The sequence below is a fragment of the Streptomyces sp. SS1-1 genome (genome assembly GCF_008973465.1).
In the GTDB taxonomy this organism is placed as follows: Bacteria; Actinomycetota; Actinomycetes; order Streptomycetales; family Streptomycetaceae; genus Streptomyces.
Map to the genome: position 1 here is coordinate 115,344 of NZ_WBXN01000001.1, position 57,118 is coordinate 172,461.

General features: G+C 70.9%; 48 protein-coding genes and 6 pseudogenes (2 of these 54 only partly in view). 14 read left to right on the forward strand and 40 right to left on the reverse strand.

Translation table 11 applies throughout. The features are described 5' to 3' along the window. On the forward strand, positions 1–258 hold the 3' end of the coding sequence (locus F8R89_RS00535) for a TetR/AcrR family transcriptional regulator (protein WP_192806002.1). 387 nt of this gene lie to the left of the window's left edge; 258 of the gene's 645 nt are visible here — the last part of the coding sequence; the start codon falls outside the window, past its left edge; its stop codon occupies positions 256–258. 117 nt (positions 259–375) lie between these two features. On the opposite strand, the gene F8R89_RS00540 is transcribed toward F8R89_RS00535, so the two are convergent. After that, a complete protein-coding gene (locus F8R89_RS00540) occupies positions 376–1,323 on the reverse strand; it encodes an ion transporter (RefSeq protein ID WP_151782080.1) in 948 nt (315 codons plus the stop codon). A 442-nt stretch (positions 1,324–1,765) separates the two neighbouring features. Between F8R89_RS00540 and F8R89_RS00545 the strand changes: the two genes are divergently transcribed. Next, positions 1,766–3,172, forward strand: a complete 1,407-nt coding sequence (locus tag F8R89_RS00545; protein WP_151782081.1) for an FAD-binding oxidoreductase — start codon at positions 1,766–1,768, stop codon at positions 3,170–3,172. Positions 3,173–3,212: 40 nt separating this feature from the next. Here the strand turns inward: F8R89_RS00545 and F8R89_RS00550 are convergent. From F8R89_RS00550 to F8R89_RS37185, 5 genes and pseudogenes are all read right to left on the reverse strand, one after another. Further along, positions 3,213–3,479: pseudogene (locus F8R89_RS00550) on the reverse strand (transposase); the annotation flags it as partial. A 384-nt stretch (positions 3,480–3,863) separates the two neighbouring features. Next, positions 3,864–4,976 carry an ABC transporter substrate-binding protein gene (locus tag F8R89_RS00560; protein ID WP_151782082.1) on the reverse strand — a complete coding sequence of 371 codons (1,113 nt, stop codon included), beginning with the start codon at positions 4,974–4,976 and terminating at the stop codon, positions 3,864–3,866. A gap of 232 nt (positions 4,977–5,208) precedes the next feature. Continuing rightward, positions 5,209–5,403 (reverse strand): annotated as a pseudogene (locus F8R89_RS00565) (transposase); the annotation flags it as partial. Further along, positions 5,396–6,087 (reverse strand): annotated as a pseudogene (locus F8R89_RS00570) (glycosyltransferase); the annotation flags it as partial. The pseudogenes F8R89_RS00570 and F8R89_RS00565, both read right to left, overlap by 8 nt. A gap of 120 nt (positions 6,088–6,207) precedes the next feature. Next, positions 6,208–6,972: a TerB family tellurite resistance protein gene (locus tag F8R89_RS37185; RefSeq protein WP_318841252.1), complete on the reverse strand. Its 765-nt coding sequence runs from the start codon at positions 6,970–6,972 to the stop codon at positions 6,208–6,210. 253 nt (positions 6,973–7,225) lie between these two features. Between F8R89_RS37185 and F8R89_RS00585 the strand changes: the two genes are divergently transcribed. Further along, on the forward strand, positions 7,226–7,765 hold the full coding sequence (locus tag F8R89_RS00585; RefSeq protein WP_151782033.1) for a hypothetical protein: 540 nt from the start codon (positions 7,226–7,228) through the stop codon (positions 7,763–7,765). Here F8R89_RS00585 and F8R89_RS00590 read toward each other — a convergent pair. Next, on the reverse strand, positions 7,683–8,489 hold the full coding sequence (locus tag F8R89_RS00590) for an IS5 family transposase (RefSeq protein ID WP_151782032.1): 807 nt from the start codon (positions 8,487–8,489) through the stop codon (positions 7,683–7,685). The genes F8R89_RS00585 and F8R89_RS00590 overlap by 83 nt on opposite strands. Positions 8,490–8,813: 324 nt before the next feature. Then, positions 8,814–9,005: pseudogene (locus tag F8R89_RS36475) on the reverse strand (IS982 family transposase); the annotation flags it as partial. An 80-nt stretch (positions 9,006–9,085) separates the two neighbouring features. Between F8R89_RS36475 and F8R89_RS00605 the strand changes: the two are divergent. After that, a complete protein-coding gene (locus F8R89_RS00605) occupies positions 9,086–9,703 on the forward strand; it encodes a lytic transglycosylase domain-containing protein (protein ID WP_151782085.1) in 618 nt (205 codons plus the stop codon). 44 nt (positions 9,704–9,747) lie between these two features. Here F8R89_RS00605 and F8R89_RS00610 read toward each other — a convergent pair whose 3' ends face one another. The 4 genes from F8R89_RS00610 to F8R89_RS00625 form a co-directional block, all read right to left on the reverse strand. Further along, positions 9,748–12,672 (reverse strand): FAD-binding and (Fe-S)-binding domain-containing protein, encoded by a 2,925-nt coding sequence (locus tag F8R89_RS00610; protein WP_151782086.1) that lies wholly within the window; start codon positions 12,670–12,672, stop codon positions 9,748–9,750. Between the two features lie 111 nt (positions 12,673–12,783). Continuing rightward, positions 12,784–13,191, reverse strand: coding sequence for a RidA family protein (locus F8R89_RS00615; RefSeq protein WP_151782087.1), 408 nt, complete (start codon positions 13,189–13,191; stop codon positions 12,784–12,786). Next, positions 13,188–14,315, reverse strand: coding sequence for a mandelate racemase/muconate lactonizing enzyme family protein (locus F8R89_RS00620; protein WP_151782088.1), 1,128 nt, complete (start codon positions 14,313–14,315; stop codon positions 13,188–13,190). The genes F8R89_RS00615 and F8R89_RS00620 overlap by 4 nt, the downstream gene beginning before the upstream one ends. A 23-nt stretch (positions 14,316–14,338) precedes the next feature. Further along, positions 14,339–15,130, reverse strand: coding sequence for a creatininase family protein (locus F8R89_RS00625; RefSeq protein WP_151782089.1), 792 nt, complete (start codon positions 15,128–15,130; stop codon positions 14,339–14,341). A 62-nt stretch (positions 15,131–15,192) separates the two neighbouring features. Here F8R89_RS00625 and F8R89_RS00630 point away from each other — a divergent pair, with 62 nt between their 5' ends. Then, positions 15,193–16,131 (forward strand): ROK family protein, encoded by a 939-nt coding sequence (locus F8R89_RS00630; protein ID WP_225994271.1) that lies wholly within the window; start codon positions 15,193–15,195, stop codon positions 16,129–16,131. 29 nt (positions 16,132–16,160) lie between these two features. Here F8R89_RS00630 and F8R89_RS00635 read toward each other — a convergent pair whose 3' ends face one another. Genes F8R89_RS00635 through F8R89_RS00655 form a run of 5 tightly spaced genes read right to left on the reverse strand, consistent with a single transcriptional unit; the run spans position 16,161 to position 21,367 of the window. Further along, positions 16,161–17,045: an ATP-binding cassette domain-containing protein gene (locus F8R89_RS00635; protein WP_151782091.1), complete on the reverse strand. Its 885-nt coding sequence runs from the start codon at positions 17,043–17,045 to the stop codon at positions 16,161–16,163. Continuing rightward, complete coding sequence (locus F8R89_RS00640; protein ID WP_151782092.1) at positions 17,042–17,887, reverse strand: ATP-binding cassette domain-containing protein; 846 nt, start codon at positions 17,885–17,887, stop codon at positions 17,042–17,044. Before F8R89_RS00640 ends, F8R89_RS00635 begins: the two co-directional genes overlap by 4 nt. Next, positions 17,884–18,804, reverse strand: a complete 921-nt coding sequence (locus F8R89_RS00645; protein ID WP_192806003.1) for an ABC transporter permease — start codon at positions 18,802–18,804, stop codon at positions 17,884–17,886. Before F8R89_RS00645 ends, F8R89_RS00640 begins: the two co-directional genes overlap by 4 nt. Beyond that, positions 18,801–19,793: an ABC transporter permease gene (locus tag F8R89_RS00650; RefSeq protein WP_151782093.1), complete on the reverse strand. Its 993-nt coding sequence runs from the start codon at positions 19,791–19,793 to the stop codon at positions 18,801–18,803. Before F8R89_RS00650 ends, F8R89_RS00645 begins: the two co-directional genes overlap by 4 nt. Next, positions 19,790–21,367: an ABC transporter substrate-binding protein gene (locus tag F8R89_RS00655; protein ID WP_192806004.1), complete on the reverse strand. Its 1,578-nt coding sequence runs from the start codon at positions 21,365–21,367 to the stop codon at positions 19,790–19,792. The genes F8R89_RS00650 and F8R89_RS00655 overlap by 4 nt, the downstream gene beginning before the upstream one ends. A 54-nt stretch (positions 21,368–21,421) precedes the next feature. Here F8R89_RS00655 and F8R89_RS00660 point away from each other — a divergent pair, with 54 nt between their 5' ends. Together F8R89_RS00660 and F8R89_RS00665 are read left to right on the forward strand one after the other, a co-directional pair. Continuing rightward, a complete protein-coding gene (locus F8R89_RS00660) occupies positions 21,422–22,258 on the forward strand; it encodes an IclR family transcriptional regulator (protein WP_151782094.1) in 837 nt (278 codons plus the stop codon). Next, positions 22,255–23,313 (forward strand): serine hydrolase domain-containing protein, encoded by a 1,059-nt coding sequence (locus F8R89_RS00665; RefSeq protein ID WP_151782095.1) that lies wholly within the window; start codon positions 22,255–22,257, stop codon positions 23,311–23,313. The genes F8R89_RS00660 and F8R89_RS00665 overlap by 4 nt, the downstream gene beginning before the upstream one ends. A 434-nt stretch (positions 23,314–23,747) precedes the next feature. Here the strand turns inward: F8R89_RS00665 and F8R89_RS00670 are convergent, their stop codons facing one another. After that, positions 23,748–24,593, reverse strand: coding sequence for an MBL fold metallo-hydrolase (locus F8R89_RS00670; RefSeq protein WP_151782096.1), 846 nt, complete (start codon positions 24,591–24,593; stop codon positions 23,748–23,750). A gap of 538 nt (positions 24,594–25,131) precedes the next feature. On the opposite strand from F8R89_RS00670, the gene F8R89_RS00675 reads away from it, so the two are divergent. Then, positions 25,132–26,235, forward strand: coding sequence for an FAD-dependent monooxygenase (locus tag F8R89_RS00675; RefSeq protein WP_151782097.1), 1,104 nt, complete (start codon positions 25,132–25,134; stop codon positions 26,233–26,235). Between the two features lie 390 nt (positions 26,236–26,625). Then, positions 26,626–28,911: an alpha/beta fold hydrolase gene (locus tag F8R89_RS36480; protein ID WP_225994260.1), complete on the forward strand. Its 2,286-nt coding sequence runs from the start codon at positions 26,626–26,628 to the stop codon at positions 28,909–28,911. A gap of 233 nt (positions 28,912–29,144) precedes the next feature. Here the strand turns inward: F8R89_RS36480 and F8R89_RS00690 are convergent. The 4 genes and pseudogenes from F8R89_RS00690 to F8R89_RS00710 form a co-directional block, all read right to left on the reverse strand. Then, positions 29,145–29,510: pseudogene (locus F8R89_RS00690) on the reverse strand (erythromycin esterase family protein); the annotation flags it as partial. A gap of 345 nt (positions 29,511–29,855) precedes the next feature. Further along, the gene (locus tag F8R89_RS00700; RefSeq protein ID WP_225994261.1) at positions 29,856–30,050 is read right to left on the reverse strand and encodes a hypothetical protein; all 195 of its coding nucleotides are present in this window, start codon (positions 30,048–30,050) and stop codon (positions 29,856–29,858) included. A 26-nt stretch (positions 30,051–30,076) separates the two neighbouring features. Further along, positions 30,077–30,379, reverse strand: a complete 303-nt coding sequence (locus tag F8R89_RS00705) for a DUF1540 domain-containing protein (RefSeq protein WP_225994262.1) — start codon at positions 30,377–30,379, stop codon at positions 30,077–30,079. 206 nt (positions 30,380–30,585) lie between these two features. Beyond that, complete coding sequence (locus F8R89_RS00710; protein ID WP_151782098.1) at positions 30,586–31,011, reverse strand: MarR family winged helix-turn-helix transcriptional regulator; 426 nt, start codon at positions 31,009–31,011, stop codon at positions 30,586–30,588. Positions 31,012–31,135: 124 nt separating this feature from the next. Here F8R89_RS00710 and F8R89_RS00715 point away from each other — a divergent pair, with 124 nt between their 5' ends. After that, positions 31,136–31,723, forward strand: a complete 588-nt coding sequence (locus F8R89_RS00715; RefSeq protein WP_151782099.1) for an MBL fold metallo-hydrolase — start codon at positions 31,136–31,138, stop codon at positions 31,721–31,723. A 613-nt stretch (positions 31,724–32,336) separates the two neighbouring features. Continuing rightward, a complete protein-coding gene (locus F8R89_RS00720) occupies positions 32,337–32,909 on the forward strand; it encodes a TetR/AcrR family transcriptional regulator (protein WP_151782100.1) in 573 nt (190 codons plus the stop codon). A gap of 262 nt (positions 32,910–33,171) precedes the next feature. Here the strand turns inward: F8R89_RS00720 and F8R89_RS00725 are convergent, their stop codons facing one another. Beyond that, positions 33,172–33,537: a DUF1330 domain-containing protein gene (locus tag F8R89_RS00725; protein WP_151782101.1), complete on the reverse strand. Its 366-nt coding sequence runs from the start codon at positions 33,535–33,537 to the stop codon at positions 33,172–33,174. 453 nt (positions 33,538–33,990) lie between these two features. Here F8R89_RS00725 and F8R89_RS00730 point away from each other — a divergent pair, with 453 nt between their 5' ends. After that, on the forward strand, positions 33,991–34,833 hold the full coding sequence (locus tag F8R89_RS00730) for a GNAT family N-acetyltransferase (protein WP_151782102.1): 843 nt from the start codon (positions 33,991–33,993) through the stop codon (positions 34,831–34,833). A 174-nt stretch (positions 34,834–35,007) separates the two neighbouring features. Then, complete coding sequence (locus tag F8R89_RS00735; protein ID WP_192806005.1) at positions 35,008–35,799, forward strand: GNAT family N-acetyltransferase; 792 nt, start codon at positions 35,008–35,010, stop codon at positions 35,797–35,799. A gap of 115 nt (positions 35,800–35,914) precedes the next feature. Here F8R89_RS00735 and F8R89_RS00740 read toward each other — a convergent pair. The 5 genes and pseudogenes from F8R89_RS00740 to F8R89_RS37040 form a co-directional block, all read right to left on the reverse strand. Beyond that, positions 35,915–36,534 (reverse strand): annotated as a pseudogene (locus F8R89_RS00740) (amidohydrolase family protein); the annotation flags it as partial. Between the two features lie 195 nt (positions 36,535–36,729). Further along, positions 36,730–37,548: an IclR family transcriptional regulator gene (locus F8R89_RS00745; protein WP_151782104.1), complete on the reverse strand. Its 819-nt coding sequence runs from the start codon at positions 37,546–37,548 to the stop codon at positions 36,730–36,732. 214 nt (positions 37,549–37,762) lie between these two features. After that, a complete protein-coding gene (locus F8R89_RS00755) occupies positions 37,763–38,854 on the reverse strand; it encodes an alpha/beta fold hydrolase (RefSeq protein ID WP_225994263.1) in 1,092 nt (363 codons plus the stop codon). A gap of 354 nt (positions 38,855–39,208) precedes the next feature. Next, the gene (locus F8R89_RS00760; RefSeq protein WP_151782105.1) at positions 39,209–40,327 is read right to left on the reverse strand and encodes an ABC transporter substrate-binding protein; all 1,119 of its coding nucleotides are present in this window, start codon (positions 40,325–40,327) and stop codon (positions 39,209–39,211) included. A gap of 391 nt (positions 40,328–40,718) precedes the next feature. Beyond that, the gene (locus tag F8R89_RS37040; protein WP_264158871.1) at positions 40,719–40,844 is read right to left on the reverse strand and encodes a hypothetical protein; all 126 of its coding nucleotides are present in this window, start codon (positions 40,842–40,844) and stop codon (positions 40,719–40,721) included. Between the two features lie 1,595 nt (positions 40,845–42,439). On the opposite strand from F8R89_RS37040, the gene F8R89_RS00765 reads away from it, so the two are divergent. Continuing rightward, entirely contained in the window at positions 42,440–43,363 is a 924-nt protein-coding gene (locus tag F8R89_RS00765; RefSeq protein WP_151782106.1) for a hypothetical protein, read from the forward strand. A gap of 775 nt (positions 43,364–44,138) precedes the next feature. On the opposite strand, the gene F8R89_RS00770 is transcribed toward F8R89_RS00765, so the two are convergent. The 12 genes from F8R89_RS00770 to F8R89_RS00825 form a co-directional block, all read right to left on the reverse strand. Continuing rightward, positions 44,139–44,975, reverse strand: a complete 837-nt coding sequence (locus F8R89_RS00770; protein ID WP_151782107.1) for an HpcH/HpaI aldolase/citrate lyase family protein — start codon at positions 44,973–44,975, stop codon at positions 44,139–44,141. A 29-nt stretch (positions 44,976–45,004) separates the two neighbouring features. Next, complete coding sequence (locus F8R89_RS00775) at positions 45,005–46,471, reverse strand: dihydroorotase (RefSeq protein ID WP_151782108.1); 1,467 nt, start codon at positions 46,469–46,471, stop codon at positions 45,005–45,007. Beyond that, positions 46,464–47,903, reverse strand: a complete 1,440-nt coding sequence (locus tag F8R89_RS00780; RefSeq protein ID WP_151782109.1) for an MmgE/PrpD family protein — start codon at positions 47,901–47,903, stop codon at positions 46,464–46,466. The genes F8R89_RS00775 and F8R89_RS00780 overlap by 8 nt, the downstream gene beginning before the upstream one ends. Continuing rightward, entirely contained in the window at positions 47,896–48,777 is an 882-nt protein-coding gene (locus tag F8R89_RS00785; RefSeq protein WP_151782110.1) for a cyclase family protein, read from the reverse strand. Before F8R89_RS00785 ends, F8R89_RS00780 begins: the two co-directional genes overlap by 8 nt. A 52-nt stretch (positions 48,778–48,829) precedes the next feature. Then, positions 48,830–50,062: a CaiB/BaiF CoA transferase family protein gene (locus tag F8R89_RS00790; protein ID WP_151782111.1), complete on the reverse strand. Its 1,233-nt coding sequence runs from the start codon at positions 50,060–50,062 to the stop codon at positions 48,830–48,832. Beyond that, complete coding sequence (locus tag F8R89_RS00795) at positions 50,059–50,877, reverse strand: IclR family transcriptional regulator (RefSeq protein ID WP_151782112.1); 819 nt, start codon at positions 50,875–50,877, stop codon at positions 50,059–50,061. Before F8R89_RS00795 ends, F8R89_RS00790 begins: the two co-directional genes overlap by 4 nt. Before the next feature lie 76 nt (positions 50,878–50,953). After that, on the reverse strand, positions 50,954–52,213 hold the full coding sequence (locus F8R89_RS36490) for an Ohr family peroxiredoxin (protein ID WP_225994264.1): 1,260 nt from the start codon (positions 52,211–52,213) through the stop codon (positions 50,954–50,956). Further along, positions 52,210–53,571, reverse strand: a complete 1,362-nt coding sequence (locus F8R89_RS00805) for a M20/M25/M40 family metallo-hydrolase (RefSeq protein ID WP_151782113.1) — start codon at positions 53,569–53,571, stop codon at positions 52,210–52,212. Before F8R89_RS00805 ends, F8R89_RS36490 begins: the two co-directional genes overlap by 4 nt. Positions 53,572–53,666: 95 nt before the next feature. After that, complete coding sequence (locus F8R89_RS00810) at positions 53,667–54,440, reverse strand: SDR family NAD(P)-dependent oxidoreductase (protein ID WP_225994265.1); 774 nt, start codon at positions 54,438–54,440, stop codon at positions 53,667–53,669. Then, the gene (locus F8R89_RS00815) at positions 54,437–55,324 is read right to left on the reverse strand and encodes an ABC transporter permease (protein WP_151782114.1); all 888 of its coding nucleotides are present in this window, start codon (positions 55,322–55,324) and stop codon (positions 54,437–54,439) included. Before F8R89_RS00815 ends, F8R89_RS00810 begins: the two co-directional genes overlap by 4 nt. An 11-nt stretch (positions 55,325–55,335) precedes the next feature. Next, positions 55,336–56,169: an ABC transporter ATP-binding protein gene (locus tag F8R89_RS00820; protein WP_151782115.1), complete on the reverse strand. Its 834-nt coding sequence runs from the start codon at positions 56,167–56,169 to the stop codon at positions 55,336–55,338. 39 nt (positions 56,170–56,208) lie between these two features. Continuing rightward, positions 56,209–57,118 carry the 3' portion of an ABC transporter substrate-binding protein gene (locus tag F8R89_RS00825; RefSeq protein WP_151782116.1) on the reverse strand. Its footprint extends 218 nt past the window's final position, so only the last 910 of its 1,128 coding nucleotides appear in the window; the start codon falls outside the window, past its right edge; its stop codon occupies positions 56,209–56,211.

Here is a 57,118-nt window from a genome sequence, read left to right on the forward strand (position 1 = left end):
CGCGCGGTCGGCGAACTCGCCCGCCGCGCACAGAAGACCGGACAGCTGCGCCCCGGCTTCGTCGTCGACGACCTGGTCCTCATGCTCATGGCCCATCGGGGCCTCCAAGGCACACCGGGTGCCACGAGGGCCGCGGCCAGCCGCCGCTTCGCCGCCTACGTCATCGAGGCGTTCCGCGCCACACCGGAGACGGCAACGCCCACACCTATGCCGCCGGCATTATGCCTGCAGCTCGCGGACTCGCCCGGCACGCCGTAGTCCCGTCGCCCGCAGGAGGGAGGCAGGCCAGCAGGGCGACGAGAGGGCGCGCGCCTTCGTACACCCCTTTCCTGGCGGCGGCCCGGCAAAGGTCGGCAGATCACCACCGCATCCGCATCACGTCCGCCCCTCCAGACTGCCGGTCATGTCGCGTTCCGCTTGGCCGACTCGGAGCGGCCCGGAGTCGGTGGACCGGGCGAGGTCCCTTTCGAGATCGTCCAGTGCGCGGCGGGCCGCCTCGATGCGTTGGAGTAGGAGTTGTTCGTCCTGCGGTTGCGGTGTCCGGTGTCGGGCTTGTGGCGGCTCCCGTTCCTCGTCCATGCCCTTGGCCTCTTCGAGGGAGGTGAGGACGACGCCGATGAGGACGTTGACGAGGACGAACGAGGCGAGCAGGACGTAGGAGGCGTAGTAGAGGAGGCTCCAGCGGGAGATCTCCAGGCCGGCGCGTACGGCGTCCCCGATCCCGTCCAGGGTCATCAGGAGGAAGAGGGTGAGCACTGCGCGGCCGATGGAGCCGTAGTGTTCGGGGTCGTGGCGGCCGAAGAAGACCCAGCCGACCATCGCGTACACGTACAGCAGCAGGGCGCCCACGAGCAGGAAGCTCAGCGTGCCCGGGAGGCTGCGGCCCACGGCGACGAGCACGATGCGCAGTTGGGGCAGGAAGCGGGCGGTCCGCAGGACCCTGGCCAGCCTGAGCAGCCGCAACACGGTGGTGTTCTCACGCACGACGGGCGCGAAGGCACACAGGACGACCGCGAGATCGAAGACGTTCCACGGGTCCTCCCAGAAGCCACGGGGCCGGTCCGCGTGCGCGGCCATCCGCAGCACGATCTCGACGGTGAACGCCGCCAGGCAGACGTGCTCGGCCAGCCGTAACCAGCCATGCCACTCCCGGGCGAGACCGGAGTACGTCTCCAGGCCCAGCAGGACGGCGTTGCCAAGGATCACCGTGAAGACGGTGAGCGCAAACCAGCGGGCCTCGGTGACCCCGCGGCAGTACACGGCGACTCGTCGACGTCCGGACGGGGCGTTGACTCCAGCCACTTGATCTTGGTGTTGCGGCATTCTGCTGCTTCTTCTCCTCCGGATGTGCGACGGGCCGTCGCCGCCGAGCGCGCGACTGCCCGTCGGCGCGAGCAAGATCCAGAAGAGACTTCTACAGCACTGTGATTACCGAAGCGTGAGCGACCGGGGGAACCAGGCGGCCCCCGGGCCGGTGACTCCTGTCATGCAGCAGGGCGGGGGCCTCCTTCACGGAAGGTTGCGCTTCTTACGGGGCTGATGGTCTCCAGCGCTGACGAGGATGGCCGGCTGGGTCCGAAAGCGATGGTGTGACGCGACCAGGCTGACCTGCAACGGACGCGTTAGATTATGCATGTAATATAAATTCCGTTGCCCGCCCGCCAGGGATGCGGCTTCTTGCCCGCCCGTGCGGTTTCGGCTCACACAGCGCGATGAACCAGCGGGTGTCCGCCTGCTCAGCCTGGCCTCAAGTGACGAGGAACCCATGACCTTTGACGATCTGCTGCCACCCGTGTCGCCCGCCGAAGCGGCCGAACTCGCGTTGCTGGCGACCGGCCCTGTCCTGCTGCCCGGCGAGGAGGGGTACGACGCCGAGTGCCGGATCTACAACCTGAACGTTCTCCTGGAGCCGGCGCTCGCGGTCGGTGCCGCCGACGCGGCCGACGTACAGGCGGCCGTCCGCTTCGCGGCCCGCCAGGGCAGACCCGTGTCGGTGAAGACCACGGGTCACCAACAGGTCCACCCGGCCCGGGGCGGGGTCTTGATCAGTACCCGCCGCATGAAGGGCATCACCATCGACGCGCACCGCAGACGCGCACGGGTCGAGGCCGGAGTGATCTGGCAGGAGGTCATGGACCGGGCCGCCGAGGCCGGCCTGGCCCCGATGAGCGGCTCCGCGCCGCTGGTGGGCGTCGCCGGCTACACCCTCGGAGGTGGACTCAGCCCGGTCTTCGGCCGAAGCCAGGGGTACGCGGCGGACCACGTCCGCTCGCTGGAAGTGGTGACCGCCGACGGCGAGTTGCGGCACGTCACGCCGGACAGCGATTCCGAACTGTTCTGGTCGCTACTCGGAGGGAAGGGCAACTTCGGCGTGGTCACCGCCCTGGAGTTCGACCTGTTCCCGGTGACCCATTTCTACGGCGGCGGCATCTACTTCCCCGGCGAACGACTCACCGAGGTGCTCCACACCTGGCGCACCTGGCAAGCAGACATGCCGGAGGAGATGTCCTCCTCGGTCGCCGTGCAGCGGCTCCCTCCGCTGCCGGAGTTGCCGGAACCCCTCCGGGGGGCCTTCGTAGTGCACGTACGCTTCGCCTACCTCGGCCCGTCGGCCGAGGGCGAGCGGCTGATCGCACCCCTGCGGGCGGCCGCCCCAGCACTCATCGACGCCGTGGGCGAGATGCCCTACACCGCGATGGGCGCCGTTCACATGGACCCGCCGACGCCGATGCCGTATTACGACCGGACGACGCTGTTGCGCGCGCTCCCCGCCGAGGCGGCCGACAAGTTGATCGAACTGCTCGGTCCAGGCTCGGACTCCCCGCTGGTGAGCGTCGAGATCCGCATGCTCGGCGGTGCGCTCGACCGTGAACCCGAGGTTCCCAACGCCGTGTCCAGCCGCGGGCTTCCTTTCGTCCTCTTCGGTTTCGGTGTGGGCGCCCCCGACCGGGCCGAGTTCCTGAGCGCCAAGCTCGACGAGGTGATGAACGCGATGGAGCCCTGGACAGACCGGCGCAGGATGGTCAACTTCCTCTCCACCGAAGAGGCCACGGACAGCGAGCGGCTCAGCGAGGTCTACGGCGCTGAGCGCTACCGCCGTCTGGCCGCGGCGAAGAAGGCGTACGACCCGACCAACATGTTCCGGGTGAACCACAACATCCAGCCCGGCTGAGCTTGCGGCCACCGGAACGCGCCGGTTGCGGTGGCAGGGCTTACTGGCCCTGACGAAGCCTCTGGACGTGCCGGTGGGTGATCAGGCAGACGGCGAGTCCGAGGAAGGCCTCGTGGATGTCGTCGCGTCGTTCCCACCGGATGCGTAGCCGGCGGAAGCCATACAGCCGCCAGGAGGTCGTCCGTTCGACCACCCAGCGGAAGGGGCCCAGGCCGGTACCGTGCGGCTGGCCACGCTCGGCGATCACCGGGCGGATGCCGCGCTGCCGCAGAAGCCGGCGGTACTTGTCGTGGTCGTAGCCGCGGTCCGGACCGCGCCTACCTGCGCAAGCGCGGGATCCGCCGCACGATCCCGGAGACCGCAAGAACGCGGTTCGCGCGGTGGCCGGCCGCCGAAGTTCGACAAGTCCGACTACACGGGACGCCACGCGGTTGAGTGCGGCATCCATCGCCTCAAGCGACACCGCGCGATCGCCACGCAATACGAGAAGCCCGCCGTCCGCTACGAGGCGACCGTGCTGGTCGCGGCTATCCACGAGTGGCTGCGACCAGCAGAACGCACCCGAGCGCCGATTGCCGCACGATTGTCCGAGAATGCGGTCGCGGCCCCCGGTCGTGAAGCGGCCAGCCTGGATGGACAGATGGAAGCCTCAAACTCGGACATATTTAGGCAATCGGGCCTCCGCGTTCTCTCAGCCAGCGTGGAGGATCCGAAAGCGATCGGGCTCCGCCGGGTCCCGATCAACGACTTGGATCGGTGTCCAAGCCGATTGCCAAACGCTGATGCCCGGCGCGCGGGAAAACCGGATCGGCCCGCGGGTGCCCTCGACCGCCACGCGCGGCCATGACTCGGCGATGGCCGCCCGGTCCGTGCTGTGGGAACGCATCATGTCGGCGAGGACGGTCACGGTGTCCCAGCCCTCGAAGGCGACGAAGGAGGGCGCTTCGCCCAGCCGCTCGCGCAGCTCCTTCCTGACACGTTCGCCGAGCGGACCGAGGCGCTCGGGCAGGTAGCGCAGGAACGGGATCCCGGTGCCGTCCTCGCCCAGCACCTCGGCCCATTCGGCGAACTCCGGTTGCCCGGCCGGAGCGCCGATCAGGATCTCCGCGAGCCGCCGGTCGCCACGGACGGCTCTGACGATCGGCACCGCCGGCTCCGGATTGCCGACCAGCAGGAGCAGCGCCGTCGCGCCGTGGTCGACGAGCGCGTCGCACAGGGCCTCGGGGCTGAGCGCGTTCGTGTCGAGTTCGACGACGGTACCGCCGCGCGGAGCGAGGTGGTCCCGAAGGACACGGGTCCCCGACGCCCAGTAGACGCTCGGCTGGGTCGCCACGGCGATCCGACGTCGGCCCGCGCCGAGGAGAAAGTCCGCGTAGATCGCCCAGCCGTGGGACTGGGGCGGGGCCAGGCGCGCCACCCACTCCATCGGCTCCTCGGTGAGTGCGTCGAGCACCGCGGACGAGCAGAGGAACGGCACGCCGAGGGCGTCGGCCCGGGCGGCGGCTGCGCGGGCGACGACGCTGTGGTACTCGCCCGCCACGGCGGTCACGCCCAGGCAGGCCAGTTCGTCCACGGCCGCCGAGGCCCGCTCCGGATCGGCCGCGGTGTCCCGGACCACCAACTCCAGTGGTATGCCGTCGATCCCGCCGGCATCGTTGACGTCACGAACGGCCAGGTCGAGTCCTGCGAGCAGGTGTCGGCCCGCCTCCACCCAGCCGGGGCGCGTCAGCGGTACGAGAGCACCCAGGCGGACGGACGACCCGTCTGTGTGCTCCGCTCCGGACGGCGATGATGGCGTGCTCATCGGGTGACTTCTCCCCTGTGACGGTGCGGTCGCAGTCCGCCCGGCTCGTGCGCCGGCCGGGGCCGGCGGTTCGCGCTCATCACGTCTCGCCGCGGCGGGCATACCGGGTGATCATGCCGGTCATTGGATACACCACCATCGCCAATAGGCAACCGATTATTTGCTCGCCGAGCTGCCAGGCTTCATCGTCATCGGCGCCAACGCACGAGGGCCTGCACCTTAAAGGGCGTTAGGGCAGATAGCGCCACTGACATCCCGTCCGGTTCCAATGGAAGATCGCGTTCACGATGTCCCGGAGATCGCAGGAGCCGGCGTCGCCGGTCGCCGACCGGCCCAACCGGTTCTGCTTCCAGGCCATGATCACCGGTTCGATCAGTGTCCACCGTTCGTCGGAGAGGTCGCTGGGGTATGGCTTGCGCTCACTCACCCTGCCGCTCCCTCAGAGCGAACCGCGGCCTGGTCAGAGTCGCGTAGGAGCGGTCCCAGGTCCACTTCGTCTGGACCCGTTGACGAGCCCTTTCTCCTGCGGTGTGGACGAGTTCGGGGTTGCGGAAGAATCTGGTCACCCTGTCCGCCGCCGCTGCCGCCGGATCGCCGTCGACGACATAGCCGGTCTCACCATCGCGTACCGCGTCGGGGGCGCCGCCGATGCCACCCGCAAGGACGGGGAGTCCGGACGCGGCGGTCTCCAGGCAGACGATGCCCGGGCCCTCCACCCCCAGGCCGCGTCTGCGGTTTCGGCAGGGCATGGCGAAGGCGTCACCCGCGGCGTAGAAGGAGGGGAGTGTGTGGTGGGGGTGGATCACCGGCCCAGGCCGTAGGGCCCGCATCGGGCCGCCGTCCAGGCCGGGGCGAAAGACCGTGGTGTCCACGCCACGGGCCAAACGTGCGGTGCGAGTCCCGGAAGCCAGGGCCGCTTCGATCGGTCGACGGGTGCTCGCGCCCTTCGTGGCCAGGCCACCGCGGGAGCGTCCGAGGGCATGGTCGTCAGGCTCGCCGGGAGGGGCCCCCTTTGACGGGCCCCGGCGGCGTGCTGGTGCGCACGCACGGTCGTGGAGTCGACTGCGACGGCCCCGTTCAGGTCGCCTTCGGTGTCGGTGTGGGCGAGCAGGGCGGGCCCACTGGGCGTCAGTCAACGACGCACCCACATCAACGACCCGGTGATCAGAGAGGAGCGGCCCAGCCGGATCGCTGATCAGAGCGGACCCAGGGGTCGAATCGCAGCCGGGACTCAGAGTTGGAATTCGGCCGGGGACAGCCCCAGCGTCGCGCAGGCCTCGCGCAGGACCGTCGCCTCTGCCTGGGAGAAGTGACCGTCGGCACCGGCGATGACCATGCCGGTCTGGATAACGGCCCGGGCCTCGGTGGGCTTCTTGGCGGCCTTGGCGATCTCCTGCATGGCCTCGGTCTTACCGTGCTGGAAGTTCATCGTGAGCTGGTCGACATGCTTGTTGAAACGCTGCCGCAGCTGCTCCGGCGGGAAGTTCTGGAGGATATCGTTGCTGAGTATCATCGACTCGACCTGTTGCCGTTCGGCCGGACCCACCTGCTGCCGGCCGACCACGACGACCAGGCGGGTGTCGGCGTCGATGACGACCTGGTGGTTGGTGGAGTACCGGTAGTTTTTCGACCGCTCGGCGATGGTGTGGTCGCGGGTGGGGACCAGGGTGCCATCCACGATGAGCACGGTGTTCTTGGCGAACCGCTCGCGAGACCGGAGCGCCAGCAGGGGGCCGAGGTGGTTGATGACCCGGCCGGCCGTGGACTTCGAGATGCGGAACAGCGGGGCGAGCTGCCGCAACGTCAGATTGGTGCGCCAGTATGCCGTGACCAGCAGAACCCTGTCCTCCAGCGGCAGACTCCGCGGCCGGCCTCGGTGGACCACATCTGCCTCATCCCGACGCAGCATGGTCAGCAGCTTGCCGAAGCAGCGCGGGCTCAGTCCCGCGAACGGGGCTATCCAGGACAGCTCCGACGCCGTGATCACACTCGCCACTTCGTGATCATCACCCGGGCCGGCTCCATGCCGTGACAATCCCGCAGCTACGCTAACCAGGGCAGTCCACAGTGAGTAAGACCGAGGGAAACCGTGAACCGACCGTTGCTGTTCCTCAACGTGGACGGGCCACTCAACCCTTAGAGGCCGTTCTCTTTCCGAATGTGGTGTGCGGATTCCGCTGGTCAGGCATGAGATTGCGGCTGTGGCGGGAGTCTCGACTCGTTGCTGATCGAGTCGGTGGGGGTGGCGGATGCCGTCGATGCGGGCGGTGTTGGAAGCGCGGCGGAAGGCCGCTGCCGTGCGGGTGGAGGAACTCGAAGCCGAACTGGAGCGGGTGCGGGCAGGGCTGGCGGATGCCGAGGAGGTTCTCAGGCTTCGGACGATCGGCCTGGAGCAGTATCTGGAAGCGCTCGCCGAGGAGGAACAGCCGGCCGGGACAGACGCCGGTCCGTTGCGGAGGAGGCCGGTGGGCCCGCGCCGTGCGGTGCCGCATCGGCAGAACGCGGCCGGGGTCGAAGACCTGTCGGTGGACTACCAGGCGGTGATGGCAGCCGCGGCTGGGGCCGGAAGCGACGGGCTGGGTGCCCGGCGGGCGGCCGTGGTGCTCGGCTGGGACAGCGCCTCGGCCTCACGCGTCGAGGGTGCCAGAGCACGGTTGAAGAGGCTGGTGGAACGGGGCTGGCTGGTGGAAGCAAAGCCCGGGAGGTTCACCCTGCCGTCAGGACTGCAGGCCGACCGGATTGTGCGGCCAGGCGGCGGCTCATCAGGGCGGTCATCGACCAGCGGATGACGGCTTCGCTGGTGTCGGTGCGTCGTTCGTAGTCCCTCACCAGACGCCGGCTGCGCAGAAACCAGGCGAAGGACCGCTCGACGACCCAGCGGCGGGGCAGGGCCTGGAAGCCTCGGACGTCCTCGCTGCGGCGGACGATGTCGAGGACGAGGCCGAGGTGCTGGCTGGTCCAGTCGGTGAGGTGGCCGGTGTAGGCGCCGTCGGCCCAGACCCGGGCCAGCCGCCGGTAGCGCCCGGCCGCCGCCGGCAGAAGGGACCGGGCGCCGTCCCGGTCGGTCACGGACGCCGGTGTGACAGCCACGGCCAGGAGAAGTCCGAGCGTGTCGGTGAGCAGGTGCCGCTTGCGGCCGTTGATCTTCTTGCCCGCGTCGAACCCGCGTGAGGTGTGAGCGACGGTGGCGTCCGCCTTCACCGACTGCGAGTCCACGACTCCCGCGCTCGGCTCGGCGCTGCGGCCTTCACGGGAGCGGACGGCTTCCCGCAGCCGGTCGTGCAGCTCGGTGACCAGTCCCGCATCCCGCCAGCGGGCGAAGAAGGCGTAGACGCGCGGCCAGGGCGGGAAGTCCGCAGGCATCGCCCGCCACTTGATGCCGTTGTCGACGAGGTAGCGCACGGCATCGATCATCTGCCGGTGACAGTAGCCCTCCGGACGCCCGCCGCGGCCCGAAAGCCAGCCCGGAACCGGCAGAAGGTCCCTCACCACGGCCCACTCGGCATCGCTCATGTCCGAGCCGTACCGGGGCCGGCGCTGCGGCCGGTCGACAGCGTTCCCGAACCTGTGAGCGAGGCAGTCACACCCACGAGTGGACGAACTGGACCCGGCGACCACGACCACGCGACACTTCGACAACAGGGCCTCTTGCTCCTCGCTGGACTCGACATCCGCGAGCTACCAAGAGGCCCTTCCTTCATGCACCCGCCCCGGACAACTCACCCGAACCAGGACCCCGTTCGAACCTGCCCGACCACGCGAGCGGATAGAGAACAGGCAGTTACGCAGCCAAGCCGGAGAGACGTCCCGACGGCTAGATGAATGAGTCCGATGTTTTCAGTGGTCGTAGGCGATCAGTGATCGCTTGAGGGGGGCGCCGGTGGTCCAGTTGTCCCAGATACCGGCGGCGAAGGCGAGGAGTCGTTGTCCGGTGCGGGCAAAGACTCCGGCCGGGGTTCAGCCGCCGTGCTGTTCGAGGCTGAGCTGGCCTATGAGGGTGTCGATGACGGCTTCGATCCACTGCCGGAGCCGGGCGATCCGGATTGCGGAGAGGACTCGCGGGCACGTGCAGTCCCACGACGACCGACGACGGTGAAAGGGTGACAGCCATGGCCCGACGACAGGTGCCGACGGCGGAACCGGAAGTCCGGCGGCCCGCGGACCGTGAGGATGTCCGCACGCCGCCCCTCCGTCCCCACGACTACGCGCCGGCCGACTACGCCGATGCCGTGGTGCGCGGCGCCCGGGAGTCCGGTGTGTCCCCCGTCCTCGTGATGACCGTGCTGCACAACGAGGCGTACAAGCCCCACCACCCCTTGCTGGAGCGGTTGTGGCAGTGGTGGAAGCCCGGAGCGTCCTTCGGCGTGGCCAACATGCACCGGGCGACGTTCGAGCGGGTCCGGCGGTCGCACGGCCTGCCGGGACGGTGGCAGGACCTGCGCGACGACCCCGCCTTCGCCATCCGCGCGGCGGCACTGTACCTGCGGGACCTCGACCGGCTCCTGCCCCGGCGGCACGTACGGCGTTACACCCGCGACGAGCTCCTGGCCCTCGGCTACAACACCGGCGAACGCAACATGCGCGCCTTCGCCCGTGGCGTCCCCCCGGGGCCCATGGCACGCGCTTACCTTCGCCGTTTCCGCGCCAACCGGGAACGGGCCGCCGCGTCACTGCCCGACGGCGGCACGGTGCACCCGGTCTCGGCGCACGCCGACACAGAAGTGTGACCCCGTGAGGGGGCACCGTGCCGGTGGCCGGTGTGAGGGGCGGTTCAGGGGCGGGTGGCGCGGTCCAGTTCGATCAGGATCGAGTAGTACGTGCGGCCCGTCGCGCGGTCCATGCCGATCTCGCACATACGGTTGGCGGACAGGTGGGCGTCGAAGGCGCGCGAGGTGACCTCCGCGGCTTCCTTCGCCGTCGCCGACGCCGTCAGCTCCTTGTGCAGCATGCCCCGGTCGCCGGCGAAGGCGCAGCAGCCGGCGTCGTCCGGGACGACGACCTCGTCGGCGATCGCGTCCGCGACCGCGCGCAGCTGGTCCACGTCGCCGAGGTGCTGCATCGAGCAGGTCGGGTGCAGCACCGCCGAACCGGTCGTCCGGCGGACAGTGAGCCGTGGCAGGAGTTCCTCGGCGGCCCACACGACGGAGTCGACCACGTTCAGGCGCCCGTGCAGCTCACGGTTGGCGTCGGTGAGGTAGGGGACGACCTCGTGCTGGATGCCGAGCGTGCAGGAGGAGGCGTCGACGACCAGCGGGAGCCGTCCGCCGTTGGTCCAGGCCCAGGCGGCCTCGACGACCCGGTTGGCCATCAGCGTGTTGCCGTCCTCGTAGCCCTTGGAGTGCCAGTTGGTCGAGCAGCAGGTCCCGGCGACGCCGTCGGGGATCCACACCGGCCGGCCGGCGCGGGCCGACACGTCGACCACGGCCTGCTGGAGCGAGGGGGTGCCGCCGTCCTCGGGTCCGGCGAAGATGCGGTTGACGCAGGCCGGGTAGTAGACGGCGCTGGCTCCCGTGCGGGAGGTGGGCGGTGTGGTGCGGGCGGCGGCGCCCGGGATCCCGGGCAGCCACTCGGGCATCAGGTCGGGGCGTACGGCCTTGCGCGCGAGGCCGGTCGCGGCCTCCAGCAGCCGGTCGCTGATCTTCTCCGCCGCGCCGACCGCGAGGCGTGCCGTCGCCTCCACGGTCTTGAAGTGCTTGGCGGTGAGTGCGGCGATCCGCTCCTCGCGCGGTGAGTGCCGCCGGTGGCGGAAGTCCTTCATCATGGCACCGGTGTCGATGCCGACCGGGCAGGCGATCGCGCAGGTGGAGTCGCCCGCGCAGGTGTCGACCGCGTCGTAGCCGTAGGAGGCGAGGAGTTCTTCCTCCACGGGTGATCCGTCCGGCTGGCGCAGCATCTCCCGTCGCAGCACGATGCGTTGGCGCGGGGTGGTCGTCAGGTCATGGCTGGGGCAGGTGGGTTCGCAGAAGCCGCACTCGATGCAGGGGTCGGCGACGGGCTCGATGCCGGGGATCGTCTTCAGTCCGCGCAGGTGGGCCCTGGGGTCACGGTCCAGGACGACCCGGGGCGCCAGGACGCCCCCGGGGTCTATCAGTTGCTTGACGCGCCACATCAGCTCGGTGGCCCTGGGCCCCCATTCCATCTCCAGGAAGGGGGCGATGTTGCGTCCGGTGGCGTGCTCGGCCTTCAGCGACCCGTCGAAGCGTTCCACGGTCATCTGGCAGAAATCGTCCATGAACGCGGCGTAGCGGTCGACGTCGGAGGTCTTCGACGCGTCGAAGGCGAGCAGGAAGTGCAGGTTGCCGTGGGCGGCGTGACCGGCGACGGCGGCGTCGAAGCCGTGCTCCGCCTGGAGCCGGAGCAGGTCCTGGCAGGCTTCGGCCAGCCGGGACGGCGGCACCGCGAAGTCCTCCGTGATCAGGGTGGTGCCCGCCGGGCGGGACCCGCCGACGGCCGTGACGAAGGCCTTGCGGGCCTTCCAGTAACCGTTGATCACCTTGGGGTCGCGGGTGAACGCGTTGGTCACCGAGGCGACCGGCGCGACCAGGTCGAGGCGTTCGACGACCTGGGCCGCCGCCCGCTCGAAGGCCTCCTGGCCCCGCTCGTCGGGTGCACGGAACTCGACGAGCAGCGCCGCGGTCTCCCGCGGCAGATCGGCCCAGTCGGACGGCACACCCCGCACGCTCACGGAGGCGCGCAGCGTGTTGCCGTCCATCAGCTCGACGGCGATGGCCCCGGCCTCGTTGAACAGGGGGACGGCCGCCGCGGCGGCGGTCAGCGACGGGAAGAAGAGCAGGGCGCTGGAGGTCCTGCGGTCCAGCGGCAGGGTGTCGAAGACGACGTCGGAGATGAAGCCGAAGGTGCCCTCGGAGCCGACCATGAGCCCACGCAGGATCTGGACGGGCGTAGCGCCGTCGAGGAAGGCGTCCAACCGGTAGCCGTTGGTGTTCTTGATCTCGTACTTGGCGCGGATGCGGGCGGTCAGGTCGGCGTCGGCCTCGATCTCCGCCTTGATTGCCAGCAGTCCTTCGCACAGGTCGGGTTCCGTGCGGGCCAGCGTCTCGTCCGCGTGCGGGTCGGCCGTGTCGACGACCGTCCCGCTCGGCAGGACGAAGGTCAGTGAGGCGAGGGTGCGGTAGGAGTTGCGGGTGGTGCCGGCGGTCATGCCGGAGGCGTTGTTGGCGACGACGCCTCCGACCGTGCACGCGATGGCACTGGCCGGGTCCGGCCCCAGAATCCTGCCGTACCGGGCGAGGGTCGCGTTGGCCCGCATGACCGTGGTGCCGGGCCGGATCCGGGCCCGGTCGCCGTCGTCCAGGACCTCGACGCCGGTGAAGTGCCGGCGCACGTCGACGAGGATGTCCTCGCCCTGCGCCTGCCCGTTGAGACTGGTGCCGGCGGCGCGGAAGACGACCTGACGGTCGTGGTCACGGGCGTACGCCAGCACCGTCGAGACGTCGTCGGTGCTCTCCGGGAGAACGACGACCTGCGGGACGAACCGGTAAGGGCTGGCGTCGGAGGCGTACTTCACCAGGTCGGAGATCTTCCACAGGACCTTGCCTGGCCCCAGCAGCGCGGTCAGCCCGGTACGCAGCGCCTCGGGGGTGCCCGTGGCCCCGTGGTCGGGCACCCGGTCGGCGGCGGCGGCGCGGGCCGTGCCGGGTCGAAGGGCTTCCGGCTTGGGTTCCAGCAAGGGCATGACGTTCGACTCCCACACGATGTCGGTCGGTGCTGTTCAGCGTACGGCGGCGGATTCCCGCCGGTCCCGCCGGACCGGCGGGCACCGGGCGTCACCCGGCGGGCCGGGGCCTCACCCGGGCGGTTCCCGGTCGGGTATCCGGGCCACCACGTCGATCTCCACGAGGATGTCCATCAGGTCGGACCCGACCGTGGTGCGCGCCGGACAGGGTTCCTCGAAGAACTCACGGTAGGCGGCGTCGTACGCGGCGAAGTCCCTCCTGAGGTGCTGCAGGTGCGCCGTGACTTTCACGACGTCCCGCAGTGACAGGCCTTGGGTGGCGAGGACCGCGCCGAGGTTGCGCAGCACCTGCGCGGTCTGTGCGCCCACGCCCTCCGGTACGGCGCCGGTGGCGGGGTCCTGGGGGCCGAATCCGGCCGTGAACAGGAAACCGCCGGCCACCACGCCCTGGGAGTAGGCGCCCGCGGGACTGGGGGCGGCGGGTGTGGCCACGGCTCGCCTGCCGGTCGGCTCGCTCATCCGGTGAGGTCTCCGTCCCGCTCGTTGACGCCCGCGTAGTGGCGGAGCTTGTCCTCGTCGACGCTGACGCCCAGGCCCGGTCCCGACGGCACCCGCAGCCGGCCGTTCTCGAGGTGCAGGGGTTCGGTGATGTCGTCGGCGTGCAGGTAGTACATGCTGTCGATGGCTCGCGAGAGGACGGGTGTGCTCGACACGACGGCCAGGTGGGCGGCCGTGGCGATGCCCAGTTCGCCGCCGCTGTGCAGGTTCATGCCCAGGCCGAAGGTCTCGCAGTGCGCGGCGAGGGCCTTGGTGGCGGCGATGCCGCCCCACTTGTAGACGTCGCCGTGGATGACGTCGACCGCGTTCAGCCGCATGGCGGGGGCGAACTCCTCGAAGCGGACGACGCACATGTTGGTGCACAGCGGGATGCGTATCTTGGCCTTCACCTGTGCCATGCCCTCGATGCCGGCGCAGGGATCCTCCAGGTACTCGAGGTCCAGTTCCTCCAGGGCGATGCCGGCGCGGACGGAGTCGGGGACGGACCAGGCCGCGTTCGGGTCGACGCGCAGGTTCACGTCGGGCAGCGCCTCGCGGACGGCGCGCAGGATCGCGACGTCGCCCGCGCAGTCCTTGGTGCCCTTGAGCTTGACCGCCTCGAATCCGCCCTCGGCGACGACGCGTGCGGCGTGCTCCGCCATGGCCCGGGGCAGGTCGGCGGGTGCGGCGCCCGGCGCGTCGGCGCGGGTGATCAGCGCGGTGATCGGCACCTCGTCGCGCACCGCGCCGCCCAGCAGGTCGGTGAGGGACTGGCCGGTGGCCTTGCCCATCACGTCCCAGCAGGCGACGTCGAGGGCGGCGATCGCCGCGTAGCCGAGGTAGCCGTAGAAGAAGGGCACCATGTGCTGCTTGCGGTGGAAGCCCTCCAGCGCGAACGGGCTAGTCCCGATCAGGTCAGGGATCATCTGCCGGACGACGGCGGCGACGGGCGCGCCCCACATCGTCTCGCCCCAGCCCTCGACACCCGCATCGGTGCGCACGCGGACGACGGTGCGGGTCTCGCCGGTCTTGGTCTCGAAGGAACTCGTGAAGGGATTGACGAGTGGGAGGTTGACGACCCACACGTCGACGTCGGTGATCTTCATTGCTTCTCCTCGTATCAGGGGGGTCATCGGCTCGCCACGTCGAAGGCGCGGATCGCCCGGGCCAGTCCCAGCGCCCGTTCGTGCAGCAGCCGGTCGCCGCGGTCGGCGTCGGCGCCGGAGGCGTCGTCGGTGGAGCCGGCGACGCGCTGCCATTCGCCGTGCCGCTCGACGGTCAGGCCGGGGTGCGGCGGATTGTCGAACAGGGGGGGCGGTTCGACGGCGGCACGGGCGGGCACGGGGGTGCGCACCAGGGCGGGGTGAGCCGCCAGCATGAGGGACGTCTCGAACCACCCGGCGTGCCCCGGGGTGACGTCCGGCCGTTCGGCCTCGTCGTCCCCGGCCGTGACGGTCCAGTACGAGCAGGCCGCGACCGTGACCTGGGCACGCAGCGCGAACCGCTTCACGGCGAGCCGCATGATCTCGTCGTTGCCGCCGTGCCCGTTGACCACCATGATCCGGTGGTAGCCGCTGGTCACGAGCGAGTCGAGGATGTCGTCGAACACGGCGCCCAGGGTCGACGCGGAGAGCGAGACGGCCGCCGCGAACAGGTGGTGCGGGCTGTGTCCAAAGGGCAGCGCGGGCAGCCGCACGATGTCCTCACCGGGGGCCGCCGAGGGTGCGGAGGACACCGAGGCCTCCTGGTCGAGGATGTCCAGCGCCCGGTCCACGACCTTCTCGACCAGGAGGGTGTCGGTCCCCATGGGCAGGTGCCCGGCGTGCTGCTCCTGCGAGCCGACGGGCAGCAGGGCCAGGCCCTTCTCGCCGGCCCGTCGGACCTCCTGCCAGGTGAGTTCACTCAGTTTCGATTGGCTCACAGTGCTACCTCTCCGAAACACGGCCATGGCACAGTCGGCGCATGGTCCACGAACGTTCTCCGTTGCGGCTGGTCCCCGAGGCCGCGCAGCGACCCCCCACTCCCCAGGCGCCGCGGCGCCTCGGCGCCGTCGAACTGGTGCCCGGTCGGATCGGGGCGGCCGTGCTGTCCATGGCGGGGCAGGTACTCGACCGCACCGAGTCGCGCTACGACGCGGCCTGCGCGACGCCCGCGGACATCGACAGGGCGCTGGCCCAGGTGGCCGGTGTCTTCGCCGGCCACGAGGTGCAGGGGATCGGCGTGGCCGCCGCGGGGCTGGTGGACCCCCTCACGGGGTTGATCCTGGAGGTCAACGACGTGCCGGCGCTGCACGGCTACCCGGTGACGGAGCGCCTCGCCGCCCTCACCGGGGCCGGGGTCCGGGTGGAACACCGGGCGCGGCTGCAGGTGCTCGGCGACCGCTGGTTCGGCGCGGGCCGCGGGCGGCGCACGTTCGCCTCGGTGTCGACCGGCGAGGTGCTCGGGGTGGGTGTCCTCTACGACGGGGAGGTGCTGGCTCCGCCCGGAGGGCGCAGCGGCGCGCACATGACCGTGTCGGCCAGCGGCGAGCGTTGCACGTGCGGGAACCGGGGCTGCTGGAAGACCCTGGCCACAACCGGATGGCTGCGGGCCAGGGCGCGTGCCGCGGGGCTCGGGGAGGAGACGTCGCTGGGCGCGCTGGTGCGCCGGGATGACGCGCGCGCCGGACAGGTGGTGGAGGAGTACGCGCACAACCTGGCGCTGGGGCTGGTGAACGTGCAGCAGCTGTTCGCGCCGGGCCTGTTCATCCTGCACGGTGAGGCGCGTGAGGGCGGTGAGCGCTTCCGTACCGTGGTGGAGGAGCGGCTGCGGGACGCGGTCGCCTTCGCGGGTGCCGAGCTGCCCCGGGTGCTGGTCGGTGCCGCCGCGGTCGACGACGTGGCCCTTCTGGGCGGGGCGGGCCTGGTGCTGTCGCACCTCTAGCGGATGTCGTGCGGGGGGCGGGTGGCAGGTCATCGGCTCGCTTCGCCCCTCGGGGAGGACGCGCGGGCCGCGGCGCGGCGGCCCCGGCGCGGGTCGAGGACCGGTACGGCGTCGAGCAGCTGCCGGGTGTAGGGGTGCTGCGGAGTGCGCAGTACCGCCGCCGTCCCGCCCACCTCGACCAGACGTCCGCGGCTCATCACCGCGACCCGGTCGGCCACCTGCGCCACCACGGCGAGGTTGTGCGAGACGAAGACGTAGGTGAGGCCCAGCTGCCGCTGCAGGTCCGCCAGGAGGTCGAGGACGGTCGCCTGCACGGAGACGTCCAGCGCGCTGGTCGGCTCGTCCAGGACGAGCATCCGGGGGTGCAGTGCCAGGGCCCGTGCGATCGAGATGCGCTGGCGCTGGCCGCCGGAGAACTCGTGCGGGTAACGGTCCTGGATGCCGCCATCGAGGCCGACGGCTTCGAGCAGTTCTCCGACCCGCTGCCTGGTGCGGGCGCGGGCGCGCCGGCCACGTGCCTCGGGGTCGTGGGTGACCAGCGGTTCGGCGACGATGTCGGTGATGCGCATGCGCGGGTTCATGCTCGAGTAGGGGTCCTGGAGGACGACCTGCATCTGCCGCCGTGTGCCGCGCAGTTCGGCCGCGGTGAGAGCGGCGAGGTCCTGCCCGCCGAAGCGCACGCTCCCGGCGGTGGGTTCGAGGAGACCGAGGAGCAGCCGGGTGAGGGTGGTCTTGCCGCAGCCGGACTCACCGACCAGGGCCAGGGTCTCGCCCTCGTGCACGTCGAGTGACACGTCGTCGACGGCGACGTTGGTGCGCCTGCCGCCGAACTCCTTGCGCAGGCCTCGCAGTTCGAGGAGTGGTCGCCCGGCCGTGGATGGGGGCGCGGTGGTGTCGGCCGTGTCGGTGCTCATGCCGCCTCCAGTCGTGGGGTGGCCGCCAGAAGTCCGCGGGTGTACGGGTCGGCCGGACGGTCGAAGACGTCGAGGACGTCGCCCGTCTCGACGACCTTGCCCTGGTTCATGACCACGACGCGGTCGGCGGTCTCGGCGACGACCGCGAGATCGTGGGTGATCAGGACGACGGCCATGTCGTGCTTGTGCTGGAGGGTGACGAGGAGGTCGAGGATCTGACGCTGCACGGTGACGTCCAGCGCGGTGGTGGGCTCGTCGGCGATGAGGACGCGGGGGCGGGCCACCAGCGCCGTCGCGATCATCACGCGCTGGCGCAGTCCGCCGGAGAGTTCGTGCGGGTACTGGCGGTAGCGCAGGGCCGGGTCGGGGATGCCGACCTCGTCGAGTGCCGCCAGCGCGGCCTGCCTGGCCTCGGCGCGGGAGACGCCGGTGTGCAGCCGGAGGACCTCGGCCACCTGGGCGCCGACCCGCTGGAGCGGGTCCAGGCAGGTCATCGGGTCCTGGAAGACCATGGCGATGTCGCGGCCGCGGACCTTGCCGAGTTCCTTCTCGGAGAGTCTCAGCAGGTCCCGTCCGTCGAAGCGGATCTCGCCGCTCGGGTAGACGCACGGCGGGCTCGGGTTGAGGCGCAGGACGGACAGCGCGGTGGCGCTCTTGCCACTGCCGGACTCCCCCACGACGGCGAGTGTCTCGCCGGCGCGGACGTGCAGGGATACGTCCTGGACGGCGTGGACGACGGACGTCTCCAGCCGGAAGTCGACGCTGAGGCCGTCGATCTCCAGCAGCGGCTGTTCCTCCGCCGGACGCCGGGACGGGTCGGTCGTGGTGCTGTCGTTGGTCATCGGCGGTAGGCCTTCGGGTCCGCGACGTCCCGCAGGGCGTCGCCGGTGATGTTGATGGCGAGGGAGGTCAGCATCAGCGCGATGCCGGGGAAGACGGCGACCCACCAGGAGGTGCCGAGGTAGAGCTGGCCGTCGGCGAGCATGCCGCCCCAGGTGACCGTCTCCTTGGGGACGCCCAGGCCGAGGTAGCTGAGGGAGGCCTCGGCGACGATGGCGGCGGCGACGTGCAGGGTGCCGATGGTGGCCAGCGGCGCCATGACGTTGGGCAGCAGGTGACGCCGCATGATGGTGACGTCGGTGACGCCGATCGCGCGGGCCTCGGTGACGAAGTCGCGGGTGCGCAGCGACATCACCTCGGAGCGCACGACACGGGCGTAGGAGACCCAGCCGGTGAAGCCGAGGACCAGGATCACCATCCACAGTCCCGAGCCGAGGAAGCCGACGACGGCGAGCGCCAGCAGGAGCGAGGGGAAGGCGAGCTGGACGTCGGCGAGCCGCATGAGGGTGCGGTCGGCCCAGCCGCCGAAGTAGCCGGAGGCGAGGCCCACGGCCGTGCCCACGACGCCGGCGAGCAAGGCCGCTCCGGCACCGACGAGCAGGGAGACACGGGCGCCGTGGACGACGCGCGAGAGCATGTCGCGGCCGAGTTGGTCGGTGCCCAGGAGGTGGGCGCTGCTGCCGCCGTCCTGCCAGGCGGGGGGCCGCAGTCGCAGCAGGAGGTTCTGCGTGTTGGGGTCGTAGGGGGCGATCAGGGGGGCGAACAGGGCGGCGACGATCAGCAGGAGCAGTACGGCGAGGGCCACGACGGCCCGTTTGTCGCGCAGCAGTGCCCGCAGGGCGACGGCCCGGGAGCCGGACCGGCCGGACGGTGTCTTCGCCGTGGCCCGGTCGGGCGCGGCGGGGGTCATGACGGTCATCGTGACGTCCTCACCCTCGGGTCGAGGAAGCTGTAGGAGAGGTCGACGAGCAGGTTCACCACGACGAAGGTGGCGGCGAAGAACAGGACGGTGGCCTGGACGAGCGGGAAGTCTCGGTTGGAGATCGCCTCGACGGTCAGCTGGCCGACTCCGGGCCAGGAGAAGACACGTTCGGTGAGGATGGCTCCACCGAGCAGGTTGCCGACCTCCAGGCCGACGACGGTCACCACCGGCAGTGAGGCGTTGCGCACTCCGTGCCTGAGCACCACCTGCAGCGGCCCGAACCCCTTGGCGCGGGCGCTGCGGATGTGGTCGGAGGACAGGACGTCGATCAGCGAGGACCGCAGCAGGCGGGCCACGACGGCGACGGAGTACACGGCGAGGGTGACGGCGGGGAGGATCAGGTGGGCGAACGTGCCGTATCCGGAGGCGGGCAGGGCGCGCAGCCAGACGGCGAAGACCAGGATGAGCAGGATGCCCACCCAGAACGGCGGGGTGGACTGGCCGAGCAGGACGCCGGTCATCACGGTGTGGTCGGTCCCCCGGCCGCGGCGCATGGCGGCGAGGATGCCCGCCGGGACGGCGACGATGAGGGTCAACGCGAGGGCGGCGGCGGCCAGTTCGACGGTGGCCGGCAGCCGGTCGGCGAGTATCTCGCTCACCGGCTGCCCGTACACGAGGGAGTCACCGAAGTCGAGGTGCAGCAGCCCCCATAGGTAGTCGAGGTACTGGGCGAGCAGGGACTGGTCCAGGCCCAGGGAGTGGCGCAGCACCTGTTCCTGTTCGGCCGTGGCGTCGGGTGGCAGCAGGATCTTCACGGGGTCACCGGACAGGCGGACGAGGAAGAACGCGACGGTCGCCGTGCACAGCAGCACGAACAAGGCGGTGGCCAGGCGTTTGAGCACCGCCCGCAGCAGTCCTGCGCGGTCCGGGCGGCGCACGGCGCCGGCCGCCGGGGTGGGTGGTGTGTCGAGGGTGAGGGTGCTCACCGGGTCACCTCCGCGCTTTCCATGGCGAGGACGCCGGCGGCTCCCGGGGTCCAGCGGGGCCGGTCGTTCCGGGCGAAGATGTTGTCGGTCTGGTAGAGGAAGACGAAGGGTGCTTCCCTGCGCATGAGCCGTTGCAGGTCCGAGAAGGCCGCTTTCCGCCGCTCCGGGTCCTCGGAGAGTTCCTCGGCGTCGATGAGGCGGTCGGCCTCCGCCGAGTGCCAGCGGCTCTGCCGCCGGTCGCTGCGCACGTTGGACTGGACGATGGACGCGCCGTCCATCGTCCACACGGTGCTGGCCGCGAGGTAGACGGGGCCGAGCGCTCCCCGGTTGTCGGAGGTGAGCCGCGCGGAGTAGGTACCGGGGTCGAGCAGGTTGACGCGGGCGTCCACTCCGGCCCTGGCGAGCAGTCCGGACAGGGCCTCGGCGACGTTGGCGTCCACATTGGAGGCGGTGAGCGTGGTGGAGAAGCCGTGGGGGTGGCCGGCTTCGGCGAGGAGCCTGCGCGCGGTGTCCACCGAGCGGGTGAAGGGCTTGACGGTGGGGTCGAAGCCGAAGGAGCCGCGTGGGACGAGTGCGGGGGTCTCCGTGGCCTTGCCACCGAGCACGGCCTTGATGAGCAGCGGCACGTCGATCGCGTGATTGAGTGCCTGGCGCACCCGGCGGTCCTGGAGGGGGCCGCGTTCGAGGGTGTTCAGGGACAGGTAGGCGGTGCGGATGCCCGTGTGTCCGTCGATGGTGATGCCTTCGTAGCCGTCGAGTTGCTGGGCGGCATCCGGGGTGAGTCCGGCCACGAGGTCGACGCCGCCGCTCTGCAGCGCGGCCAGGGAGGACGAGGCGTTGGGGGCCGGGCTGAAGACGAGGCCGTCGACGGCCGGGCGGCCGTTCCAGTGGCCGGGGTGGGCGCGCATCCGCAGTTCGTGGTCGCGCTGCCAGCTCGTGAAGGTGAAGGGGCCGGTGCCGACGGGGTGGTCGGCGAAGGCCGCGTCGCCCACCTCGGCGAGGTGCCGGGGCGGCACCACGACGCCCCCGAACAGGGAGAGTTTGGCGGGCAGGATGGGGTCGTGCACGGTGGTGTGAAGGTCGACGGTGAGCCGGTCGACAACGGTGACGCCCTCGACGAAGCGCAGCTCGACGATCGGTGACTTGGTCGCGGGGTCGAGCAGGCGCTCGATGCTGAACGCCACGGCCCGCGCGTCGCACACCTCACCGTTGTGGAAGGTCACCCCGGGGCGGAGGACGAAGCGCCAGGTCCGGGTGTCGGTGGCCTTCCAGGAGAGGGCGAGCCTCGGGTGCAGCCGGTTGTCGGGGCCGCGGGTGGTGAGGGTGTCGAACATGTTGATCAGGACGTTCATCGAGACCATGTCGCCCTGCTTGTGCGGGTCCAGCGTCTTGGGGTCGCCCGGCTGGGAGACCCGCAGGACGTTGCCGGCCCGGTCCGCGGCGGCCGTCGTGCCGCACGCGCTCAGGAGCGCCGGGGCACTGAGGGCTCCGAGCAGCAGACCACCGGTCCGCAGGACGTGGCGTCGGGTGGGACGGCTGCGGTCCATCGTGCGCCCCTGAAGAATTCGTTCCATTGAACAACACCTCCGTTCCGTCAGATGGAATGCGGTTGGGTTAAGCTAAGCGACATGGTGAAAGCGGTCAACACCCGGTCGGTCGACCAGGAACTCGTGAAGGGCCCCGTCGACAAGGCGATGGAGGTGCTCGAAGCGCTCGTCCAGCCCGGCGGTCCCCACCGGTTGGGGGAGATCGCGCGCCGCACCGGTCTGACGAAGCCCACCGTCCACCGGCATCTGCGGACGATGGCCGAGTACGGCTTCGCGGAGCCCGCCGAGGGCGGCAGTTACCGTCCGGGCCCCCGACTGCTGGGACTGGCGGCGGCGGCCCTGAGCGACAGCCGGGTCCTGGAACTCACCAGGCCCGTCCTGGCCGATCTGCGCCTGCGCACCGGTCATGTGGCGTTCTACGCGGCACGGCACGCGACCGACGCCGTGTACCTGGAAGTGTCGGAGCCGGCCCGCGAGTACCGGATGAGCACCCGGCCCGGTCACCGGTCGCCCCTGCACGCCTGCGGTGTCGGACTCGCCATGCTCTCCGCGATGCCGGACGGGGAGAGCGCGGCGGTCGTGGACGCACGGGATCTGGAGGCGCGCACCCACAGCACCCTCACCGACCCGGCCGCGCTGCGGGCGGAGCTGACCCGGGCCGCCCTGCGCGGGTACGCGGTCGACGACGAGTACGACGAGCCGGACGTGCGGTCGGTGGCCGCCCCCGTGCTGGACGCCGAGGGCCGGCCCGTGGGCGCGATCGGCATCGCCGGACTGTCCTTCACCCTCGACCCCGGCAGCATGGAGGTGTTCGGGCCCATGGTGCGGGCCGCCGCACGCACGGTCTCCGCCGGGCTCGGCGCCCGCACCCCCGCACTCGGCGTCGTGGACCCGGCGCGGGGAGGTGAGTCGGCATGAGCACGCTGGCCGAACTGCTCACGGAGGGCCGGAAGGAGCGGATCTACTCCGGCGCCGCCTGGTCCGTCGGGGACGCGAACGGCCCGCTGGACCGGGGCTGGACCGGCACCCGCAGATGGGACGGGCCGCCCCTGGACGGCGACGACGTGTGGGACCTCGCCTCGGTGACCAAGCCGATCGCCGGACTCGCGGTCATGGCCCTCGTCGAGCGCGGCGTCCTCGGGCTGGACGACACCGTGGGCACGCACCTCCCGGACCACCGGGGCGGCGACAAGGCCGAACTGACCGTACGTCAACTCCTCACGCACACCTCGGGTATCCCTGGGCAGGTGCCGCTGTACCGGGACCACCCCACCCGTGCCGCGTTGCTGGAGGCGGTGCGTCTGCTGCCCCTGACCGCGCAGCCCGGCACCCGTGTCCAGTACTCCTCGCAGGGGTTCATCGTCCTCGGCCTCATCGCCGAGGCGGCTGCCGGCCAACCGCTGGACGAGCTCGTGGAACGGCTGGTGTGCGCCCCGCTCGGCATGCGTGACACCGTCTTCCGCCCGGACGCCGGCCGTCGGGCCCGGGCGGTGGCCACCGAGGACTGTCCCTGGCGCCGCCGCCTGGTCGTGGGCGAGGTCCACGACGAGAACGCGGTGGTGCTCGGCGGGGTCGGCGCTCACGCGGGGCTGTTCTCCACTCTCGCGGACATGGAGCGTCTCGGCGCCGCCCTCGCCGCCGGCGGCCGGAACCTGCTGCGCCCCGAGACGCTCACCCTGATGACGGCCCCGGACACGGACGGCCTGGCGCTGCGGCGCTCCCTGGCCTGGCAGGGACGCGACCCGGTCGACTCCCCCGCGGGAGAGGTGTTCGGCCCGGACTCGTACGGCCACACGGGCTTCACCGGCACCAGCCTGTGGGTCGATCCGGTCACGCGACGCTACGCCGTACTCCTCACCAACCGTGTACACCCGACCAGGACGGGTGAGGGCATCACCGCCCTGCGCAGGGCCTTTCATGACATCGCCGCCCGCACGCCCTTGGTCGCCGCCGAGGACCGTCACGGCACCTGACAGGCCGGCGGCCGTGACGGGACCGGCGACGAGGCGAGCACGCCCGCCCGCGTCACCGGACCGGGAACGTCACGCCGGCGAGTTCCCCGGAGACGGCCCGCAGGCGACTGCTGGACGTCCCGGTCGTGGGAGGCCGCGCTGGATTCCACCAGCTTCGGGTGGCCGCGGACTGCGAGACGACCGCCGGGGGCGCACTACTGGCCGCTGCGCCGGGCCGGTGGCGGCCCGCACGGTCGCCAGGGCTCCCCTCACGGCCTTCCGGGTGGGCAGCGGCGCGAGCCGGGTGACGGGCGCGCGGAAGACGGCGGGCGGGCTGCGGATGAGCCCGGTCTCGGAGACACCGACGCTCCGCGGCTTTCCTGCAGGTCGTCCCAGCCGGATGTGCTGCCGCGCGCATGGACGGCAGCACACCGGGCCCGCCGGTGGGCGTTCGCCTACAGCCTGAACACCTTCGCCGCACCCCATAGGGAGCCGGGGTTGGCGCGGTGCGGGTGACGGGCGAGCATCGCCTCGTAGAACTCCAGGGCGCTCGACGTGGCCGCCAGGGTGTCCTCGACGTCGGCGAGGTAGTCGATCGACTGCTGCACGATCACCGGGTCGTCGTCGCGGTCGGGGTGCTTGTGGGCGGCGACGACACGCTGGGCGCCGAGGTCCTGGATGGCCCGCAGAGCGGCGACCCACTCCACACGTGAGGCCGCGTCCGTCTCGGCGAGGTACATGTGGGTGTGGTTGTAGACGACGTCGCCACCGACCACGAGCCGGGCGTCGGGGACCCACAGGACGGTGCTCCCCTTCGTGTCGGTGTGACCCGCCTCGACCACCCTCAGCTCGTGCCCTTCCAGAAGGATGTGGTCGCCTTCCAGCTCGTCCGGAACGACCGGACGGGGGATCTGCCCGGGGAAGAGGCGGCCCCAGAACCCGTCGCGGTAGTCGTCCCCGGCCTGGACCCGCGCACCCGCGACGGTCCCGACCGTGGCCACGGCCCGCGCCCCGGGGAACGCGTCGAGCAGTTGCCCGATGCCGTAGAAGTGGTCGCCGTGGCCGTGCGTGACGTAGATGTGCGTCAGCGTGCGTCCGTGCCCCTTGATCCACTCGATCAGTTCGTTGTTCTGCTCGATCGTCGTGAAGGTATCGACGAGGACGGCATCCCGTTCGCCGAAGATCAATGTCGCCGTGTTCATCACCCAGCGCAGATCAGGCCCTTCTTCGACGCTCTGCGGAAGGTCTCGGACGACTCCCTCCCGGCGGACGAGCAGTGTGTCGTACCTCAGGTCTGTCATGGGCTTCTCCTAAGTCGGTGGAGGTGATCACCGATGCGCGCGCTACTCCGCGGGACAAGTTTCCGCCGTCCGCTCACTCGGCGCGCTTCGACGACTCATTTAGATTACAATCCACATCTAACAACGAGACGATCGCGAAGGTAAGAAGAGGGCATGCGTCCGGTGCGTATGGGCCGCGATCTGTTGGCTCGCACGTCAGGAGCATGATTGGCTCTCACGGGAGTGCAGCCGGGCGGTTCGGGTGCCCGAACGGCTCAGCGGCCTCTCACGGTCGAGCGCCGGAACCGTGCCCCGTGCGAGCGTGAACCACGCAACGAGTGCGGCGCATCGGCCGCCGTCCGCGAAAGGTCCGCACAGGGACCGGGCCGCACTCCGCCGGCCAACTCCCCCTGAGTGCCATGTCAGTCCATCAAGTGAGTGACCACGCGCGGGCTGCGACGAAGGAGTCCGCGCGACATCTGTTCCCGCCCCTGCGTCCGCGCCTCGCAGGCCGGGCCCGAGGTCCTCAGCACACCGTCCGTGCCGGTAAGGAAACCTTGTGAACAACCCCCGTACGCTGATCGTCGGAGCCGGAATCTCCGGTCTGGCCCTGGCCAAGTCTCTGCTGGACCGCGGACTTCCGGTGGAGGTGGTCGAGCGGCGCGCCGACGACGGACAGGCCCTCGGCGCCGGCCTCTACCTGCCGGCGAACGCCGTGCGCACCCTCCGCAGCTTCGGCGTGGAGGACGAAGTGGCCAAGCGCGCGGAGCCGGTGACCCGGCAGCGACTCCAGGACCATCGCGGGCGCCCGCTGGCCGAGTTCGAGGTGGGCAGCATCTGGGGTGAGGTCGGCCTCTGCCTGGCGATCACCCGGAGCGACCTCCACGAGGTGCTTCGCGGAGCAGTTGACAACGATGTCGTCCGGTACGGCACCGCGGTGACCTCCGTGGCCGACGACGGCACCGTGACCTTCACGGACGGCGCCACAGAAAAGTACGACCTGGTGGTGGGCGCGGACGGCGTCAACTCCGCCGTCCGGCGCTCCCTCTTCGGTGGTCCGGCTCCGCGCTTCCTCGGCCAGCTGTGCTGGCGGTTCATCGCCGACGACACCGGCATACCCGGAATCACCGACTGGACAGCACGCCTGGGCAGCAAGGGCCGGACCTTCCTGACGGTGCAACTCGGCGGCGGCCGCGTCTACTGCTACGCCGACATCAACAGCCCCGTCGCCGCGCCCCCGGCCGGCGACTGGCGCACACACTTCGCCGACTTCGGCGGACCGGTCCCCCGCTTGCTCGAGCAGGGCGAGGACGCGCACTTCGCCGCACTGCGGGAGAGTGAGAACACGGTGTGGACGCGTCCCGGTGCCGCTCTCGTCGGCGATGCCGCTCACACCTTCTCCCCGAGCATGGCCCAGGGCGGCGCGATGGCACTCGAGGACGCCCTGGTCCTCGCCGACACACTGGCCGACGCGCCTGACGTCCCCGCGGCCCTCGCCTCCTTCCAGGCCCGACGCGCCGGCCGGGTCGCCTGGGTGGTGGCGCAGAACCACCGCCGCGACAAGGCGCGCAACCTGCCCACGCCGCTGCGCAACTTCACCCTCCGCCGGGCAGGTGAGCGTCTCTTCAAGGCCAACCACGCTCCGCTGCACGCCCAGCCCTGACCTTCTCGCACTTACCTGACACCGTGTCGGCGACCGGGAACAGCCACCGCTCGGAGGACATGTCCGCCCCGGCCTGCCGACCGGCAGGCTCGATAGATTACTTATGACATCTATCACGTGGACACGCAGCGCCCGGGCCCACACAATGACAACGCGAGGGCCTCGCAGTGCCCCGACCGGAAATTGCTGCTGGACACGGGCGACACCACCAGCGTCATGCACCCGATCCGCGCACATCCGCTGCCGCGGACGTCCCCCGAGGCCCTGACCGCCGCCCGCGGACCCGGAGCACCCCGAGCCCTTGACACCGAGCATCTTGATCTCCCTCGAGTGGCCCGCCGCCATCTGGCGCGCTCCTCAAGGGACCGAGCAGTCCCCCTGGAGCAATCTGTGAGCAACGAGACAGCCGGTCACCTGACCCCGGGCCCTCACCAAGTGGACGTGGACGGCCTCACCCAGCGCTACCACGTCCACGGATCGGGCCCGGTCTGCCTGGCCGTGCCCGGCGGCCCGGGTGTCGACTGGGCATCCCTGCGGACACCGGAACTCGAGGAGTTCCTGACCATGGTGTACGTGGAACCGCTGGGCACCGGCGACTCGCAGCGCCTCCCCTCTCACCCGTACGGCTACACCCGTGAGCGTTACACCCGCAGCCTGACCGGGCTGCTCGACCGGCTGGCACTCCCCCGGGTCTTCCTGCTCGGCCACTCCCACGGTGCCTTCGTCGCGCAGCACCTCGCGCTGCACCACCCCGACCGGCTGCACGGTCTGGTTCTGTACGAGGGCGCTCCCGTGACGGGTCCCGAGCACATGGCGGAGGCCGCCGCCAGGGTGGACGCGTTCGTCCGGCGCAACCAAGGCCGGCCGGAGCTTCCCTCGGCGCTCGCCGCCCTGCAGGCCGTCGGATCAAGCACCGACGACGCCTCCATCACCGCGGCCCTGCGCGGTCTGCTGCCGGTCTACTTCGCTCGGTACTGGGACCGCGAGGACGAGTTCCGCGCGTTCCGCTCCACGGTCACCTGCACGTACGTCTCGACGGAGCACGAGGCGGGAGAACCCGACGTCATCGACGACAGGGACGCCCTGCCCGGACTCACCGTTCCCACTCTGGTCCTGGTCGGCCGCCACGACGTGATCTGCGGGCCGCGATGGGCCGAGGAACTCCACTCGCTGATACCCGGATCCCGGCTGGCGGTGCTGGAGGACAGCGGGCACCTCGGCCACGTCGAGGAACCCGAGGCGTTCGCGCGGGCCGTGCGCGGCTTCGTGGAGTCCACGCGGACGGAAGCCGAGCCCCGTACCGGGGGCGCCGTACCTGAGGAGCTGCGGGCACTCTCCGGCCCGGTGTTCATGCCCGGCACGGACGAGTACGCCGCCGAATGCGCCACGTTCAATCTCAACCTCTCCTTCCGGCCGGCTCTCGTCGTGGGGGCCGCCTGTGAGGACGACGTCCGGGCGGCGGTGCGGTTCGCCGCCGCCCGGGGCATGCCGATCGCGGTGAAGTCCTCGGGGCACCAGTTCGTGTCGCCGGCGGAGGACGCCGTGCTCGTCACGACGGAACGGATGAAGCGCCTGTCGGTGGACGGGGACCGGCGCACCGTCAGTGCCGAGGCCGGCCTGCGCTGGAGCGAAGTGCTGCCGCGCACGGCGGACGCCGGCCTCACTCCCGTCGCGGGTTCCGCCCCCGAGGTCGGGGTGGTCGGGTACACCCTCGGAGGAGGCCAGAGTCCGCTGCTCGGCCGGACCCACGGATACGCGGCCGATCATGTGCGCCGCATGAACGTGGTGACGGCGGACGGCGAACTGCGCACGGTGGCACCGGACACCGAGCCGGACCTGTTCTGGGCCCTGCTCGGAGGGAAGGGCAACTTCGGTGTCGTGACCGAGATCGAGTTCGACGTCTTCCCCGTGACCCGCTTCTACGGCGGCGGCATCTACTTCGCGGGCGAGGACCTGGCCGCCGTGCTGGACGCCTGGCGGTTGTGGGTGCCGACCGTGCCGGAGGAGATGACGACGTCCCTCGGTGTCCAGCGGCTTCCCGACCTGCCGGCGCTGCCCCCGCCCCTGCGAGGCGCGTTCGTCGTGCACGTGCGGATCGGCTACCTGGGGTCCGCAGACGACGGCGAGAGGCTCGTGGCCCCGCTCCGGGCGGCGGCGCCGGTCCTCCTCGACGCGGTCGGGGAAAAGCCCGTCACCGCCGTCGGGGAGATCCACATGGACCCCGTGGAGCCGATGCCGTACTTCGACCGGAGCCTGTCCCTGCGGGAGTTCCCCGAGAAGGCGGCGCAGACCCTGGTGGAACTCGTGGGGTCCGGCTCCGGCTGCCGGCTGGCGAACTTCGAGATTCGGGCGCTCGGTGGTGCGCTGGACCGGGAGCCGCGCGTCGCCAACGCGGTCTCGATGAGGGGCATTCCGTTCGTCACCTTCGGCCTCGCGGTCGGCGGTGCCGACCGTGCGGACGACCTGAGGAGGGATCTGGCGAAGGTCGTGGACGGCCTCGCGCCTTGGGCGGCGGACCGGGGCATGGTGAACTTCCTCTCGCCGGACGAGGCCGCGGACACCGACGGCGTACGGGCGGTGTACGGGCCGGAGCGCTACGACAGGCTCGCCGAGGTGAAGCGGCGCTACGACCCCGCCAATCTGTTCCGTCACAACCACAACGTCCTTCCAGCCTGAGCGCCCTGCCCCCGTGGTCGAAGACCGCATCGCCTGTTCTTGTACAGGAGCCCGCCGAGGCTCCCTTCTTCGGCGTGCTTGGCATGGACTCGGCCACGGGGAGGCACGTTGAGCGCGAGTAGGGGTGCGGTCCGCCGGGCGAGGTCCGGTGGACGCCGGACATTCCAGGGGAGACGCATGCGCCGACGGGGACACGAGACCCGCTCGGCTCACCCCCTGACGCGAATGGACGGTCAGTCCCCCGGGCCGGCCAGGAGGTGGGAGCAGGTGGAGCGGGCGACGAACGCGAAGCCGTCGTAGTCCCGGGCCGGAACGAGCGGCGCCGTGTGGAAGCGGTGGACGTTCGCGCCGAAACCGCGCTGCGCCTGCGGACTGTCGAGCCACGGTTCCGGCCCGGTCCTCAGGTCGGCGTAGTAGTCACCGCTCACGGCGTCCGCGAGCCGCGCCTCGATGCTGCGGATGCCGGTGCCGAGGCGGTGCCGCACGGGAGGACCTTGGAGGTCGTCGCCGCGCCAGGCCAGGAAGGACCCCTTGCCGAAGAGGAGGGCCAGGGCGTAGCAGGCGTCGCCGTACCGTTCGCGGAGCCGGCTGCCCAGGGCCGGATTCCCCTCCCCTTTGGTGCGACACCGGCACCCTCGCGGGCGATCTGACTGCCGTGAACTGCGAGGTCGAGGCCGGGCTCACCGGTGAGCCGGTGACCGCGGCGCTGATCGCCGCTTCGTTCCGTTCGCCACAGGCGGCCGAGGCGTCCGGAGCGAGGACCGGGCACGGTTCGTTCACTCGGTGACACCGAGACCATGACTGGGAGGCCCGGCACGAGCAAGCGGCCGCCCGAGGAGGATGCTCCCTCGGTACGCGACACTTCCGGAGTTCCGGCGGAGGTTCCGAGCCGGACGAACTGGGGCGCGGAGCACCCACCGCCACCCTGTCAGGGGCGTGAACGCTCAAGCCGCAGCGTGGCCGCCGGCGTTCGACACCGTGGACGAGGCTGCACGGCTATGCACCCGCTCGGCGGTCGCCGGGACTCCGAGGCGGCGGAGGGCGACGCTCGCCATGACGAACAGCGCGGCGAACACGGCCAGGAGCACCACCCAGACCATCAGCTGTCGGCTTCCCGCGGCCTGCCAGCTGGTCAACACGGCGGACGTGGTTCGGTGTGCGGGGCTTACGTCCGCTCGTAGGTGAGGCAGTCCACCTGCTCCTGCTCGAGGCCCACGGCGATGGCCGGGGCGTGGCACTCGAGTCCGCTGTTGTGGCGGCAGTCGGCCATCTTGCAGGCGCCGACCCTGCCCGTCGTCGAAGGTTCACCGCCCTCGAGGTCGGCGCCCATGAACGTGTCGCAGACAGGACTGTCGAGGTCCCCCACGGTGATCGCCGCGGCGTGGCACGCGTGGTCATGGTTGTACGCGCAGCCCTCGGCCGCGCATTCGCTGATGACGGGCAGTTGCATGACGGGTGCGGCTGTCATGGCGGATCGCCCCTCTCTTGAGGTCGTGCGGAGCGTCCGGAGCCGGTTCTTCTGAAGCCGTCGGCGCTTTGGACCGTGCTCAGCGGCTGCGGCACGGTATCCGTCCGTGCCCGCCGCTGGCGGAACGCTCCTCTCCTGTCTTCCACTGTCCGTGACGGCACCGGGCTGCGCATGTCCACAGGGGGCGGCGGCCGGGAACCCGCGGGCTACTTGCCGTGCAGGTGCGTGCTCAGGCGTGACAGCAGGGGCAGTGCCGCCTCGAGCGTCCTGCGTTCGTCGGCGTCGAGGACGGCGTTGATCGCGGCGCCGAGCCAGTCGGCGCGCCGCAGGCGTTCCTCGGTGAGACGGTCGCGTCCCGCCTGCGTGAGGTGGAGCAGGAGCTTGCGCCCGTCGCCCGGGTGCGCCTCGGCCCGTACGAAATCCTGAGCCAGCAGGTCTTTCACGGTCTTGGCCGCCGACTGGTGGGTGACTCCGCGCTGCTGCGCGATCTCGGCAGTCGTCAGCGGGCCGCCGCGGTCCAGGTAGCCCAGCACGGCGGACTCGCCGGGCGGCATCGTGTCGGCGGCGCGCACCGTGCGGACGAGCCCGCCGATGGTCAGCCGGAGTTCCTCGGCCAGTTGTCTGTCGTCCATGACCGTCACTTTACCTGTTTATATCAATTGAGTTGTACAGTCTAGTTTTAGATATTCGCACGCTCGGAAGGCCCCCTCGTGAAGCGCCCATGCCTGCGTCACGCTCGAGAAGGACGGCACCCGGCTGGTCGTCGACCCCGGCGCGTTCACCCCGGACGCGGCCGGAGCCGTCGCCCGGGCCCACGCCGTACTGATCACCCATGAACACTTCGACCACTTCGACGAACAGGTCGTCGCCGCCGCTCTTCAGGCGCGGCCCGACCTGCAGGTCTACGGCACCTCCGCCGTCGCGGCCGCCCTCGGCAGCCACGGCGGGCGCGTGCATGTCGTCGCCGCGGGTGACGCCTTCAGCGTGGGGTCGGTCACTGTCAGTGTCCACGGCCACCGGCATGCGCGGATCCACCCCGACATCCCGTGCCCCGACAATGTCGGGTACCTCCTCGGTGACGGTGCCGTCCACCATCCCGGCGACGCCTACTGCGTGCACGACGCCCCCGTGCGCACCCTCCTGCCGCCGACCAGCGGCCCCTGGACGAATCTCGGTGAGGCCGCCGACTACGTCCGCGCCGTCAAGCCCGAGCGTGTCGTGGAGATCCACGAACTCATGCTGAGCGACCTGGGCCGGCAGTCCACCGCGAATCTCCTCGGTGAGAAGGGGCTGACCGGCATTCCGATCGAGCGGCTCGAGCCCGGCACCTGCGTTCAGGTGTGAGACTCCCCGGCGCCTTCGGTCATTCGCGCAGTAGGGGGCCTGCCCGGTTGTCGTGGTGCGGCAGGAGGACGACCCGGCGCTGAAGGTCCCGACGCGGCCGGGAGGGCGTCGGGCGGGCCGCCCGGGCGGGCCGGCCCTGGGCCGACCGGCCGTTTCACCAATGCTGGAAGCAGGAGTACGACGACGACCACGCACCACGGCGCGTGACCGGCACCGCCTTCCGTGATCGTCACCGGCTTCCGGAGGGACCGGTCACCATGAGCTCACGTCACCTCCTCCGCCGCTCCGCCGCCCCGCCCGGCGGGCGCCGCTCAGGCGCGCTCCCCGACGGCCAGTACACGGATCCGATGGCCTGGCTCAAGGACGCCGGGTGAGGCCCTTTTCAGACGCGCCCGTCCGGTCCGCAGGGCTCCCGGCGGGCCCCGTTCAAGGGCGCTGCGGCCGACGTCGCCCACCCACGCCAAGCGGGGCGTGCGGGCGCCGCTCTCCTGCCCATATCCGCCCCTTCACGCGGCAACCTCATGTTAGATTGTGTACGCCATCTTAGAAGATAGACGGCAGGCGTAATCTTCGGGGTGCAGCAGACCGCTGCTCGACGTCACGGAGGTGTTGGATGAGCCGCGTCTCGCAAGCGGAAGCGCGCGCCAACCGGGAGCGAGTGGTGGCCGCGGCCGCCCGGCTGTTCCGTGAAGACGGTGTGGCCAAGGTCGGCATCGCGGATGTGATGAAGTCGATCGGACTCACCCAGGGCGGCTTCTACAAGCAGTTCGCCTCCAAGGCCGCGCTTGTCGACGAAGCTACCGCCAAGGCGTTCACCGACAACTTGCAGGACCTGCTGGCCTTGGACCAAGAGGCCGGGGAGCACCAGGCGGCCTGGCAGTCGCTGCTCGAGTCCTACTTCTCCGTCGAGCATCGCGACAACCCTGGTTCCGGTTGCCCCGCGGCCGGGTTCGTCGGCGATGTCGCGCGTGAGCCCGAGCACAGGGAGACGTACGCCAAGGGCGTCCAGGAACTCGCGGAGTGGATCGCGCCCGGAGAGGCCGGCCTGGCCACCTACGCCACGCTCGTCGGCGGCATTCTCCTTGCCCGGGCCACCGCGGGCACTCCCCTGTCGGAACAGATCCTGCGGGCTTCACACGCCGCAGCGGCGAGGGCCGCCGACAGCACTGAGTCGTCGAACGGCTGAGATGTCACGCCTGCCTGGCCTCTTCAACCGCTCGACAACGCACAAGTAGGCCGTCGGCGACGATGCGACTCAGGCCGACCACGCCTCTTCGGCGATGAGCCGCTCGGGATGCGCACCCCACGGAACGTCGTAGCCGGGCTGTGCGTGCCGAACCAGATGCAAGTTCGCACGACAGCCCGGCTCGGACGGCGTCACGGGACAGCGGCCGTGGCACATCAGCTACCCGGCTGCACACCGGGTCGGCGCCGGTCTGGTTACGGCGTCACTCGGAGGTGCCGGACGCTGCCGCGACGGCGGCGCGCACCTCTTGGGCGAACCCCTTCACGGTGTAGCCCGACGGCAGGCTGTCGATCATGACGAGGTCCGAGATCGCGTTGTGCACGCGCAGCGGCAGGATCGCCTGGTACTCAGGCGAGCGGTACCAGGCCTCCGCTGCGGCACGGTCGGGGAACTCCATCAGCACGACCAAGCCAGGCCACGAACCCTCGATCACGTCGGGTGCGCCGTTGGCCAGCCACTTCCCGCCGAACGGCTGGACGGTGGCCTCGACCTGTTCCAGGTAGGACAGTCCCGCCTCGTTCGGGACGTCGCCGGGGATGCGGAGGTGGTTGATCAGGTAGATGCTCATGGGAGGTTCCTTCGGGAGGGCTACGGGGACTGGGCGCGTGGCGCAGTTAGATTACGCATGCCATCTAACTGCGCGATGGCGAGTCTTGCAACTCCACAGTCGCTCACACCCCACCGGGAGGACATCTGGTGACCGGCGAAGCTGGTGGGGTCGTCACCTGTCGCGGCGGCGCAGAGCCCCGGCGTCGCCGACCTGCCCCTCGGAGTCACCTACGTCATTTAGATTGCCAGTGACATCTATCACGTGGACGCCGCGCGGTGGCGGCAGACATGATGAGCCCGCCCCATCACGTCCACCGCGTCACCTGCCTCACGAGGTTCGAATGCCCCTGCCAGAACGCGAGTCCGGCCGACTCGACCGTCCCTCCGTCGCCTCTGCTGTGGCTGGCGGTCCCCCGACCGCGCCCCGTCTGCGTCTCCTTCCGACCACCGGGTCAGCAGGAGACGTACTCCCGTGACCTGGTTCCATACGGACGAGCCAGAAGTGTTTCGCTCCGAGGCGGGGGAATTCCTCGCCACACATCCCGACCTGCACACCATGCTGCTGTCCGGACTCGGCACGATCGAGCAGTCGCGGACCGCGGGTGAAGCCCCGCCCACGCTGCTGGGCTGGTGGCGGGAGCCGGGCGAGACGGCGACGACAGCCGCGTTCGTGTGGATGCCACCGCACATGCTGACCGCGAGCCACCTCACCCAGGCAGCCGCAACGCACCTGGCCGGGCTCCTGTCCACTCGATCCGAGCCGTTCACGCACCTCATGGCCGACGACTCGTCGGCTCGAGCCTTCTCCGAAGCGTGGCGGGTGACCACCGGCTCCTCGCTGAAGAGCGGACCGCGACTGCGCCTGCATCGTCTTGGCCGTCTCGAGTGGCCTCACGTCATCCCGCCCGGGGAGGCACGGACGGTGACCGGCGGCGACCGAGCGCTTCTCCACGACTGGTGCACCCGCTTCGTCGCGGAGGCCGGCTCGCTCGGCGTGGATCTCGACGCGTTCATCGACGACCGGCTCAGCCGGGGTGGTTGGCGGTTGTGGACGGTCGGGGGCGAACCGGTGGCCATGGCGGCCATGACGCCGGTGGTGGCCGGCACGGCTCGCCTCACCCCCGTCTACACCCTGCCCGAACACCGCGGCCGGGGCTACGGAGCCGCTGTCACCGCCGCCGTCTCCCAGGCAGCACGCGACGCCGGAGCGGACCACGTACTGCTCTTCACCGACCTCGCCAACCCGACGAGCAACAGTATGTATCGGCGCATCGGATACCGGCCCGTCTGCGACTTCCGAATCGTGGTGGCCTGACACACGAGATCGATGAATCGGGACACCGCCGTCAGCTGCCCAGCGGTTGCGCGCATGATCGCGGACATCTCGGGGAGCGGGCGCCGACCTCAGGCGCGCTCTTCGCCTCACCCTCGCCTTTCTCCTGCGTCCGGCATACCGCCGGCGTCACAGCACTTCGACACTGGAGTTCACATGGATCCCAAGTCTCTCGCTTCCCGCGCGGATGCCGCCGCGCACGCTTTCGGGTCGGCCATGGAGAGGCTGGTGAGCCTCGTGCCCGGCGCCACCGGGCGCAGCGGCTCCCAGGGCACTCTCCTCGCCCTCACCCGCTCGCAGATACCCGCTCTCAACGTCGTGATGAGCACGGTGAAGAAGCCCGACGTGGAGGAGATCGCGGACTTGGCCACCGTGGCGGCCGCGGAGGCGGACCGCGGCGGCTTTCCCTGGAGCATCCGTTTGCGCGGCGGCCCGGACGAGGCGATGACGCGCAAGGCGCGTGAGTTCGGACGTACTGCCACGTCCGAACAGCCCTTCATGGTGCTGCCGTTGAAGGACGCGTCCGCGCTCCCGCAGGATGCCGGTCAGGTGCGGGTGCGTGTCCTGGGCGGTGACGAGTACAACGACTTCGCCGAGGTGCTGGCCGCTGGGTTCGGCGCGCCTGCGGTGATCATCTCCAGTCTGTACACGCCGGCCGTCCTGGACGCGCAGGGGATCACCGCCTACGTGGCCGAGGCTGACGGGGTCACCGTAGCCGCGGGGCTGGGGGTCGTGGCGGGAGGCCACCTCGGTGTCATCAACGTCGCCACCACGCCACAGCACCGGAGGAGGGGCTACGCCCGGGTCATGGTCGACAGGATTTTGCAGGACGGCAGGGCGCGTGGCGCGCACACGGCCTACCTCCATGCGACCGACGAGGCAGTCGGTCTCTTCGAGAGCCTCGGCTTCCACACCGCGGAAACCTGGACCTCGTTGATCGGGACCTGATCGCCGCCTCTTCGGTGTCGTAAGACGCGTTCCTGGGCCTTGGCGGGGAACCACGACGACGCCCTGGAGGAGTCGGGGCTGGCGATGACCTCGTCCACCGAGGCGATCACCGGGCCGCCAGTCGGAGGGTCAGCAGCTGGTCGTCGCTGCTGAAGTACTGGTCCCTGAGGCGCGCGAGGTCGCCGGGCCGCTGCCCGTCCCAGTCCCCGAAGTGCGGGCCCACGGAGGCGTGCACGCCCCGGATGCCGGTGTCACGGAGCGCCTCGACGGCGGCGTCGGAGTGCGCGCGGGAACGGGAGTTGTGGGAGAAGTCGAGCATGGTGGTGATGCCGCTGTCGATCGCGGTGAGGGCGGCGAGCTTGGTGCCGGTGTACATGTCCTCGGGCCGGTAGACGGTGGCGTAGCCGGCCAGCGTGGACATCACGTAGCCGCCGAGGTCGTCGACGTCCGGCATGATCCGCCGCAACTGGGCCTCCCAGGCGTGCCGGTGGGTGTCGACGAACCCGGGGCTGAGGATGCTGCCGGTGACGTCGACGACGACGGCGTCCCGGCGCTGAGGTCCGTCCCGACGGCGGTGACGGTGTCGCCCTCGACGAGGAGATCTCCGTGGTCGATGACGCCGAGGTCAGGGTCCATGGTGACGAGGATCGCGCCCCGGAACAGCACCCGGCGTTCCGCGGCGGGGCGACGCCGGAGCTGTTCGAGGACGGCGGCGCTGGTGGTGTCGTTGACATGCCTGGCGGATCCTTGTCAGGTGGGCTGCGGCGTGGTCACTGCTCGGCACTCAGCCTCGATCGCCCCGGCCACGACAACCAGACCGCCGTCATCCCAGGTGCCGGGCACCCTGGGTGAGGTCGGTGCGGCTCGGTCCTTCGAGCGGGCCCGCGGCGGACCCGGCCTGCCGACCGTCCCGGTGGTGCACCGGCGCGGTCAGCGCGGGTCCCTTCGTCCCGGGGCCTGGTCCCGCGCGGCCCCCAGATCGGCCGAGATGTCGGCAGCCGCCTTGGTGACGCACTCCCCCAGCCGCTCCGTGCGGTCCCCGTCGAACATCGCCTTCGTCCCGCACACCGAGACCGAGCCGACGACCTGCCCGGTCGCGCCGTACACGGCGGCCGCGATACTTCCCGTCTCCGCCTGCCGTTCCCCGTAGCTCGCCGCGTAGCCGAGCCCGCGGATCCTGGTGATCTCCTCGTGGAGCGTGGCCGCCGAGGTGATCGTGGCGTCGGTGACGCCGTCCAGCCGGTGGTGGGCGATGTAGGCGTCCACCTCGGAGTCGGGCAGCGCGGCCAGGATGGCCTTCGACGACGACCCTGCGTGCAGTGGATGGCTGGTGCCCAGCGCCACGGAGATGCGGATCTCCTGGTGGGACAGGACCTGGTCCACGTAGGTCCGGGACCAGCCCTGCCGTACCGAGAGCGTTGCCGTGTGGCCGGTGCGCTCGGACAGCGTCACCAGGTGGCGGTGCGCGACGGCGGGCAGGTCCAGCTCACGCATGGCGGCGAGCCCGACGTTCAGGGCGCCGGAGCCGAGCCGGTAGACCTTGGTCTCCTCGTCGAACCGCAAGAACTGCCCTGCGACCAGTTCCCGCAGGATGCGGTGTGCCACGGCCTTCGGCAGACCCGTCTCGCGTGCGATCACCGAGACACCCTGGCTCTGGGGTGATCGGCTGATGGCGTCGATCACGGCCAGGACACGGGCGATGCCGGAGCGGGTACGCCCCTGCTGCTCGTCGCTGTCGTCGATGGTCATGAGAACCTCGGGTTGCTCGGACGGCTGCCCTTGCGGGTGCCGCATGGACTGGGTCACGCCATAAGGTCTAGGCGCCCGCCGGCCCGGCCGCTGCCGATCACGTCGGTTGTGACCTCGATGTTGCCGTGCACCGCGTTGGCGCGCGGGCAGACGGCATCCGCGAGGGACGCCAACCGGTCCAGCCGCGCCGGCGGACGGCCAGGAGCGCTCACCTTCAGCCGGACGGCAAGAGCCTACCCCCCGCCGGAGGTTGTACCAGGGTTGACCGACGCGGTGACGGTGACCGGACCGGACGCGATCCGCTCCCCGCGCGCGGCCGCACCGAGGGCCCCGCGGAAACGCGCGGCGAAGCCGGCCGCGGACAACTCCTCTCGAACGGTTCCGGCAGCCTGCTCATTGCGCCCCTCCGGCCGCGTCCGGCCCTGCGAGCGGACCGGTCCGCGAGCGGTCCGTGCCACCGCGTCCGCCGGCGGCGTCGGCCGTCGCCGTGTACACGGGCGTGAACGGGCACGTGCTCGGCGACCGCGGCCGCGAACACCTCGGGCTGCTCTTCGGCGACGAAGTCGGTTCCGCCGGGGATCGTGACCAGCGGCGCGTGGGGGAACGCCGCGGTGACGACGTCGTTCATCCGGTCGAGGACGTCCTCGGTGCCGTGCAGGAGGAGAGTGGGGATGCCGGCCAGCGCCGCGGGGTCCACCTGATACCGGAACACCGCCGGGTAGGCCACCCCGTAGTTGGGGCCGACGCTCAGGTACTCGGCGACCTGCCGGCTCGCGGAGTCGGCCGAGATCGTCGGGTACAGGCCGCGGATACGGTCCCAGATCACCTTCAGGTGGCCGCCGTCCGCGTCCGTGGTGTAACTCGGGGCGTAGGTCTCGGCCTTCTCGGCCCGTTCCTCGTCCGTGTACAGCGGGATCCCCTGGAAGATCAGGCCGCTGACCCGCTCCCGGCCGGAAAGGGCCGCCTCCGCCGCGATCAGGGCGCCGGTGTGCTGGCCGAGCAGATGCACGGTGCCCAGGCCCAGCGCGTCGACGGCCTGCCAGACGGACGCGGCGTACTCGGACATGCTCCACTGCCCGGGCGTGGCGTCGGACATCCCGAACCCGGGGGTGTCCAGGGCTACGACCTGGATCCCGTGCCCGGCGAGCAGTTCCATCACGGGCTCGTACGTCGCGGACGACAGTGGCGACTGGTGCAGGACGACCAGCGCGGGGGCTCCGCTGCGGCCTGCCTCGCGGTAGTGGACCTGACCGTGCGGAAGGTCGAGGTAGCCGCGTCGCGAAGTGCCCTTCATGTGCGTGGTCATCGGGCCACCGCCGGCGGGGCCGTGATCTCGACGACGTGTTTGATGCCCATGCGGTAGTCCTCCAGGCGGTACGGCGGTCAGGACGGGTGTGCGGCTCGATCGGACGAGCCGGATCTCGACTTCGGCGGACGCCGTCGCGGGCAGGCCGGGGGTGACGTCGTCGCGGTCGCGGTCGCCGGTGAAACCGGTGACGGGTCGGACGGGTGCGGACGGTGACCACGACGGTGGCGTCGTGGTCACTCATCTCCAGGTGAAGCCGGACCACACGACGAGCGACGGCGCGGGACGCGCCTGCCCGGTGTTCCCATGGTCATGAGGGCCCGCCCCTCCTTACCGCTCGTCGCGTGCCCATGGCTACTTGGCGGCCTTCGCTGCGGTGATCACAGCGGTGGAGTCGAAGTCGTTCGCTTCCTTGAGCAGGCTGCCGTCCCACACCTCGGAGAGCTTGATGTCCCTGGTGATCTGGCCCGACGCCTTGGTGTAGGCCGCCGTCTTGTTCCAGACCTCCTCGCTCATCGCGCCCCAGTCCTTGAAGCTCTCCGGCTCACCGGTGGCGGGAATCGCCGTCGCGACCCACGCGTAGAGGTTCTTGCTGTCGTCGGCGATACGGTCCTCGGGCTTCTTGCCGGCCAGCAGCTGCGGGAACACCTTGTAACCGTCACGCATGGCGGCCTCGGGGCTCACCGAGGAGAACAGCAGGGCCTTGTAGGAGGCGCGCAGGTAGCGGGCCAGCACGTCCTTGTTGTCCTTGAGGGTCTTCTCGGTCACCGCGAAGGTCAGGGAACGGATGCCCTCGAAGGCATCGGAGTTGTCCAGGTAGCGGAACTCCTTGCCGGTGTTCTCGATCGTCGTGTACGCCTGGGTGTACAGCGCCAGCACGTCGACCTTGCCGTCCTCCAGCGCGGAGAGGGCCTGGGCACCGACGCCGACCGGCAGCAGCTCGACATCCTTGGCCGGGTCGAGGCCGGCGTCCTGGGCGTACGCCCGGGCGTAGATGGCCGAGCCCGAGGCGAGGCTGATGACCCCGACCTTCTTGCCCTTGAGGTCCGCCGGGTTCTTGATCTCGCTGCCCGGCTGAACGGCCATGCGCCAGGGCCAGTTCTGCACGAGGCCGCCGATGGCCACGACGGGGACGCCCTTCTCCCGTGCGGCGAGGATGGCGCCCGCGTCGGCGGGGGCGATGTCGGCGCTGCCCGAGGCGACGGCCTGGACCGCGGCGACCGAACCGTCGGTGCTGATCATGTTGACCTTGAGCTTCTCCTCGGAGAAGTACCCCTCGGCCTCGGCCACGGCATAGGTGGCGACCTCTTCCTTGGGGCCGATGATGGCCGAGGCGACGGCGAGGTCGAGCGTTGCCTGACCCGCGGCCTTGTCCTTGGACGACGAGGTGGTGGCGGAGCCGCCGCAGGCGGAGAGCGCCGCGAGCGCGGCAAGGGTGACGGCGCTGACGCCGAATCTCAGGGAGCGCTTCATGTTCGGTACCTCGATTGCTCTGGTGGGAAAGGGTTTTGTCGACTGCTCGGGATGTAAGTCCCGGCCTCGGTCAGGTCGTTGCGGACGCGCTGCCCCGGCGAGGGGACTGCCGCGGAGCGCGAAAGCGTGGGCGTACCGGACGCCCTCCAAGGTTTTTCGCCGGGCGGGTCCTCGCCGTACGGGATGCCGGGCGAGGTGGAGGGTGCGGGCGCCGTCCGGGGACAACGCCCTAGAAGCAGAGGTCACGGGGTGTGCGAACCCACCGGCAGCGCCCGCGCTGGGCAGCCGCCGTCCCGGTGGGCGAGCCGTGGGTCTCTCTACGGGGTGGGGCGGTCCGTGTCGCGGGTGCGAGCGGTTCCGCCGCCCGGCAGGGCCACCTCGCCACCGCGGTTCACGACCGCGTCGCGGGCGATCTTCCATGGCGCGGGGCGGAGCGTGTCGAGCGCATGCGCTGCGCCAGGATGCAGGCGGCCGCCGGGCGTTCGTCGAGGGTCATCCGGTCCTCGACGTCGATCATCTTGCCTCTCCTGTCCGGGGGTGGAACGGCCGTTGCGCTTCCGCCCCGGGGCAGGGGCGGCAGGGGAACGGCACGGCGCGGCGGGGGAAAGAAGTGCGGTGGGAGCCGGTCCGGGCCTGATCGGGCGGCGGGCCGTGCGCTGCCGGTGGATCGGGTCCGGGCGCGGGGTTCAGCTGGTCCTGGCGAGTAGGTCGAGGCCGGTCACGGCGTCGGTGAGGAAGGTGTCGCCGTGCCGTCCCTCGTGGGGAGTGCTTCCGGCGTGACGCGCGGGTGTCGGTGTCGTCGGCGGCATGTGCGTGAGGTTCGGCGGACAGGCGCCGGGCGCCCGGCGGGCCTCGTTCGCGACGACGGGATTCCCGGCGCCGGCCACGGCAGTCGTCCCGTCCGGATGTTCGGTGTCCCCGCAGAGGGTGTCGCGGGGATTCGGTCGCCGTCCACCGGGCCGAGTGTGCGCAGCTGGTGTGTGCCCGGCCCTCGGCTCACTCAGGTGGTGGGCCGTGCCGGCCTGGACCGTGTGGAGCCTGGCGAGGCCGGTGGCGCTGTGGGCGACGCCAGGTGGACCCGGGCGCCGCTCCTGGTGAGGAACGGATATGTGTCCCGGCCGTCCGGACGGTGACGCCCGGGTCCCTGGCGGCCGTTCGCGTCGGGGCTCCGCCGGCCTGGCGGCCCGTGTGGGGGAGTTGCGCGAAGGTCCGGGCACCGGGACGCGGGGACGGCACCGGCCGGGCCCGCATGCGCCGGGATGGAGGAGTCGCCGAAGCCGCCGGGCCCGGTCTTCCGTCGCGCACGGGTCGAGTGGCCCCGGTCCCCTCGGTGGTGATCAGCCCTCCCCCTCCGCGGGCCCCTTCTCCGTGGTGGGCGGGGTGGCGGCCGGCCGGTCGGATTCCCTGGCCGAAACACGTGGTACATCCGGGCGTGGACGCCGGGTGACCCAGGAGCACCGGGCCAGGACGGACAGGCGACAGCGGCAGTGCCACATCAGGAATTGCCATCTGACCCTCCCCATTTATCCGTTACTGCCCATATCATTGTTCGACTGGGCCGTACGGCGTTCACTGTGGCGGGACACTAGGGGGCACATGTGACACCGTCAATCATTACTCATCAGTAACTTCCAAGGGCAATAATCCGCCACCCGCACACACCCCGACCGAGTAGCCACGTCACCCGGTAGCCCCCACTCCTCAGGGCCCCCAAGGAGCTCCCCCGCCGCCGCGCACCGCCCGGTTCCACACAAGAAGCACCACCGGCCACACAGTTGACCCGGGCCTCATGCCCCCGGAGTGACGACACCGGCGACGTCGACGCCTGTCCCTGCCTGTACGTCGGCAAAGGCGAACGCGACGCCACCGCGCCCACTCCGGCCGAAGAGAAGACCTCCGACCGCAGACCGCCCGACAGCGAGCCCGAACTCCGCACCGATCCGGCAGTTCGAGCACGGCCGGGTGCTGCATGCGACGGCCCAGGACCCGTTCCAGTTGCGGGTGGATCGGATCTGAACGAACAGGCCCCGCCCCGGGTTCGGCCGGCGAGTCGCTTCCGTGGCGAGGCCGTCGACACCCGACACCCGACACCCGACAGAAGGGATGCACGGCATGGCATCGAACGTGGACAACACACCGATCGTCCCGACGACGTTCGCCGAACTCCGTACCGAGACGTACGAGGACCACGACGAACCGTGGCAGTGGAACTGGCAGCCCGGCACCGAGCGGACGGTCATCTCGACGGACGCCGCCACGGGCGCGAGCACCTACCTGCTGCGGTTCCCCCCGGGGTACGACCGCGGTATGCGCCACCGGCCCGATGGCGTCGCCGAGCAGTTCGAGTGGCACAACGTCCACGAGGAAGTCTTCTGCGTAGAAGGCCGGCTCACCTTCGGCGAGTGGTTCGAACTGCCCTCGCCCGGCTACCTCAACCACCCACCTCGCTGGCTGCACCCCGCCAACCAGTACAGCGACGAGGGCTGCGTGCTGCTCATCAAGAACTCGTCGCCGTTCGACTTCTGCTATACCGACGTGCCGCAGGACTGGAACGGGGTCGAGCACCTCGTGGACCGCGATCCTGACCAGCCCGCGGCCCCCGGTGACCTCCCCGCGGTCACGGCCCTCGCGGTGAACGACCTGCCCCGCCGCCCGGTGCGGACCCGCGCAGGCAAGGACACCGGGCTCACGGCAGCCGCCGTGTACCACAACCCCGTCAGCGGCTGGACGACGTGGACGGCCGAGGTCCCCGCCGGCTGGACCGGAGCGGCGTTCGACGGTGGGACGGACGCGGAAAGCGCCTTCGTCCTCGACGGTGAGATCGACCTCGACGGCCGTCGCATCGGCAAATGGGGATACGGCTCGGCGGAGCACGGACTGCTCACGTCACCCTCAGCGGCCTCACCCACCGGGGCGACAGTCCTCTGCTGGACACGCTCGCTCGGCAGCGTGGTGACCGGCCTCACGGAGGACCCGGTGGACCGCCTGACGAACGGCCAAGGCGGCCACACTCCGGCCGCCGACACTCCGAGGTAACCTCCGCGGCCGGGACGCGGCCCGGACCTCCGGATCCCTCCGGTCTTCATCAGAGAGCGCACCACCAACGGGCTCCCCCCCCCCCCCCCCCCCCCCACGCCCCCCCCACGCCCGAACCCGCGTGTCCGAAGCCACGGCACCCGGCCCGGCCCGGCTCGGACAGCCGTCGGACGGTGTCGGTTCCCGGGGGCCGTGTGCGTCCGCCAGGCGGCAACTCCCGCTCTGCGGTGTCACGTTGCCGTGGGCCAGGACCAACCTCAGCCGACGACGGCACCGTTCCACCGGGCTCGTCGGCACTCGTCCGCGCTCCCTGCTGTGAAAGGGCCCCGGAGAAGAGGGCAGTGGCGTCCGCCCGCGCGGAGCCCGGGAACGCCTGAGCGCCCGGTGTCCGTGGTCGGACACCGGGCGCTCGGCCGGGCGTGTCCTCCGCACCGGACACGCCCGGGGTGGCCAGGCAGGCACCGCCCGCCGCACCGGGACACGCCGGCCACCTCTTCCCGGGGCCTCGCCGCCCCGGGAGCTGCAGGGCGGGCACGGGGCTGCAGGCGTCCCGACCCGCACCGGCGGCGCCGCCGAACTGACCGACACCTGCGACGCCCTCCGCCGGTCCCGGGCCGAGCCCGGCAGGTGCAGGGCTTCCCGATGCGGGCCCGGACCCGGCCCGTGCGTCCAGGGCCCGTAGCTGCGGGCACCTCTCGGACGTACGGGCCGGACCGGGTGGACCAGGTGGCCGCCGGCCACACCACGGGCCGCCACCCGGCCGCACCGACACCCGTCAGCGCCCCGACGGCACCGCCGCCAGGATGCGGCGTGCTCCGCGTATCACGGCCTCGTCGATCATGCGGCCGGAGTCGTCCCGGGTCACGCCCGAGCCGGCCTCCTCGAAGCGCCTGACCAGGGCGCGGGCCCCCTCCACCTCCTCCGGACTCGGGGTGAACACCTCGTTCACCACGGGAATCTGTGCCGGGTGGATGCACGAACGGCCTCCGAATCCGAGACGCTTGAGTGCCCGGGTCGACTCCCTCAGTGCGTCGAGGTCGCGGAAGTCGGTGCTGACCGGGGCCAGCGGGGCGGCCAGCCCGGCCGCCGCGCACGCCAGAACCAACTGGGTGCGCGGCCACAGCAGTTCGCGCTCGTCCGGCCCGGGCTCGATGCCCGCGTCGGCGCACAGATCCGCCTCCCCCAACTGCATGCGCGTGACCCGCGGGCCGCGGGCGATGAGCGGCGCCGACAGCAGCGCCGACGCGCTCTCCAGCAGGGGGCACAGGCTGATCCAGGGGGCCGCCTCCAGCTCACCGGCGACGGCCACGAGGTCACCCACCCGCTCGGTCTTGGCCACGATCAGCCCGGTGACGGCCGGTGAGGCCACGGCGCGCGCGTCGTCGCGGCCCAGGGCCCCCGGGTTGACGCGGACCCAGATCTCCGGGCCGCCCGGCCGCTCGTCCGCCGGCGGCAGCCCTTCCAGCCACGCGGCGCAGATGCCGCGGGCCGTCTCCTTGGCGTCGGGCGCGACGGCGTCCTCCAGGTCCACGATCAGGCTGTCGGCTCCCCTGTCGAGGGCCTTGGCCAGCATGTCCGGGCGGTCGGCCGGCACGTAGAGGGCGGATCTCACGGGTCTCCTCCTTCGCGGGTGCCGGTGTCTCAGTTGCCGGTCGGGCGGTGCAGGTAGGTGCCGACCGGCTCGCCCGTCACCTTGCCGTCGGCGAAGACGCGGTTGCCCCGCAGGAAGGTGTCGGTGACGCGGGCGCTCAGCTCGAAGCCCTCGAACGGCGTGTACTCCTGGGTGGACTCGGAGTCGGCGGCGCGCACCGTCCAGGTCTCGCTCGGGTCGACGAGCGCGATGTCCGCGTCGAAGCCCTCCGCGATGCGGCCCTTGGTGGGCAGGCCGTAGCGGCGCGAGGGGTTGTAGGAGGTGAGGGCGGCGATGCGGCCCAGCGGCAGACCGCGGCGGGTGCCCTCGGTGACCATGCCGGCGAGCAGGTACTCGGCGCCGCCGAAGCCCGACTTGGCGAGGAAGATGTCGTCCTTCGGGTCGCCGAACTTGGCCTCCTCGCGGCAGCAGGCGTGGTCCGAGACGACCCAGTCGATGGTGCCGTCGAGCACGTACTCCCACAGCGCCTCGACGTCCTCGCGCGGGCGCAGCGGAGGGTTGACCTTGCCGCCGAGGCCGTGTGCGGTGTCGATGTCGGCGAGGAGGTGGCCGACCGTGACCTCGCGGCGGAAGTCGATGTGCGGGAACGCCTTGCTCATCCGGACGGCGGCGTCGACGGCCTTGCGAGACGTCAGGTGCAGCAGGTTGATGGTGGGCAGGCCGGTCTCGTGGGCCAGGTAGGAGGCGATGGAGACGGCCAGGCCCTCGGAGTGCTGCGGGCGGGAGGCACTGTAGGCGGCGAGGCCCGTCAGGTCGCCGGCCTCCTCGACCAGCTTGGTGTAGGCGGTCATGATCTCGGCGGTCTCGCAGTGCAGCGAGAGGGAGATCTGGTCGGCGATGTCCGGGTACTGCTCGCGGGCGGCCTGGATGCCGCGCATGACGAACTCGAAGTGGGCGTAGTCGTAGCGCTCGCCCTCCGGGGTCATCAGGAAGGAGCTCTGGTCGGCGGAGCGGCCGTGCAGGCCGTGGCTGCCGTAGAACATGAACACCTTGAAGGAGGTGACGCCGTGCTCGCCGATGAGGGCGGGGATCTCGGAGATGTGCTCCTTGGACATGGGCGCCAGGTGGTAGGCGTAGTCCACGTGGGCGCGGTTCTCGGTCAGGCCGAGGACGTCCGGGAAGAAGTCGGCGTACGAGCCGCCCTTGTTGAGGTAGTAGCGGCCGGTGCGCATGTAGCTGAGGGCGGTGGTGACGCCGCCCTGGGCGCAGGCCTTGCTCTCGCTGACGGCGTCCTCGTCGAGCGGGTTGTAGATGCCCCAGTGCTGGTGGGCGTCGACGACGCCGGGGAAGGCGAGCTTGCCGCCGCCGTCGACGACCTGGGCGGCGCGGGCGGGGTCGATGCCGGGCTCGACGGCGATTATCTTTCCGTCGCGGACGGCGATGTCGGCGTTCTTCGGGTCGTCCTGCTCGTCGGTCACGACGCGGACGTTGGTCAGGACGAGGTCGAAGTCAGTCACGGGGGCCTCCAGCCAGGTTGGTCAGCTCGGCGAGGGGGGCGAGCAGATCGTGGATACGGTCGAGTTCGCCGAGGCGTCTGCCTCGGTCCATCACCAGGTCGATGTCGGGTTCCGACAGTCGGTCCCGGGCGTTGTCGCGGAACTTCAGCTCCAGCTCGTCGTCGGAGAGCGGGCGGAGCGAGCCGCCGCGGTTGCTGAGCACCTCTTCGCGCCAGACACGTCCGTCGGTGTCGTGGGCGGTGAGGACGGCGGGGAACTGCGCGGGGAAGATCGCGGTGGCCGTGTCGTCCTCCACCACCTCCACCTTCGCCATCAGCTCCCGGCGGACCGGGTCGCGGGCGAGGTCGTCGGTGAAGTCGTCCAGGCCGAGGCCCAGTCCACCGCCTCCGCCGAGGAGTCCCGCGGCGACCATGTACGGGCCGGAGAACTGCGCCTGGTAGCCGGTCTCGGGGGCGCGCTTGCCCTCGATGGGCTGACCGATGGTGCGGATCACCGGACCGGGCACGCCGAGGACGAGGCGTTCGACGCGGGCCGGGTCCAGGCCCCTGTCCCGCAGCGCCATGGCGGCGTCGGCGGCGGTGTGGGTGAAGTGGTTGGCCGGGTACGGCTTGAAGAAGATGCCGGGGACGGCCCACTCGGTGCCCAGGCCCTCGGTGATGGCGGTGGGGTCGTAGACGCCGTGGAGCCACGCCTCGAAGAACCCGAAGCGCCCTTCGAGGACGGTGGGCGGGCCGGTGAAGCCCCGCCGGACGAGCTGGGCGGCGGTGACGGCGGACTGGGCGGCCAGGCCGCAGTGCAGCCGCTTGACGGTGCCGCCGGTGCGGTTGGCCTCGATGATGCCGGCGGCCATGGAGGCGGCGATGCCGAGCACGCTCTGAAGTCCGTCCTCGTCGAGGCCCAGGAGCAGTCCGGCGGCGACGGCGCCGCCGAGGGCTCCGCAGATGGAGGTGGCGTGCTGGCCGTGCTCGAAGAAGGTCGAGTTGCCGGCCTCGCGGTCGTAGCCCGCCATGCCGAGCCGGACGCAGACCTCCAGGCCGACGGCGATGGCGTGGACCGTGCGGCGGCCGTCGGCGCCGGACGACTCCGCCGCGGCGAGGGCGGCGGGCACGACCGAGGCGCTGGGGTGCAGTACGGACGGCAGATGGGTGTCGTCGTAGTCCAGGGAGTGCGCGAGGACACCGTTGGCGAGGGCGGCGAGCGGTGCGGGCAGCGGGGTGGCGCCGCCGATGACCGTGGCCTGGGGCTGGCCGCCCTGTTCGCGGACGTGCTCGACGATGGCGGTGGAGGTGGGCAGCCGGTGGGCGGCCACGCACAGTCCGAGGACGTCGACGACCCGCTTGCGGACGCTGTCGACGACGTCGGCCGGCAGGGTCTCGTAGGAGGTCTGGGTGGCGAACTCGGCGAGCCGGCGGGCGAGAGTGTGCTCAGCCACGGTCCTCGTCCTCCTGCGCGGTGCCGACCACGGCGAGCGGGCGCACCGGGGATCCGGTGGCGCCGAACAGCGGCAGCGGGGAGAGCACGAAGGTGAACTCGTGGACCTGCTGTGCGGCGATCTCCTCCAGGTCGAGGGTCTCGATGATGTAGATGCCGGCTTCGACGAGCAGGACGCGGTGGGCGGGGAGGCTGGCGTGTCCGGCGCCGGGGGCGAGGTGTTCGAAGGCGATGGTGTCGGCGCCGGCGGCGTGCACCCCGCGGGCGGCGAGCCACTGCGCGCCGGCCTCCCCGATGCCGGGGACGCCGGAGTCGTGGCCGATGTAAGTGTCACGGTCGGGCGCGTCGAACTGGCGGCCCCAGCCGCTGCGGATGAGGACGACGTCGCCGCTGCCGACGGGGGTGCCCTGGCGCTGTTCGGTGGCCTCCAGGTCGGCGACGGTGATCTCGTAGCCGGGCTCGCAGCCCTCGGCGCCGAGCGCCGCGGGCACGTCGAGGAGGACACCGCGGCGGACCATGGGGGCGATGGTGTGCGCGCCGTGGTCGGGGTAGACACCGCCCTGGTTGGCCTCCTGCGCGTCGGCGCCGCCGAACAGCTTGCCGTTGTGGGAGACGTGGGCGAAGGCGTCGATGTGGGTGCCGACGTGGGTGCCCATGACGAGCATGTCGTTGGCCGCGGAGCCGCCGTCGGCGCGGGTGCGGTCGCCGTGGCGGCGCGGCAGGGTGTGCCAGTAGGCGGGGTGGTTCGGCGACTGCGGCATCCCGATGTAGAGCCTGCGGCCGAGGTCGAGCACGCGCACACCCCGGGTGACCGCCGCGAGCAGCGGGTCCGGTGTTCTGGTCTGCGTGGGGGTGATGGAAGCGGTGCCAGTCATGTGCGGGCCGTCCTTCTTTCTGAATAGGAGCGCTCGTGCCGGTCCTGAGGGGTCAGGAGACGGCCTTGCGCTGACGGAGTTCGGCGACCTTGCCGGGGTCGATACCGAGTTCGCCGACGAGGACGTCGTCGGTGTCGGCTCCCAGGGCGCGCCCGGTGAAGCGGATCCGGCCGGGGGTGTCGGACATGCGCCACATGACGTTGTGCATGAGCAGCGGGCCGAAGTCCTCGTCCTCGACGGTGGTGAGCATGTCGGTGGCGCGGATGTGGGGATCGTTGACGAGGTCGTGTGCGTCGTACACCGGTGCCACGGCGGCGCCGGCCTCGGTGAACTCGTTGATGACCTTCTCTCGGGTGCGTTCGGCGATCCAGCCGCCGACGAGGTCGTCGAGGAGGTCGGCGTGTGCGGCACGGCCGTGTCCGGTGGCGAACCAGTCCTCTTCGATGATCTCGGGGTGTCCCACCAGTTCCAGGACGCGTTCGGCGATGCGCTGGGCGCTGGTGGAGACGGCGACCCAGTGGCCGTCACTGGTGCGGTAGGTGTTGCGGGGTGCGTTGTTAGTGGAGCGGTTGCCGTGCCGCTGCTTGACGATGCCGAGCTGGTCGTAGACGGTCGGCGAGGGTCCCACGGCGGTCATGATCGGTTCGATGAGGCTCATGTCGACGACCTGGCCGCGGTGTTCGGGGTCGCGGTCGCGGTGGTACAGGGCCATGGTGGTGGCCGAGGAGGCGGCGATACCGCAGATGGTGTCGGCGAGGCCGAACGCCGGGAGGGTCGGCGGGCCGTCGGGTTCACCGGTGAGGTGGGCGAAGCCGCTCATGGCCTCGGCGAGGGTGCCGAAGCCGGCCCGGGCGGCATAGGGGCCCTGCTGGCCGAAGCCGGTGATACGCACGATCACCAGTCCCGGGTTGAGCTCGTGCAGGACGTCGGGACCGAGGCCCCAGCGCTCCAGGGTGCCGGGGCGGAAGTTCTCGACCAGGACGTCGGCGGTGGCCACGAGCCGGCGGAAGATCTCGGCGCCGTCGGCGTCGGACAGGCTCAGGCCGATGGTGCGCTTGTTGCGGGAGAGTTCCTTCCACCACAGCGGGATGCCGTTCTTGGACTCGCCGTGGCCGCGCATCCCGTCCCCGGCGACGGGATGCTCGATCTTGATGACCTCGGCGCCGTAGTCGCCGAGCAGTTGGGCGCACAGCGGTCCGGCGAGGATGGTGGAGGCGTCGATGACCCGGATCCCCTCCAGGGGACCCGCGGCGGGGCCGGGAGCCTGCTCGGTGCGTGCCTTCATGGGGTGTCCTTTCGTTCCTCGGCGGTGTCCCGTACGGCACCGAGGTCGGCGGAGATGTCGGAGGCCGCCCGGGCGACGTGCTCCCCGAGGCGGGAGCTGCTGGTCTCGCCGAACATGCCCTTGGTCCCGCAGATGGAGACCGAGCCCACGACCTGGCCTATCGGCCCGTACACGCAGGCCGCCACGCTGGCCGCCTCGACCTGCCGTTCGCCGACGCTGACCGCGTAGCCGACCGCCCTGATGGCCTTGATCTCGTCGCGCAGGGTGGTCGCCGAGGTGATGGTGGCGTCGGTGACGCCGTCGAGGCGGTGGTGGGCGATGTAGTCCTCCACCTCGATGTCGGGCAGGGCGGCGAGGATCGCCTTCGAGGACGAGCCGGCGTGCAGCGGGTGGCTGGTGCCGAGCGCGACCGACATGCGGATCTCCTGGCGGGAGAGGACCTGGTCGACGTAGACGCGCGACCAGCCCTGCCGCAGGGAGAGGGTGGTGGTCTGGCCGGTCCGCTCGGCGAGGGCCACCAGGTGCCGGTGGGCGATGGAGGGCACGTCCAGTTCGCGCATCGCGGCGAGTCCGATGTTCAACGCGCCGGGGCCCATCCGGTAGGCCTTGGTGGTCTCCTCGAAGGAGAGGAAGTTCTCCGCGACGAGTTCCCGCAGGATGCGGTGGGCGACCGCCTTGGGCAGTCCCGTTTCGCGTGCGATCACCGAGACGCCCTGGCCGTGCGGGGCACGGGCGATGGCGTCGATCACGGCGAGCGCCCGGGAGATCCCCGAACGGCTGCGGGTCGTGGAGTCGGCGGCGTCGTCGATGATCATCGAAACCTCGATCGGTCGGTCGGCCCGCGGGTGCGGGCCGACGTGAATGGGTCGCTCACGCGAAGGGCCTATGGCGTCAACTGGTGCCGTTGGCCTCGGTGATGACCGCGATGTTGCCCCGGACCGCGTTGGAGTAGGGGCAGACCGTGTGCGTGATGGCCACCAGTTCCTCCAGGACCTCCTGGGGGCACTCCGGGGCGCTGACCACCAGGCGGGCCGCGATGCCGTAGGTCCCGCCCGGCCTGGTGCCGAGGGTGACGGAGGCGGTGACGGTGACCGGTCCCGCGGTGACCCTCTTGCGGCGCTCGGCGACGCCGAGGGCGCTGGCGAAGCAGGCGGCGTAGCCGGCGGCGAACAGCTCCTCGGGGTCGGTGCCGGTGTCGCCGTCGGTGCGCTCGGCGGGACGCGTCAGCTTCACGTCGAGGGCGCCGGTGGTGGAGCGGGCGCGGCCGGCACGGCCGCCCGTCACCTCGACGGTGGCGGTGTAGACGGGCGTGAACTTCGGTTTGGGCGCGGCGGCGTGGGCGAGGACGTGGGCGGCGACGGAGTCGGCGAACACCTCCGGCTGCTCCTCGGCGACGAAGTCCGTGCCACCCGGGATGCGGACCAGGGGCGCGTGCGGGAACGCGGCCGTGACGACGTCGTTCATCCGGTCCAGGACGTCCTCGCTGCCGTGGAGCAGCAGGGTGGGGACGCCGGCGATGGCGGCGATGTCGGGCTTGTGCTGGAAGACGGCGCGGTAGGCGACGCCGTAGTCCGGGCCGACGCTCAGGTACTCGGCGACCTGGCGGCTCGCGGACTCCGCGGAGATGGTCGGGTACAGCCATCGGACGCGGTCCCAGATGACCTTGAGGTGGCTGCCGTCGGCGGCGGGGGTGTAGCCGGGGGCGTAGCCCGCGGCCTTCTCGGCGCGCTCCTCGTCGCTGTAGACCGGGATGCCCTGGAAGATCAGGCCGAGGACTCGGTCGCGCTTCTGGCGGGCGGCCTCGGCGGAGACGATCGCGCCGGTGTGCTGGCCGAGGAGGTGGACCTTCTGCAGGCCGAGGGCGTCGACTATCTCCCACAGGGCGCCGGCGTAGTCCGGGATGGACCACTGCTCGGGGGTCGGGTCGGACATTCCGAAGCCGGGGGTGTCGATGGCGACGACGTTGAGGCCGTGGGATGCGAGGGCGGCCATCGCGGGCTCGTAGGTGGCCGACGACAGGGGCGACTGGTGGACGATGACCAGGGCGGGGGCGTCGGCGTCGCCGGCGCGGCGGTAGTGGACCTGGCCCCAGGGCAGCTCCAGGTACGCGCGGTGCGAGGAGCCCTTCATGTGGGTGGCGTGGGTGGTCACTTGTTCACCGCCATCGCGGCCATGATCTCCACCACGTGCTTGATGCCCATGCGGTAGTCCTCCAGTCGGATGTGCTCGTTGGGGCCGTCGATGCCGGCGTCGGCGCGGGAGACGCCCACGCCCACGATCGGCAGGCCCTTGAGAGCGCCCTGGTTGCCGATCCACTGCGTGTACGGCTCGATGAGGGGTTCGGCGTCGTACGCGGTGCGGGCGGTCTCGGCGACGAGGGCGACGAACGGGTCGTTGTGGTCGGTGTGGTGGGGGCTGCTGGTGGCCATGACCTCGACGGCGATGTCGTCGAAGCCCTTCTTGGCGAGGTGGGCGCGGACCGTCTCCAGCACGCGCTCCGGGCTCTGGCCGGGGACCAGGCGGATCTCGACCTTGGCGGAGGCGGTGGCGGGGATGCCCAGGGTGACGTCGTCGCGGACGTCGCCGCCCTCGATGCCGGCGATGGTGATGGTGGGCACCGTGCGGATGGCGACGGCGGCCTCGGTGTCGGACAGTCCGCCGATGAAGGAGTCCACGCCGGCGCGGTTCTTCAGGAACTCGCCGTCGAACGGCATCTTCTCCAGCAGGGCGCGCTCGGCTGCGGTGGGGACGCGGGCGTCGTCGGCGAAGCCTTCGACGGCGGGGGTGCCGTCGGGGTTGACCAGGGAGGCCAGCGCCTGGGTCAGCCGGGTGGTGGCGGACGGCAGCAGGACCGTGTTCTGGCTGGTCAGTTCGCGGGTGAGGGTGGTGGAGGTGAGGCGGATGTACAGGATGCCCTTCTCGCCCAACTTGAGCAGCGGGCGGCCCTCACCGTCGGCCCAGGAGTTCTCCCACAGGGCGGCGTCGGCGGCGAGCCGGTCGGCGTGCGCCTCGATGAAGCTGCCCAGGCCGGGGCTGTGCAGCCACTGCTTCCCCTCCATGATGTACCGGCTGGTGACCGGGGGCTCCTGGCCGGACAGGCGCCAGGCGGCCGCGGCGTGCAGGCGGGACATCAGCGCGCCCTTGTCGTCGGCGACGCCGCGGGCGTAGAGGTTGCCGTCGTGGATCTCGGCGGCGTAGGGCGGGCTGATCCAGGCGTCGTCGTCGCCGGTGGGCTCGACCTCGACGTCGTAGTGGTTGAAGTGCAGCAGGCGCTTGTCGCCGCCGGCGATCTCGGCGAGGACGTAGGGGTGGGACTTCTCCCACTCGATGATCTCGGCGGTGCCGCCCCAGCGCTCGGTGGACGCCTTGAGGAACTCGGCGGTGGCCACCATCTGGTCGGGCTCCTGGCGGCGGCTGCGGATGCGGCACAGCTCCTGGAGCTCGGCGACGAAGGTGTCGAAGTGCTCGTCGACCGCGTCGAGAGCGGCCTGGAGGTCGAACTCGGGCATGTGGTGCTCCAAATCTCCGGGGGGTGCGGGTGGCCGGGGCGTCCGCCCGGCGGCCGGCGGGGGCGAGGAGGCGGGCCCCGCCGGCCGCGGGCGGACTAGTGGATGACGACTCCGCCGTCGACGAAGATCGTCTGACCGGTCGTCATGGCCGCCGCGGGGCTGAGGAGGTGGGTGACGGTGAGGGCCACGTCGCGCGGGCCGGCCATGCGGCCGAGGGGGATGCTCGCCATCTTGTCCTCCATGTAGTCACCGTTGGCGCGGACGTCCTCGGTCATGGCGGTGGGCACGATGGTCGGTCCGACCGCGTTGACGCGGATGCCGTCCGGTGCCCACTCCAGTGCCAGGACGCGGGCCATGTGCATGACGCCGGCCTTGCTGACGCAGTAGGCGAGGGTGTTCAGGACGGCGATGTGGCCGTTGGTGGAGCCGATGTTGACGACGCTGGCGTGCTCCCCGTCCTTGAGGGCGGGGTAGGCGGCCTGCGACATCCGGAAGGTGCCGGTGAGGTTGACGTCGATGACGTAGTTGAAGTCTTCCTCGGTGGTGGTGGCCGCCGGTCCGCGCCGGACTACTCCCGCGTTGTTCACCAGGTGGTCGAGCCTGCCGTGTGCCGCCAGGACCTCGTCGACCGTGTACTTGCAGGAGGTCGCGGAGGTGATGTCCACGTGGTGGCGGGTGTGCGGACCGCCGGCGGGGAGGACGTCCTCCCACTGGTCCTGCGGGAGGATGTCCGCGGCGGCGACGGTGGCGCCGAGTTCGGCGAGCCGGGCCGCGATGGCGGCGCCGATCCCGCGGGCGGCCCCGGTCACCAGGGCCACCCTCCCGTCGAACCGTACGGGGTCGCCTGCGGGGATCGAGGTGGTGTTCACGCGCCGATCACCGTGTTGTCCTCGGCCCAGAAGGCAAAGCGCTTCTGGGCGGTGCGGATGATGAAGTGCGCGATCAGACCGAGCACCGACAGGACCACGAGCACCGCGAACATTCCGGCGATGTCGAAGTTGTAGTTGGTCTGCAGCAGGAGGTAGCCGAGGCCCTCCTTGGCGCCGATGAACTCGCCGACGACCGCGCCGAGGATGGCGAAGACGATGCCGATGTCGAGGCCGGCGAAGATGAACGGCAGTGCGCTGGGCAGCCGCACGCGGCGGAAGATGTCGAACTTGCTGGCGCCGAACACGGTCATCATCTGGACCTTGTCGTTGTCGGCGGAGCGCAGGCCCTCGACGACGTTGACGAGCATCGGGAAGAAGGAGATGACCGCGGCCATCACGACCTTGCTGGTCATGCCGAAGCCGAACCAGACCACGAACAGCGGTGCGAGGGCCACCTTCGGGACCGTCTGGAAGGCCACGATGTACGGCATCAGGGTCTTCTCGATGAGCCTCACCTGGGAGATCGCCGTGCCGAGCAGCAGCGCGGTGCCGACGCCCAGGATGAAGCCGTACAGCGACTCCAGCAGGGTCACCTTCATGTGCGTCCAGAACAGGCTGTCGGACAGCTGGGTTCCGAGCGCGTCGACGATCTGGGAGGGCACCGGGAGGATGTACTCGTCGATGCCGAGGGCGGGGACGAGGAACTCCCACAGGAGCACGACCGTCACGAAGACGGCGGGAACCAGGATCCACTCGGGGTGGTCGCGCAGGTCGCGGCGGGCGCGCGGCTTCTTGGCCGCCGGGGGCGCCGGCGCCGCCTCGGGGGCGGACGCGGCGGCGGGCGCGGTGCCGTCGGTCTCCTGGTCTTTGTCGGTAGTCGTCATGAGCGGCCTCATCAGTCGATCACGCCTTGGGCGTTGAAGTAGGTGCGAATGCGCTCGACGTAGACGCCGGCGCGGTCGGAAGCCATGACGCTCAGGTCGCGCGGCCGTTCCAGGTCGATGTCGATGACCTCGGCGATCCGGCCCGGGCGGGGGCTGAGGACGACGACCCGGTCGGAGAGGAACACCGCCTCCGGGATGGAGTGGGTGACCAGGACGACGGTCTTGCCGCTCTCCCGCCAGATCCGCAGGAGTTCGACGTTCATGTACTCGCGGGTCATGGCGTCCAGCGCGCCGAACGGCTCGTCCATGAGGAGGACCGCCGGGTCGTGCACCAGGGCCCGGCAGATGCCGGCCCGCTGCTGCATGCCGCCGCTCAGCTCGTCGGGGTACTTGTTCTCGAACCCGCCGAGCCCGACCATCTCCAGCAGCTGGTCGGCGCGCTTGCCGTACTCCGCCCGGTCCAGACGCTGGATCTCGACCGGGATCATCACGTTCTGCAGGATGGTGCGCCAGGGCAGGAGGGTGGCCGCCTGGAAGACCATGCCGACCTCGGGCAGCGGCCCGACCACGTCTCGCCCGGCGACCCGGACGACACCCTCGGTCCGGGGGATCAGCCCGGCGAGGATCTTCAGCAGTGTCGTCTTGCCGCAACCGGAGGGTCCGACGATCGAGATGAACTCGCCACGCTTCACCTTCAGGTTGATGTCCGACAGCGCGTGTGTCGGTTCGGACTTGCGGGGCCGGTAGATCTTGTGCAGCCCGTCGAGCTCGATCCAGCTGTCGTCGTCGGCTTCCGCGGCGGCCGCTGCCGCTCGCGTGCGGCGGCCGAGGGTCTTGATGGCCATCCTGGCCTCCTGCCTTCCTGCTCCTGGCGTCGCCGCCGGCTACTTGGTGGCGCTCTGGGCCTTGCTGATCACGGCCGCCGCGTCGAAGTCGTTGGCGCCCTTCAGCAGGCTGTCGTTCCACAGGGCCTTGAGGTCGGGGTCCTTGGTGATCTGGCCGGCGGACTTCATGTAGTCGGCCGTCTTGGTCCAGGCCTCGTCGCTGATGGCGCCCCAGTCCTTGAAGGAGGCGGGCTCACCCTCGGCGGGCGTGGCGGTGGCCACCCAGGTCTTGAGGATCTCCGAGTCGTTCTTGATCCGGTCGTCCGCCTTCTGGCCGGAGAGGATCGCCGGGAAGACGGTGTAGCCGTCCTTCATGGCCGCCTCGGGGTTCACGGCGGAGAAGAGCATGCCCTTGTAGGAGGCCCGCAGGAAACGCTCGATGGCGTCGCCCTTCTTCTTCAGCGTGTCCTCACGCACCGCGTAGGTCAGCGAGCGGATGCCCTCGAAACGCTCGCCGTTCTCCAGGTAGGCGAACTTCTTCCCGGTGAGCTCGATGGTCGTGTACGCCTGCGTGTACAGGGCGAGCGCGTCCACCTTGCCGCTCTCCAGCGCCGTCAGCGCCTGGGTGCCGACACCGACCGGCACCAGGTCGACGTCCTTCTCCGGGTCCAGGCCGGCGTCCTCGACGAACGCGCGGGCGTACGGGGCGGAGCCGGACGCCAGGCTGATGACGCCGATCTTCTTGCCCTTGAGGTCGTCCGCGCTCTTGACCTTGCTGTCCGTGGTGGTGGCGATCCGCCACGGCCAGTTCTGCACCAGGCCGCCGACCGCGACGACCGGGACGCCCTTCTCGCGGGCGGCGAGGATGGCACCGGCGTCCGAGGGGGTGATGTCGGCGCTGCCGGAGGCGACCGCCTGCACCGCGGCGACCGAGCCGTCGGCGTTGATGGTCTTGACGGTGAGGTTCTCC

Coding starts and splice junctions, on each gene's coding strand:
- F8R89_RS00725 (WP_151782101.1), bottom strand. CDS start 33,537: ATGAGCATCTACCTGATCAACCACCTCCGCATCCCCGGCGACGTCCCG.
- F8R89_RS00735 (WP_192806005.1), top strand. CDS start 35,008: ATGGATCCCAAGTCTCTCGCTTCCCGCGCGGATGCCGCCGCGCACGCT.
- F8R89_RS00585 (WP_151782033.1), top strand. CDS start 7,226: ATGCCGTCGATGCGGGCGGTGTTGGAAGCGCGGCGGAAGGCCGCTGCC.
- F8R89_RS00815 (WP_151782114.1), bottom strand. CDS start 55,324: ATGACGACTACCGACAAAGACCAGGAGACCGACGGCACCGCGCCCGCC.
- F8R89_RS00820 (WP_151782115.1), bottom strand. CDS start 56,169: ATGGCCATCAAGACCCTCGGCCGCCGCACGCGAGCGGCAGCGGCCGCC.
- F8R89_RS00655 (WP_192806004.1), bottom strand. CDS start 21,367: ATGGAACGAATTCTTCAGGGGCGCACGATGGACCGCAGCCGTCCCACC.
- F8R89_RS00765 (WP_151782106.1), top strand. CDS start 42,440: ATGGCATCGAACGTGGACAACACACCGATCGTCCCGACGACGTTCGCC.
- F8R89_RS00755 (WP_225994263.1), bottom strand. CDS start 38,854: ATGACCACGCACATGAAGGGCACTTCGCGACGCGGCTACCTCGACCTT.
- F8R89_RS00560 (WP_151782082.1), bottom strand. CDS start 4,976: ATGAGCACGCCATCATCGCCGTCCGGAGCGGAGCACACAGACGGGTCG.
- F8R89_RS00660 (WP_151782094.1), top strand. CDS start 21,422: ATGGTGAAAGCGGTCAACACCCGGTCGGTCGACCAGGAACTCGTGAAG.
- F8R89_RS00620 (WP_151782088.1), bottom strand. CDS start 14,315: ATGAAGATCACCGACGTCGACGTGTGGGTCGTCAACCTCCCACTCGTC.
- F8R89_RS00545 (WP_151782081.1), top strand. CDS start 1,766: ATGACCTTTGACGATCTGCTGCCACCCGTGTCGCCCGCCGAAGCGGCC.
- F8R89_RS00640 (WP_151782092.1), bottom strand. CDS start 17,887: ATGACCAACGACAGCACCACGACCGACCCGTCCCGGCGTCCGGCGGAG.
- F8R89_RS00785 (WP_151782110.1), bottom strand. CDS start 48,777: ATGACTGGCACCGCTTCCATCACCCCCACGCAGACCAGAACACCGGAC.
- F8R89_RS00760 (WP_151782105.1), bottom strand. CDS start 40,327: ATGAAGCGCTCCCTGAGATTCGGCGTCAGCGCCGTCACCCTTGCCGCG.
- F8R89_RS00635 (WP_151782091.1), bottom strand. CDS start 17,045: ATGAGCACCGACACGGCCGACACCACCGCGCCCCCATCCACGGCCGGG.
- F8R89_RS00670 (WP_151782096.1), bottom strand. CDS start 24,593: ATGACAGACCTGAGGTACGACACACTGCTCGTCCGCCGGGAGGGAGTC.
- F8R89_RS00805 (WP_151782113.1), bottom strand. CDS start 53,571: ATGCCCGAGTTCGACCTCCAGGCCGCTCTCGACGCGGTCGACGAGCAC.
- F8R89_RS00645 (WP_192806003.1), bottom strand. CDS start 18,804: ATGACCGTCATGACCCCCGCCGCGCCCGACCGGGCCACGGCGAAGACA.
- F8R89_RS00745 (WP_151782104.1), bottom strand. CDS start 37,548: ATGACCATCGACGACAGCGACGAGCAGCAGGGGCGTACCCGCTCCGGC.
- F8R89_RS37040 (WP_264158871.1), bottom strand. CDS start 40,844: ATGATCGACGTCGAGGACCGGATGACCCTCGACGAACGCCCGGCGGCC.
- F8R89_RS00795 (WP_151782112.1), bottom strand. CDS start 50,877: ATGATCATCGACGACGCCGCCGACTCCACGACCCGCAGCCGTTCGGGG.
- F8R89_RS00590 (WP_151782032.1), bottom strand. CDS start 8,489: ATGAGCGATGCCGAGTGGGCCGTGGTGAGGGACCTTCTGCCGGTTCCG.
- F8R89_RS00665 (WP_151782095.1), top strand. CDS start 22,255: ATGAGCACGCTGGCCGAACTGCTCACGGAGGGCCGGAAGGAGCGGATC.
- F8R89_RS00540 (WP_151782080.1), bottom strand. CDS start 1,323: ATGCCGCAACACCAAGATCAAGTGGCTGGAGTCAACGCCCCGTCCGGA.
- F8R89_RS00720 (WP_151782100.1), top strand. CDS start 32,337: ATGAGCCGCGTCTCGCAAGCGGAAGCGCGCGCCAACCGGGAGCGAGTG.
- F8R89_RS00605 (WP_151782085.1), top strand. CDS start 9,086: ATGGCCCGACGACAGGTGCCGACGGCGGAACCGGAAGTCCGGCGGCCC.
- F8R89_RS00790 (WP_151782111.1), bottom strand. CDS start 50,062: ATGAAGGCACGCACCGAGCAGGCTCCCGGCCCCGCCGCGGGTCCCCTG.
- F8R89_RS00705 (WP_225994262.1), bottom strand. CDS start 30,379: ATGACAGCCGCACCCGTCATGCAACTGCCCGTCATCAGCGAATGCGCG.
- F8R89_RS00615 (WP_151782087.1), bottom strand. CDS start 13,191: ATGAGCGAGCCGACCGGCAGGCGAGCCGTGGCCACACCCGCCGCCCCC.
- F8R89_RS00610 (WP_151782086.1), bottom strand. CDS start 12,672: ATGCCCTTGCTGGAACCCAAGCCGGAAGCCCTTCGACCCGGCACGGCC.
- F8R89_RS00710 (WP_151782098.1), bottom strand. CDS start 31,011: ATGGACGACAGACAACTGGCCGAGGAACTCCGGCTGACCATCGGCGGG.